General features: G+C 67.5%; 58 protein-coding genes and 1 pseudogene. 16 read left to right on the top strand and 43 right to left on the bottom strand.

Annotation, left to right across the window (positions count from 1 at the left end; translation table 11 throughout):
- From ACESL8_RS10725 to ACESL8_RS10850, 26 genes are all read right to left on the bottom strand, one after another.
- Positions 1-1,152 (bottom strand): hypothetical protein (locus ACESL8_RS10725; RefSeq protein ID WP_372918658.1); only part of this gene is annotated, 1,152 nt, incomplete at its 3' end.
- Positions 1,153-1,176: 24 nt separating this feature from the next.
- Positions 1,177-5,379: a phage tail length tape measure family protein gene (locus ACESL8_RS10730; protein WP_372918660.1), complete on the bottom strand. Its 4,203-nt coding sequence runs from the start codon at positions 5,377-5,379 to the stop codon at positions 1,177-1,179.
- Complete coding sequence (locus tag ACESL8_RS10735) at positions 5,376-6,116, bottom strand: DUF6441 family protein (protein ID WP_372918663.1); 741 nt, start codon at positions 6,114-6,116, stop codon at positions 5,376-5,378. The genes ACESL8_RS10730 and ACESL8_RS10735 overlap by 4 nt, the downstream gene beginning before the upstream one ends.
- The gene (locus ACESL8_RS10740; protein WP_372918665.1) at positions 6,116-6,358 is read right to left on the bottom strand and encodes a hypothetical protein; all 243 of its coding nucleotides are present in this window, start codon (positions 6,356-6,358) and stop codon (positions 6,116-6,118) included. Before ACESL8_RS10740 ends, ACESL8_RS10735 begins: the two co-directional genes overlap by 1 nt.
- Before the next feature lie 32 nt (positions 6,359-6,390).
- Positions 6,391-6,951 (bottom strand): hypothetical protein, encoded by a 561-nt coding sequence (locus tag ACESL8_RS10745; RefSeq protein WP_372918667.1) that lies wholly within the window; start codon positions 6,949-6,951, stop codon positions 6,391-6,393.
- Between the two features lie 8 nt (positions 6,952-6,959).
- The gene (locus tag ACESL8_RS10750; RefSeq protein ID WP_372918669.1) at positions 6,960-8,129 is read right to left on the bottom strand and encodes a hypothetical protein; all 1,170 of its coding nucleotides are present in this window, start codon (positions 8,127-8,129) and stop codon (positions 6,960-6,962) included.
- Positions 8,130-8,167: 38 nt separating this feature from the next.
- Positions 8,168-8,617 carry a hypothetical protein gene (locus ACESL8_RS10755; protein WP_372918671.1) on the bottom strand — a complete coding sequence of 150 codons (450 nt, stop codon included), beginning with the start codon at positions 8,615-8,617 and terminating at the stop codon, positions 8,168-8,170.
- Positions 8,618-8,625: 8 nt separating this feature from the next.
- Positions 8,626-8,811, bottom strand: coding sequence for a hypothetical protein (locus ACESL8_RS10760; RefSeq protein WP_372918673.1), 186 nt, complete (start codon positions 8,809-8,811; stop codon positions 8,626-8,628).
- A gap of 25 nt (positions 8,812-8,836) precedes the next feature.
- The gene (locus ACESL8_RS10765) at positions 8,837-9,160 is read right to left on the bottom strand and encodes a hypothetical protein (protein ID WP_372918675.1); all 324 of its coding nucleotides are present in this window, start codon (positions 9,158-9,160) and stop codon (positions 8,837-8,839) included.
- A 9-nt stretch (positions 9,161-9,169) separates the two neighbouring features.
- A complete protein-coding gene (locus ACESL8_RS10770; protein WP_372918677.1) occupies positions 9,170-9,520 on the bottom strand; it encodes a DUF2190 family protein in 351 nt (116 codons plus the stop codon).
- 74 nt (positions 9,521-9,594) lie between these two features.
- The gene (locus tag ACESL8_RS10775) at positions 9,595-11,664 is read right to left on the bottom strand and encodes a head maturation protease, ClpP-related (RefSeq protein WP_372918679.1); all 2,070 of its coding nucleotides are present in this window, start codon (positions 11,662-11,664) and stop codon (positions 9,595-9,597) included.
- Complete coding sequence (locus tag ACESL8_RS10780) at positions 11,664-13,190, bottom strand: phage portal protein (protein WP_372918681.1); 1,527 nt, start codon at positions 13,188-13,190, stop codon at positions 11,664-11,666. Before ACESL8_RS10780 ends, ACESL8_RS10775 begins: the two co-directional genes overlap by 1 nt.
- Before the next feature lie 4 nt (positions 13,191-13,194).
- Entirely contained in the window at positions 13,195-13,401 is a 207-nt protein-coding gene (locus ACESL8_RS10785; protein ID WP_372918683.1) for a phage head-tail joining protein, read from the bottom strand.
- Between the two features lie 2 nt (positions 13,402-13,403).
- Positions 13,404-15,428, bottom strand: a complete 2,025-nt coding sequence (locus tag ACESL8_RS10790) for a phage terminase large subunit family protein (RefSeq protein WP_372918685.1) — start codon at positions 15,426-15,428, stop codon at positions 13,404-13,406.
- Positions 15,406-15,897: a hypothetical protein gene (locus tag ACESL8_RS10795; RefSeq protein ID WP_372918687.1), complete on the bottom strand. Its 492-nt coding sequence runs from the start codon at positions 15,895-15,897 to the stop codon at positions 15,406-15,408. The genes ACESL8_RS10790 and ACESL8_RS10795 overlap by 23 nt, the downstream gene beginning before the upstream one ends.
- A 58-nt stretch (positions 15,898-15,955) precedes the next feature.
- Complete coding sequence (locus ACESL8_RS10800; RefSeq protein WP_372918689.1) at positions 15,956-16,687, bottom strand: transcription termination/antitermination protein NusG; 732 nt, start codon at positions 16,685-16,687, stop codon at positions 15,956-15,958.
- Positions 16,684-17,562 (bottom strand): hypothetical protein, encoded by an 879-nt coding sequence (locus ACESL8_RS10805; RefSeq protein WP_372918691.1) that lies wholly within the window; start codon positions 17,560-17,562, stop codon positions 16,684-16,686. Before ACESL8_RS10805 ends, ACESL8_RS10800 begins: the two co-directional genes overlap by 4 nt.
- Positions 17,563-17,609: 47 nt before the next feature.
- Positions 17,610-17,837: a DUF2312 domain-containing protein gene (locus ACESL8_RS10810; protein WP_372918773.1), complete on the bottom strand. Its 228-nt coding sequence runs from the start codon at positions 17,835-17,837 to the stop codon at positions 17,610-17,612.
- A gap of 409 nt (positions 17,838-18,246) precedes the next feature.
- The gene (locus ACESL8_RS10815) at positions 18,247-19,086 is read right to left on the bottom strand and encodes a Nin-like protein (protein WP_372918693.1); all 840 of its coding nucleotides are present in this window, start codon (positions 19,084-19,086) and stop codon (positions 18,247-18,249) included.
- Positions 19,087-19,169: 83 nt separating this feature from the next.
- On the bottom strand, positions 19,170-20,195 hold the full coding sequence (locus ACESL8_RS10820; protein WP_372918695.1) for a site-specific DNA-methyltransferase: 1,026 nt from the start codon (positions 20,193-20,195) through the stop codon (positions 19,170-19,172).
- Positions 20,192-21,667 carry a DnaB-like helicase C-terminal domain-containing protein gene (locus ACESL8_RS10825; RefSeq protein WP_372918697.1) on the bottom strand — a complete coding sequence of 492 codons (1,476 nt, stop codon included), beginning with the start codon at positions 21,665-21,667 and terminating at the stop codon, positions 20,192-20,194. The genes ACESL8_RS10820 and ACESL8_RS10825 overlap by 4 nt, the downstream gene beginning before the upstream one ends.
- Positions 21,664-21,873 (bottom strand): hypothetical protein, encoded by a 210-nt coding sequence (locus ACESL8_RS10830; RefSeq protein ID WP_372918699.1) that lies wholly within the window; start codon positions 21,871-21,873, stop codon positions 21,664-21,666. Before ACESL8_RS10830 ends, ACESL8_RS10825 begins: the two co-directional genes overlap by 4 nt.
- Positions 21,870-22,451, bottom strand: a complete 582-nt coding sequence (locus tag ACESL8_RS10835; protein WP_372918776.1) for a GcrA family cell cycle regulator — start codon at positions 22,449-22,451, stop codon at positions 21,870-21,872. The genes ACESL8_RS10830 and ACESL8_RS10835 overlap by 4 nt, the downstream gene beginning before the upstream one ends.
- On the bottom strand, positions 22,451-22,789 hold the full coding sequence (locus tag ACESL8_RS10840) for a hypothetical protein (protein WP_372918701.1): 339 nt from the start codon (positions 22,787-22,789) through the stop codon (positions 22,451-22,453). Before ACESL8_RS10840 ends, ACESL8_RS10835 begins: the two co-directional genes overlap by 1 nt.
- Positions 22,786-23,742: a hypothetical protein gene (locus tag ACESL8_RS10845; RefSeq protein ID WP_372918703.1), complete on the bottom strand. Its 957-nt coding sequence runs from the start codon at positions 23,740-23,742 to the stop codon at positions 22,786-22,788. The genes ACESL8_RS10840 and ACESL8_RS10845 overlap by 4 nt, the downstream gene beginning before the upstream one ends.
- Positions 23,742-24,203 carry a hypothetical protein gene (locus ACESL8_RS10850; RefSeq protein ID WP_372918705.1) on the bottom strand — a complete coding sequence of 154 codons (462 nt, stop codon included), beginning with the start codon at positions 24,201-24,203 and terminating at the stop codon, positions 23,742-23,744. The genes ACESL8_RS10845 and ACESL8_RS10850 overlap by 1 nt, the downstream gene beginning before the upstream one ends.
- Positions 24,204-24,392: 189 nt before the next feature.
- Here ACESL8_RS10850 and ACESL8_RS10855 point away from each other — a divergent pair, with 189 nt between their 5' ends.
- The gene (locus ACESL8_RS10855) at positions 24,393-24,881 is read left to right on the top strand and encodes a hypothetical protein (RefSeq protein WP_372918707.1); all 489 of its coding nucleotides are present in this window, start codon (positions 24,393-24,395) and stop codon (positions 24,879-24,881) included.
- A 2-nt stretch (positions 24,882-24,883) separates the two neighbouring features.
- On the opposite strand, the gene ACESL8_RS10860 is transcribed toward ACESL8_RS10855, so the two are convergent.
- Positions 24,884-25,111 (bottom strand): carph-isopro domain-containing protein, encoded by a 228-nt coding sequence (locus tag ACESL8_RS10860; RefSeq protein WP_372918709.1) that lies wholly within the window; start codon positions 25,109-25,111, stop codon positions 24,884-24,886.
- Positions 25,112-25,199: 88 nt separating this feature from the next.
- On the opposite strand from ACESL8_RS10860, the gene ACESL8_RS10865 reads away from it, so the two are divergent.
- From ACESL8_RS10865 to ACESL8_RS10935, 15 genes and pseudogenes are all read left to right on the top strand, one after another.
- The gene (locus tag ACESL8_RS10865; RefSeq protein WP_372918711.1) at positions 25,200-25,643 is read left to right on the top strand and encodes a helix-turn-helix domain-containing protein; all 444 of its coding nucleotides are present in this window, start codon (positions 25,200-25,202) and stop codon (positions 25,641-25,643) included.
- A 72-nt stretch (positions 25,644-25,715) separates the two neighbouring features.
- Positions 25,716-26,102 carry a hypothetical protein gene (locus ACESL8_RS10870; RefSeq protein WP_372918713.1) on the top strand — a complete coding sequence of 129 codons (387 nt, stop codon included), beginning with the start codon at positions 25,716-25,718 and terminating at the stop codon, positions 26,100-26,102.
- 66 nt (positions 26,103-26,168) lie between these two features.
- Positions 26,169-26,396, top strand: a complete 228-nt coding sequence (locus ACESL8_RS10875; protein WP_372918715.1) for a hypothetical protein — start codon at positions 26,169-26,171, stop codon at positions 26,394-26,396.
- Positions 26,396-26,611 carry a hypothetical protein gene (locus tag ACESL8_RS10880; protein ID WP_372918717.1) on the top strand — a complete coding sequence of 72 codons (216 nt, stop codon included), beginning with the start codon at positions 26,396-26,398 and terminating at the stop codon, positions 26,609-26,611. The genes ACESL8_RS10875 and ACESL8_RS10880 overlap by 1 nt, the downstream gene beginning before the upstream one ends.
- Positions 26,608-26,877, top strand: coding sequence for a hypothetical protein (locus tag ACESL8_RS10885; protein ID WP_372918719.1), 270 nt, complete (start codon positions 26,608-26,610; stop codon positions 26,875-26,877). The genes ACESL8_RS10880 and ACESL8_RS10885 overlap by 4 nt, the downstream gene beginning before the upstream one ends.
- Positions 26,874-27,125 (top strand): hypothetical protein, encoded by a 252-nt coding sequence (locus tag ACESL8_RS10890; RefSeq protein ID WP_372918721.1) that lies wholly within the window; start codon positions 26,874-26,876, stop codon positions 27,123-27,125. The genes ACESL8_RS10885 and ACESL8_RS10890 overlap by 4 nt, the downstream gene beginning before the upstream one ends.
- Positions 27,125-27,487: a hypothetical protein gene (locus ACESL8_RS10895; RefSeq protein WP_372918723.1), complete on the top strand. Its 363-nt coding sequence runs from the start codon at positions 27,125-27,127 to the stop codon at positions 27,485-27,487. The genes ACESL8_RS10890 and ACESL8_RS10895 overlap by 1 nt, the downstream gene beginning before the upstream one ends.
- Positions 27,484-28,080 (top strand): hypothetical protein, encoded by a 597-nt coding sequence (locus ACESL8_RS10900; protein ID WP_372918725.1) that lies wholly within the window; start codon positions 27,484-27,486, stop codon positions 28,078-28,080. The genes ACESL8_RS10895 and ACESL8_RS10900 overlap by 4 nt, the downstream gene beginning before the upstream one ends.
- On the top strand, positions 28,077-28,451 hold the full coding sequence (locus tag ACESL8_RS10905; RefSeq protein ID WP_372918727.1) for a hypothetical protein: 375 nt from the start codon (positions 28,077-28,079) through the stop codon (positions 28,449-28,451). Before ACESL8_RS10900 ends, ACESL8_RS10905 begins: the two co-directional genes overlap by 4 nt.
- Complete coding sequence (locus ACESL8_RS10910) at positions 28,448-28,717, top strand: DUF3310 domain-containing protein (protein WP_372918729.1); 270 nt, start codon at positions 28,448-28,450, stop codon at positions 28,715-28,717. Before ACESL8_RS10905 ends, ACESL8_RS10910 begins: the two co-directional genes overlap by 4 nt.
- Complete coding sequence (locus ACESL8_RS10915) at positions 28,714-29,553, top strand: hypothetical protein (protein WP_372918731.1); 840 nt, start codon at positions 28,714-28,716, stop codon at positions 29,551-29,553. Before ACESL8_RS10910 ends, ACESL8_RS10915 begins: the two co-directional genes overlap by 4 nt.
- On the top strand, positions 29,546-30,184 hold the full coding sequence (locus ACESL8_RS10920; RefSeq protein ID WP_372918733.1) for a hypothetical protein: 639 nt from the start codon (positions 29,546-29,548) through the stop codon (positions 30,182-30,184). Before ACESL8_RS10915 ends, ACESL8_RS10920 begins: the two co-directional genes overlap by 8 nt.
- Positions 30,177-30,329, top strand: a pseudogene (locus tag ACESL8_RS10925) (helix-turn-helix domain-containing protein); the annotation flags it as partial. The gene ACESL8_RS10920 and the pseudogene ACESL8_RS10925, both read left to right, overlap by 8 nt.
- 14 nt (positions 30,330-30,343) lie before the next feature.
- Positions 30,344-31,420, top strand: a complete 1,077-nt coding sequence (locus ACESL8_RS10930; RefSeq protein WP_372918735.1) for a tyrosine-type recombinase/integrase — start codon at positions 30,344-30,346, stop codon at positions 31,418-31,420.
- 9 nt (positions 31,421-31,429) lie between these two features.
- Positions 31,430-31,627: a hypothetical protein gene (locus ACESL8_RS10935; RefSeq protein ID WP_372918737.1), complete on the top strand. Its 198-nt coding sequence runs from the start codon at positions 31,430-31,432 to the stop codon at positions 31,625-31,627.
- Between the two features lie 4 nt (positions 31,628-31,631).
- Here ACESL8_RS10935 and ACESL8_RS10940 read toward each other — a convergent pair whose 3' ends face one another.
- The 16 genes from ACESL8_RS10940 to ACESL8_RS11015 all read right to left on the bottom strand — a co-directional run.
- Positions 31,632-31,892: a hypothetical protein gene (locus ACESL8_RS10940; RefSeq protein WP_372918739.1), complete on the bottom strand. Its 261-nt coding sequence runs from the start codon at positions 31,890-31,892 to the stop codon at positions 31,632-31,634.
- Between the two features lie 313 nt (positions 31,893-32,205).
- Positions 32,206-32,373 (bottom strand): hypothetical protein, encoded by a 168-nt coding sequence (locus ACESL8_RS10945; protein WP_372918741.1) that lies wholly within the window; start codon positions 32,371-32,373, stop codon positions 32,206-32,208.
- Positions 32,370-32,795, bottom strand: coding sequence for a DUF5675 family protein (locus ACESL8_RS10950; RefSeq protein WP_372918743.1), 426 nt, complete (start codon positions 32,793-32,795; stop codon positions 32,370-32,372). Before ACESL8_RS10950 ends, ACESL8_RS10945 begins: the two co-directional genes overlap by 4 nt.
- Entirely contained in the window at positions 32,792-33,025 is a 234-nt protein-coding gene (locus tag ACESL8_RS10955) for a hypothetical protein (protein WP_372918745.1), read from the bottom strand. The genes ACESL8_RS10950 and ACESL8_RS10955 overlap by 4 nt, the downstream gene beginning before the upstream one ends.
- 158 nt (positions 33,026-33,183) lie before the next feature.
- A complete protein-coding gene (locus ACESL8_RS10960) occupies positions 33,184-33,528 on the bottom strand; it encodes a hypothetical protein (protein ID WP_372918747.1) in 345 nt (114 codons plus the stop codon).
- Positions 33,525-33,827, bottom strand: a complete 303-nt coding sequence (locus ACESL8_RS10965; RefSeq protein ID WP_372918749.1) for a hypothetical protein — start codon at positions 33,825-33,827, stop codon at positions 33,525-33,527. The genes ACESL8_RS10960 and ACESL8_RS10965 overlap by 4 nt, the downstream gene beginning before the upstream one ends.
- Before the next feature lie 5 nt (positions 33,828-33,832).
- The gene (locus tag ACESL8_RS10970; protein ID WP_372918751.1) at positions 33,833-35,200 is read right to left on the bottom strand and encodes a hypothetical protein; all 1,368 of its coding nucleotides are present in this window, start codon (positions 35,198-35,200) and stop codon (positions 33,833-33,835) included.
- A gap of 4 nt (positions 35,201-35,204) precedes the next feature.
- A complete protein-coding gene (locus ACESL8_RS10975; protein WP_372918753.1) occupies positions 35,205-35,489 on the bottom strand; it encodes a hypothetical protein in 285 nt (94 codons plus the stop codon).
- 79 nt (positions 35,490-35,568) lie between these two features.
- The gene (locus tag ACESL8_RS10980; RefSeq protein WP_372918756.1) at positions 35,569-36,036 is read right to left on the bottom strand and encodes a hypothetical protein; all 468 of its coding nucleotides are present in this window, start codon (positions 36,034-36,036) and stop codon (positions 35,569-35,571) included.
- Between the two features lie 9 nt (positions 36,037-36,045).
- Positions 36,046-36,471, bottom strand: coding sequence for a hypothetical protein (locus ACESL8_RS10985; RefSeq protein WP_372918758.1), 426 nt, complete (start codon positions 36,469-36,471; stop codon positions 36,046-36,048).
- A gap of 54 nt (positions 36,472-36,525) precedes the next feature.
- On the bottom strand, positions 36,526-36,786 hold the full coding sequence (locus tag ACESL8_RS10990) for a hypothetical protein (protein WP_372918760.1): 261 nt from the start codon (positions 36,784-36,786) through the stop codon (positions 36,526-36,528).
- 54 nt (positions 36,787-36,840) lie between these two features.
- Complete coding sequence (locus tag ACESL8_RS10995; RefSeq protein WP_372918762.1) at positions 36,841-38,877, bottom strand: hypothetical protein; 2,037 nt, start codon at positions 38,875-38,877, stop codon at positions 36,841-36,843.
- Positions 38,878-38,894: 17 nt separating this feature from the next.
- Positions 38,895-40,463: a hypothetical protein gene (locus tag ACESL8_RS11000; protein ID WP_372918765.1), complete on the bottom strand. Its 1,569-nt coding sequence runs from the start codon at positions 40,461-40,463 to the stop codon at positions 38,895-38,897.
- Complete coding sequence (locus ACESL8_RS11005) at positions 40,460-40,618, bottom strand: hypothetical protein (protein WP_372918767.1); 159 nt, start codon at positions 40,616-40,618, stop codon at positions 40,460-40,462. The genes ACESL8_RS11000 and ACESL8_RS11005 overlap by 4 nt, the downstream gene beginning before the upstream one ends.
- Positions 40,615-41,028, bottom strand: coding sequence for a hypothetical protein (locus tag ACESL8_RS11010; protein ID WP_372918769.1), 414 nt, complete (start codon positions 41,026-41,028; stop codon positions 40,615-40,617). The genes ACESL8_RS11005 and ACESL8_RS11010 overlap by 4 nt, the downstream gene beginning before the upstream one ends.
- A 15-nt stretch (positions 41,029-41,043) precedes the next feature.
- A partial coding sequence (locus ACESL8_RS11015) for a hypothetical protein (RefSeq protein ID WP_372918771.1) occupies positions 41,044-41,223 on the bottom strand: 180 nt, incomplete at its 5' end.

A 41,223-nucleotide genomic window follows, 5' to 3' on the forward strand; every position in this document is an offset into this window, starting at 1 on the left:
GCCGGGGTTGGTGCCCGCACCGCCGCCGCCGCCACCGCCGGGGAAGGCGCCGGCATTGGCCGCACCGGTGCTCGTGCCACCGCCAGCACCGCCCATTGCACCGCCGCCGCCGATTCCGCCGATCGCTCCCGCACCAGCCGCAGACCCCGCCGAAGCGGACGCTCCCGCAGCCAGGATCGCATTTCCACTACCCCCGGTGCCGATACCGCCAGCGCCGGAAGCGCCGGCCGAACTCGCCGCACCGCCGCCGCCGGCGCCGCCGGTCGCGGAAAGCAACGCGCCGATGGAGCTGGTGCCGCCGCTGCCGCCGTTGTTCGATGCGGCGGTGGCGGTGTTGGCGCCGGCGGTGCCGGCCGCGCCGACCGTTATTGAAAGCGTGCCGCCGACGGTGAGCCCCGTCAGGATATCCTCGGCGTAACCGGCACCGCCGCCGCCACCGGCGGCACCGGCGGTGCCGTTGCCGCCGCCGCCGCCGCCACCGGCCCAGCACCGGCCCTTGGCGATCGGCGCAAGGATCGTCCAGGTTCCGCCCGCAGTAAACCGGGCCATACGCCGAAACCCCCCCAGCGGGGTGGAGACCACCGCCACCCAGGCCGCGCCGCTGCGATAGCAGTCAGCCGACTCGCTGGGCAGCAGCACCAAGGTCGAGGCGCCGTTGATCTGCTCTGCCGCGTTCGGATCGATCGTCAGGACACCGGTGCCGCTGTTGGTGATCAGGTTACCCTGCCCCGGCGGTACCGTGGCGATTGCGGCCAGCGCCACGGTATTGGCCACACTGCCGGACCAGATCACCATATTTCCGACATCGGCCAGCGTAAGGGTGATCGCACCAGTGCCGGTGACCAGGCCGCGCTGCGACGGGTCGAGGAACGGGAAAACATCGGCAGTGCCGGCCGGCAGGCTGACCAGATTGCCGGCGTTTGACGAGGCCAGAACGGTCACGCGGCTGAGGGTGCCGGGCGAGCCGCCATCGAAGTCGCCAAAGCCGATTTCAAAGCTGGTGGTGGTGGAAATGACATAGCCGACCCGGATCGCCGCGCCACCAAAGCCGGCTTGGAACGAGCGACGGCCGGCCGGCGCGGCGTTGAGCGTAACCGTTCCGGTGCCGGTCGTGTTGGTCGCCTGCTGGGTGCGTAGCGCGAGAATGGGCACGGCGGGTCCTCCGGGGCGGGTGGATCAGGCGACGCGGCGGGCGATCAGGGCTTCGAGCGAGGCGGCCAGGCGGCGCAGCTCGCCGAGCGTGGCGGTGGCAACCTCCACCTGTTGCGAGCCGTAGCGCGCAAAGGTCTCGCGCAGCGCGTCGCTGCCATCGGTCTGGGCTTGCAGTAGCGCGCCGAGGCCGGCCGCATCGCCGCCCTTGCCGGTGACCACGCCGGCAACCTCGGCCACCAAGGCGGCGTAGCGTTCGGTCACGCCGAGGAAGTCGCGCGCCACCGGCAGCACCTGGCGCGCGGTGGCGGTGTAGTCATCGAGCGAGCCGCCGGCATTGAGCGTGCCGCGGGCACTATTGAGGGTGGAGACGGCGGCGAAATACTGCTGTTCCGGCGCCAACACCGACCCCTGGCCGAAGGCGAGGTCGCGCAACAGGTTGGTGCCGACCGTGCTGTTGACGGCGGTGACGGCCGGGGCGTTTGCGTCGCGCGCGGCTTTCATTGCTTTTTCGCGCGCGTCGGCCAGCCCGGTTTCCGATAGGCCGTATGCGCGAGCCTGGACGCCCAGGGCGTCGAATTGCTTACCGATGGCATCAAGGGTTTTCGCCAATTTCTGGTCTGCCGTGTCGGTCAGATCGGTGATCGCGGTCTGGACCTGGTAGAAGCCCTCAACAAAGGCTTGTAGCTTGGCCGGGTCGTCAAAGACCTTTCCGCCCAACGCGCCCGACAGGCCGGCTTCATCCTTGGAGGTGAAGCGCAGCCGGGTGAAGGCTTCCGAAAGACTACCGGCATCGGCCCATGAATAGTCAGCGCCGTTTTTGTTGCCACCGACAATCGAAACCCCACCCACTTGCAGTCCCCGCTGCGCCAGATAGGCATTGACACCGGCGACCAGCGCGTCGGCTTGTTTGAATTGCGCATCGCCGCTGGCGTTGTAGGCCGAGCGGGAGATTGGCAGCAGGCTGTCCGCCATGAGATCGGTCGGCGCCGCATCAGGCCCTCGGCCGGCCGATTGCAGCCGGAACCCGTAGCCCTTGACGCTCTCGCCCGGGCCGATCAGGCCACCGAGACCGCCGCCGGCCGCGCCACCGAGCAGGCCGCCGATCAGAGTGCCAATGCCCGGCACGATGCTGCCGATCAGCGCGCCCGCGAGAGCGCCTCCGCCGGAGCCGATCGTTCCGCCCAGTTGATTGCCACCCAACAGGTTATTCAGCAGCATCCCCGCGCCAAAACCCGCGCCGACCCCGCCGAGCAGCGAGCCGAATGTTGCGCCGGCACCACCCATCAAGCCGCCACCACCAACGGCATTGAGTTGCGCCAGTGACGCCGGCCCGTACGCCCCCCCCATCGCGCCCAGCGCCGCGCTGGTCGACGTGCCCCAGCCAGCAATTGCGGTGCCACCCAGCAAGCCGCCGAGGCCGCCGCTGAGGCCCAGCATTCCCGACAAGCCACCCTCAGGCAGCAGACCGGACACGCCGGCCAGGTCGCCGAGCCCAAATCCGCCGCCACCGGACAGCCCGCTTGCCGAGAACAGCGACGGCCGCTCGGTACCCAACACGGCGTTGGACAATGGGTTGATCAGCGCGAGTTTTGCCCCCTCGGTTGCAACGGCCGAAAACACGCCGCGCCAGATGTTGCCCCAGCGGATCGCAGCACCCTCGCCCGCAACAAGCTGCTGCGTCAGCGCATTGCCAACGGTGGAGGCCGCTTGCGAGGCCGCATCGCCGATTGACTCATAGAGGCCGCGCTGCTGGCGCAGGCCGGAATTGGCGTCGGCGATTTGGCCGGCCTGGCTCACCAAGGATTGCTCGGCCGCCGTGAGGTTTGCCGGGTCGGCGCCCTCGCGCTGCAACTGGCGGATGGCGCGGCGCTGGGCCAGCTCGCGGTCCCTGAGCTGCACCGACGCGCCGACCAATTCGTTCTGGTCGCGCAGATCGGCCAGCTCGTTGTCGTTGGCGGTCATCCGGCGGGTTTGTGCCAGGGTGGTGTTCAATTCCTCCTGGCGGCGGATACGCTCGCCGATGAGGTCGATTTCTGCTTGCAGCGCCTGTTGAATGCCGGGGTCGGTGGCAACTTCGCGCTGCGCCTGCAACGCGCGGGTCGCGTCGATCACTTTGGTTTCAATGTCGGCATAATAAGCGGCGCGCGCGCCCGCCTGTTCCGCTGCGATCAGGCGCGTGACGGCGGCGTTCTGCGCATTGAGCGCAACGATCGTTTCGGCGCCCTTGGCAGCTTCCTGGGCGGCGTTGCGGTTCAGGATCGCGGCGGCCAGCGCCCCCTCGGCCACGCCGGTTTGTGTCGCGGCCTGAGCATGGGCCTCGGCCGCCGCCTTGCTGCGCAGCATGGCGGCGCTGCCTTGCTGCGCGGCCGCCACCAGGCTCATGGCCGCCTGGCCCTCGCGCGTGATCGCCGCCATCTCCTGGCCGCGCGCGTCGGTTTCCGTCGCCCTCGCCTCGGCCACCCGACGGCGCTTCAGTTCCTCAGCGGCGAGGCCATGGATACCTTTCTCGCGGGCTTCATTCTCGGCGGCAATTTCCGCGCGCACGCGCACCCGTTCCGGCAGCGACGCGGCCAGGACGCGCGATTGTTGCGTATACGACAGCGTGAGGTCATCGACCAGCTTGCGTTGGCGATCGTCATTTGCGACAGCCACCCCTTGCGCCTGCCCCGGCGTCAAAACACCCCGCTCCCCGCCGATGGGGACGCTGACCCCTCCGGCGGGCGTGATCGGAATGCGCCGTGTGTCGCGTTCACCGCGCAACCGATCGATGTCGCCGGTCAAGATACCTATCTGCGCTTCCAAAGCTGGCAGCCCAGTGCGTCGCAGGCTGGACGAGGGGTCGAGCGACACATCAGCATGGCGCTGCTGCAACACCGCGCGACGCGCGAATAATGCCGCGGCCTGGTCTTCCTCGGCGTCACCGGCGAGCAACGGCGGGCGTGCAACCGGCCCGCTGATCATCATGCTGAGGCCCTGCACGGACTGGCCGAACAGGCTCACCGCCGACATGATCGGCCGGGAATTGGCTATTGCATCCATGAAGCCGTCCCACCCATTGCGGGCGTCCTTCATGGCGTCGACCAACGGCGTCATTGACTCTTTGTTGAGCCCACCGATCTGTTTATCCAAGGCGCCGAAGATTGCTGTTGCCGCCTGGGCTTTTTGCCCATGTTCCAACATGGTCCGAATGGCGGCGCGTTGGGTGGACGTCAGAAAGCCGATTTCGTCGTCAAGTTTCTTCACCGCCTCATAGCCGCCGGTGAGTAGACCCATCGCTGTTTTGCTGGCCGTGGCGAGGTCCTGGCCGGTGGCGGCGGCGAGGTCGGGCGCCACGCTCGATGCGCGCGCAATGTCGCTGGCGCTGGCGCCCGGCGTGCGAACGAGGCCGGTGACGGTGGCGCGGGCGTCGGCACGGCTGATGCCCTGCGCCTCCAGCGCGCGCATGTAGCCCTGCACCTGGGCGGCGCTGACATCGGCGTCTTTGCCGACACCGCGCAGCGCCACGCCGAGTTGGCGTTGCTCGTTGATCAGTCCTGCAGAACGCGCGGTGAGGGCCGCGAGCGCGGCGCCAGCCGCCAAGCTGGCGGCGACATAGGGGCCGCCCATGTAGCCCACCAGCGTGCGGAACGCCGAACCCACGCCGCCGGTGACCTGCACCACCTGGCCGCCCTGTTGCACCAGTATTTGAAAGGCCGATTGGCCGGTCAGCAGGCCCTGGACCACATCCGGCATTTGCTGCGCCAGCGCGCGCATCTGAAAGGCGGTTTGCCGGGTGTGGTCGCCCACGACGGCAATCGGCGCGGCCATGGCGGTGGCAGCCTGGCTGACCCGCTGCATCGGTGCCACGCCTGCGGCATATTCGGCGTTGAGGCGATCGCGCGCGGTGGACGCGATGCCGGCATTGATCGCGCCGACGCGCTCCGCCGCGTTAATTTCATTCAAAGAAGATTCGTAGCGTTTACTGGCGGCGAACACCGGGTCGAACTTGCCACGGAGCCGGTCCAGTTCGCCGCCGTACGCCGTGATATCGGCCGCACGGTCGCGCAGGCCATCGCCGCTCAACGCCGTATTGACACCGGCGAAGGTGCTGACGGCTTTCTGACCCGCATCGGAAATACGCCGCATGGCGGCATCGCCGACCCTGCCGAGCGTTTCGAACTTGGCGCGCGCGGCGTCGATATCCTCGACGCCGATGCGCAGGGAAACCCGATCCTGGGTGCCGCTCATCGGGCCAACTCCTGGCGTACCGTGCTGAGCAGGCGCGCGCGCGCCTCCTTGGCGACGGCGGCGAAGTCAAGCCGTTTGCGCAAGGTCACCCGCTTGAGCAAGATGAACATCGGGGCGAAGCCCTGTTTGGCAATTGCGCGCCGCTGCTCCAGGCCACCTTTGGCACGGCTGGTCAGAATTCTGGCGCTGGCGGCAAGCAACGTAATTCGTCCGGCTTTGCTGGTGCGTGCCTCAAGCCGCAGGCACCACAACGCCATGCTGCTGTTGCCCTTGACCGGCAGCACGAATGCTCGCCGGGAACTGACCATTTCCTTTGCCGAGACGCGCACCGGCTTGATGCCACCGGCGAACCGGCGCCCCGGCCGGCGGTTGATCGCCGTGGGAACCGCCAGATACTTGCCCATCGGCCCTTGAATCACCGCCCCCTTGTCGAACAGATCGACAAGAAACGGCACCTTGGACCACACCATGGCCGCCGGCCGCCAGGTGCGCAGACCGCGCCCCGACGCCGGGTAGCTCTCCATCCGCCAGGCGTTGGCAATCGCACGACCGCCGGTGACGAAGCCAGCGGCCCGGGCCTGGCGGCGAAAATTCGACTGAGCGGACAAAGCCGTGCGCGTGACCGCTGCACGCAGTGCCGCTGCCACGCGCAGTTCCACGGCGGCGATCTGGTCGGCAAATTTTCCTTCCACGCGGAACATCATTGCCCTTTCAGCCATCGGCGCCAGCAGTTTCATTACGGCCGTGCGGCGCGATCCAGCGCCGCGTCGATATTCGCCAGCCGGGCGAAGGCATCGACAATCCATGCGGCTTGGTCGTTCAGCCCGCCTGCATCGGGCCAGGTGGCGACGCCACCCATTCCGGCCCGACAGGCACCCCACATCCGCACGAATTCCGACCAGACGGCCGGCAAGATAAAGCGGGGGTTCTCCGCCCACTCCTGGCCCGCGACCGACCACTTGAGCCCTTCCGGCGGCATAAGGCCGCCGGAACAGAGCAGGTGATCGCGGGCTAGGGCGAGGGCGGTGCGGAGTTTCCCTCCGCACTCGGCCCGACCCGCATCAGTTCGGCGGCGCGCTCGCCGATAGCACGCAACTCGGCGTGCGGCAGAAGCTCCAGCACGGCGTCGGGCACCAGGCCGCGAATGCGGACGAATGGCGGCAGGCTCGGCCCCTCCCAGCCGCGCAGGGCGTGGCGCGCGGCGATGAATGGCAGCATGCCAGCGTAATGCACGCGGGCTGCCACCAGGTTGGCATAGGCCGGCTGCTCGGCAATGCGGAATTCGAGTTCGCTGATCTGCTCCTGCACCGCGCGGTCGTTGCCGTCGGGGTCGGCCTCGGCCGCGTCGATAATATCGATGACCGGCTCGGCATTGGACGGCGCGAGTTCGCGCACCACGCGGCGCATTGCGTCGAGCAACTGCGCACGCGATGGGTACATTCCGCCGTCGCGCGCCATATCGGCGTTGAACGCCTGGCGCTCGCGGAAAGTCAGCGGCGCGAGGTCGTAGGCGCGCGGGCAGCCGGGCGGGGTGAACCGCTCGACTGCCATACGGGTGAACACCGGGTCCATGGAACCGCTCAAAACGCACACAGGTAAAGGCCTGCGTCGGGCCCGTCGCAGGCGAACTTGATTTCGTTCCCGAGCAACCCGTCGCGGGCGGGGTGGCGCACATCGACCAGCCGCGCGGCGGGGGCGACGACCACAAAACGATTGCCCACGGTGCTGCCGACCATCGCCATGATCGGCACGTTGGTGCCGGTTCGGAATGCGTCGGTAATCGAGGTCCCGCCTGCGGTATCCATCAACGGGTCCATCGAGCCCCCCATCGCGCGGGCGATTGGCACGCCGGGATCGTAACCCTGCGCCGCCTCGGGATTGTCGGGGAGCGTGGTTTCCACGCCGGCATCGAACATCAGGCGGCGGACGCGCGCGACGGCGAGATTAAGACGGCTTTTGCCCGCGATGAAGGTCGCCGCCACCGGCCGGATGGTGAGGTTACCCAAGCCGCTTGGCAGGGCCGCCAACGCAACCGAGGCCAACTGGCCCGTGAAGTCGAAATTGATGAAGCACATGCCGCCCGTGTTCATTTCCAGCGACCAGGTTCCCACGCAGCCGGTGAATACCCAGCGGTAGCCGTCTTTATAGACGTAGAATACGCCGGTTTTGTAGACCGACTCATCCGACGTTGGGGCGTAACGGTGGTTGATGGGGACTTGCAACATCGATGATGTGGTGAGGGCCGCCGCGCGGACTTCCCCCATCCCGATCAGCCGCGCCGCCGAGTATGAGATGATACCCGTGTTGAACACCTGGTCGCCGGTGACGCTGAGCGGCATTCCGACATAGGCGTTGGCGGTGGCGACGAACGGCGCAGCGGCCGTGGCGGTGCTGATCGTGCCCGCTGTGGCCGCCGTGGGCACGCCCACGGCGGCGGCGGTGGTTGTCAGCGCCATGGCGCAGCATTGCAGCAGCGGGGAGAAATCCGGGGGCGTGGCCGCAACACCACTGCCGCGCAACGCCACCCGCAGCTTGATGCGCGGGCGCAACCCGCCCGGAATGCCCGGCGCACGATCCAACGTGCCAGTGTGTTCCGGGTTGGCGATGATTGTCGGGTTGTACTCAAAGTCGCCTTCGCCGGGCTGGAAATCGCTGGCGATCGGCGAGCCGGCGATAGGGTCCACGCCCGGGGTGGCCTCGATACGGAATGCAAACAGCGCGAAGCGGTCGCGGACAAGTGCGGTTGACATGCGGGAGTCCTCTCACGGGACAAAAGAAGGGGCGGCGGCTAGAGGTAGGGGGCGCCGGTTGGCGCGATCGCCAAGATGCTGAAGCTGGCCAGCATCTCGCCGGCAGGAGCCTTGCTGCTGCCGGCGGGGAATGGCTCGAAACCCGCACCGCCCTCGGCCACCTCGCCCAGGCCGAGGGTGGCCGGCTGCCAGCCCACCAGGGCGGCGACAATGCGCGCATGCAGGTCGCTCAACGCCCGGTCCAGCGCCAGGTCGTCAACCGCATCGACATAGGCTGCCACGGTGAAATTCAGGGTGTAGTGGGTCTGCATCGGTTCGCGGGTGGCGTCGGCGTCGATATCGCCGGCGGTGACGACCGCGCGCGGCAGAGATTCGCGGGTGACATCGATGGGCGATCGCCGCACGCGCTCCACCACGACGCCCGCCAGTTCCGTCGTGAGGCGGGCAAAAATGGCGGCAATCGCGGCCTCGCGCACCGAACTTGGCATCGGGTGGCCTATTCGTGGTCGGCAACGTCGGTGAGGTCGCGTGCGGGAGCGGGGGCAGCCACATCCTCGGTGATGTGCATGCCGCGGCCCGTGCCGACGATGGCGTTCGCCATGTCGGGCGACACGTCGAGAGTGGTGCCAGACCTGTGCAAAACCCCGGCAATGAGGCTATCGGTGTTGATCATCACGCGCATCGAAGGCTCCTGTTGTTGGGCTTAATCAGTATTCGACCAGAGTAAGCTCAAAAGATAGACCAAGTGTATCCGGCTTGATTTCCACAACAGCGTAAATAATGCCGTTGAGTGTTACTTGGTCATTTCTCTCCGGGGACCACGGCAGGTCGGATGCGCGGATCGACACAAAGATGCCTTCCGCCCGCGCCCCCACCGCATCACCCAGCCCGCCAACAAGATCGGTGGGCGTGGTGCGGATGATGCGCGGAGCAGGGGCAATCGGAACCTCGGGAGGCCGCCTATAGCTGCACACCTCGGCCATATTGGCGTCGGCGTGCAGGCTGGCCAGCGCGGTGCCGAAGATGGTCATGGGCTGGGTTTAGGTGCCGGACGGGATCGGCCGGCCGCCGGTGACGAACACCGAACCCGTCACATCGCCCGAAGCGGCAGCGGCGGCGGCGACGCCGATGCAGAAATCGGAGGTGTTGGTGGTGTCGCACTGCCGCAGGGTATCATCCCAGAATAGCCGGGCGCCGACCGCCCAGATAGCACCTGCCAGTTTTGGCAGCGTGGCGACGCATTGCGTTTCGACGGCGCAGTTGGCGCCGCTCAGCGCACTGGTGAGGCAGACACCGAATGCAGCGCCGACCAGGACGCCCTCGCCGCTGATGCGGTCGTACGGCATGGGAAAGGTAATAATGGTGCCCGTTTGGGTGATGTTTGTCGCCACGTGGGTGTTCCTTCAGGGTTCGGCGCCCCGGCTTGACGCGCATGCGCCCGGCCGGAAGCTGCCTCGTGGGGGTATTAGGCGGTGAGACGATAGATGGTGCGGTGGGTGACCGCGGCGGCGGCGAAGTTGTGCACGCAGCGCGTGGTGACCCCGAGCACCTCATCGGAGGTGAAGGCATCGACCATCGGAGCGTCGGACCCGTCGAGATAGGCCACCTCGACCGGCTCATACCCGCTGCCGGCGCCGACCGAGACGTAATAATCGTTCACGTCGGTGAGGAAATGGCCGACCACCGGCTCGCCGAATGCGCCCAGCCACGGATTGACCGCGGTGGTCGCGAGGCTGGCGGGCACCACCTGCGGGGCGAGCAGCGCCCGGGCGTCGGTTTCCAACTGCGGCGGCACGATGATGACGTTCGGAGTGACGAGGAGCCGCTGGCCGGTCGCGTCGGTTTGCGCCCGAATGCCAGCGCGCCCGGCGCCGAGACTGGCCACCGTCATGGTCCCGGCGGCAGTGTTGGCGTGCGAGGCGTGGAACCACGCGATGGTGTCGGCCAGGGCGGCGTTGGCGTTGAACAGGCCCCAGACGATTGATGCCTCCAGATTGGCGGCGGCATTGGCCCAGGCGCTGGGCAGGCGGTCGAATGCCCCGAGGTCGTCGTTCACCAGGGCTTGATACGACAGCACCTGGCGGCGACCGTAGGTGACGAGGGTGTAGGTCTGGCTGGCCTCGCCCATGACGCCCATGCGCACCTCGGCGCCCTCGGGCACCGCGAGCAGGGCCGGGGCCATGCCGATTTCAACGGTGCGGACCGTCTTGAAGTCGGGCACGCGGCGTTCGAAGCAGAAGCGCAGGAAGTTGCGCGCCTCGCTGGCGTTCTCGTACGCACCGAGGAGACGCTTGGACACGTTGGTGCCGAGCAGGCCGGGAAAGTCAGAGGTCGTCGCCATGCCCTTGATGGCGTGGCCGCCGAGGTTCATGGCGGCGCGGGCGATGTCGGATGGCTGCTTGCCACGGGTTTGCCCACCGGCCAACTCCACGCAGGCGCGCGCAATGTCCATCGGGCGGGTGCCGATATCGCGCTCGGCCGCGATTGCGGGGAACGGCGTGCGGCGCGCGAACAGCCAATCGAACGCAGCACCCACGGCCGCGCGGGCGGTGTCGCCCTCATCGCGGGTGATCGTGATCGTGGGGGCCGCGCGGGCGCTGGCCACCGCCTCCAGCGCCGCATCGCGGGCGGCTTCGATGGATGCGCCGGCGATCTGCTGGGCGACCACCCATTCCGCAGGCAGGCGGGCACGGGTGGCGAGGGATTGGAGGTCGTGTACCGATGCAACCGGCGGCACGACGAGGGCGGCGATGACGGGCGCGGGTGCGACCGCCGGGACGATGACCGGATCGGGCATCTGTAGCTCCTGTAAGGCGGCGGAGGCCGCGGGGGGATTGAAAGGCACGACGGCGGGCACGGTCGAGACACCCAGACCGGCCACCATGGCCAGCAGAGGCGCCGGCACATTCTTGAAGCGGGCGGGGTCGAAACTGGCAGCGACGGCCATCGGCTCATGGACCGCATCTGCCAGGCCGAACGCGACTGCCTCCGCGGCGGAAAACCACGTCTCCTTGTCCATGGCTTCGATGATCTGGGCGGCGCCTTGCTTTGTCCGCTGCATGTAGGTTTCGGCCATGACGCCATCGACACGGTCGAGCAGGGCGCGCATTTCATCCATGACGGTGCGGTTGCCGATCGCCATCGCCCAGGCGCGGTGGATCATCAGAAAGCTATTTGACGGCATCTCGATGCGATCGCCAGCCATCGCGATGAGGGACGCTGCCGAGGCCGCCAGGGCCTCAACCACCACGGTTTTTGACTGCGGCGCGCGGCGCAGCGCGTTGAAGATGGCGATACCCTCGAACGCCGAGCCGCCGCCGGAGTTGATGCGCACCACGATGCTGGCCGAGGGCGGCACCTGGCGCAGGGCGGCGAGTACGCCGACGGCGGTGATATCGAAGCCGACCTCGCCGCTGAGATACAATTCAGCGGTGTTGCTGGCGGCATCGACGCGCACTGCGACGCGACCTGGTGCGGTGGCCAGCACGCCGGCACTGGCCACGTCGCTGGCGAGGGTTTCGACAATCGGGTCCATTATGGCTCCTGCGGCGAGGCGGCGGACGGGGGCGTGGAGGCATCTGGCGGAGCCTGAACGACACCGGACGCGGCGGTGTGGCGAGGGTCACTGTCCAGGACGATTTTTGCAGCATCCAAAGCCGCGTTGAATTCGGCGTATTGCTCCAGGGTGTCGCGCCAGTCCCATCCGCGCTCGCCGATGGCCTGTTGCGGCGTGGTGAGGCCGCTACGCATGGCGGTGATCAGGGCGGGAATTTCGCGTGAGGGGTCGACCATATCCATCGGCGGCGGCGACCATTTGACCGGGTAACCGCCGGCACGTTCCGGCAGCGCGCCGGACATGACCGCCTGGTCTACGAAAGCATCCCACACCGGCTGGCAGAGCCGCGGCACCCACATGTGCCATTGGTCCTGTTCCAACGACCGCCGGTATTCAATTTTGCCGGCGCGCAGGCTGGAGTAATTGGCCTGTCGCAGATCCCCGGTGGCCTGATCGTAGGTAACCCCGGCACCGGCGGCGATCGCCATGAGGTTATGCAAGGCGAACGGTTCGAACTGGCCGGCGCCGGTTGGGGCCACGGTTTCCACCGCCTCACCGGGGCGCAGATAGTTGATCATCCCAGAGCCGAAGGACACCGTGCGGGGTGCGCTCGCGGCGGTGGTGTCTTGCGACAGGGACCCCAGCGGGCCGCTGGCGGGGTCGGCGCTGGCGGTGACGAATGCGGTCAGGCACGCCTCAATACGGGCTTTTTCCAGGGCGGCGTCTTCGTAGCCGTCGAGGGCGTTGATCCGCAGCAGGACCGGCGCAAAATCTGACACGCCGCGCACCTGGCCGGGCCGGTCGATCCGGTAGATGTGCAGCACGTCGCGCGCTGGTACGCGCTGGGTTGCGGTGGTGGTGTTGGACGCGAGGTTTTCGCCGGGATGGCTGGCGAGCAGGTGATAGGCGACGCGCTGGCCGTCGGCGTCGAATTCCACGCCGTGGACCATGCGCGCCCGGTTGGCCAGAAATTCGGTGCGGCTGTCATCAAGAAAGTCGGCCTCGACCACCTCCACCAGGAGCGGCACGGGCAGGCGACGCGCGCGGGCGGCGGCGGCGGTGAGGCGGCGCAGGCGCACGAGCACCTCGCCACCCTCCACCCGGGCGCGGGCGGCGAGGGCTTGCTGACCGTAGAAATCCAACTGCCCATTCACGTCGCAGCGCGCGGCCCAGTCGTTCCACAGCGCCATGACCGCCGCGTCAACCGCCTTGTCGCCTGTGGTGCTACGGGGGGTAATGCCGTAGCCGATTTGTTGCGCTGCCTGAATGCGCACGATGCGATTGGCATACGGGTTATCGCGCACCAAGCCCCGCGCACGGCTGCGCAGACGGCGGATGAACGGGCCGATCTGCGCGTTGGCGCCGGTGTCGGGCGCGCGAATGCCGGCGGTGCGGCGATCGGTTCGGCCGGCCTCATAGGCTTGGACGTGCGCCAGATGAGCGCGCGCGATTGCCCGATGAACGGCCCATTGTGGCGAAATCGATTTGATCAGCGCTTCAAGCACGGGGCTACCAGCGCGGGAAAGTGGCGAAGGAAAAACGGGGCGTGGAGGTGGGCGAGGCGGCGGACAGTTCCCCGTCGATCAAGGCCAGGGCTTTGATCATGCCGTTAACGTCCTGATACCGCACCTCGCGGCCATCGCTGAACCGGGCGCTGAGCACGCCGGTTGCGATGTTGCCAGCCAGGGTATCGCGATCGGTTTGGGTGAATGCCATTGCTACCAATATGACCGGGGCTGGAGAACGATCCGCGCAGGCGGGGGCATGACGGGCTGGGGAAGCGATGTCTCAACGGCGGGTGCAGCAGGTGCGGGCACTGGCCGGCGTTCACTGGTGCCGAACCGATCCGACCAATAGGCGGAGAGGTCGGCTTGGCTGGCGGCCAGGTCGATCGCCCGGGCGGCGGCGACGCTTTGCCACTGCACCGGGGTGAGGTGGTCGGTAAGATGATGCGCCAGGGCGCGAGCATAGACGGCGGTGTCGAGGCGTTCGTTGCGGGTGCCAGTGATGACGCGCCATTCCGATTTTCCCTTGGCGGGCTGGTGGAAGAATTCGGCGGTGAGCTGGCGGCAGTATTCCTCATCGACCACGCCGGGGAGATGCAGCAGGCCACGGGGCACACTGCCGTCGGCGGCAAGAGGCTTCACGGTGCGACGAATTGCGGCGTAATGATCTAGCTTGAGGCTATGCGTTCCGACTGGCCATAGCAGGATTGCGCCGACTTTCTGCCCTTCCCAGTCAATATCGATTTTTTTCGGCGTGCCCAGGGCGGGCAGGGTCAGACCGCCGCGGCCGTCGAGGGCGAAGCGTCGGCCGGTCGGGGCGGGGTCGGCAGAAGCCCAGCGGTACACTGCCTGACTCTGATAGCCGGAGTCGCACCCAAATGCATCGATCGGCCAGGTGCGGCCACGCGCATCAGTGTAGCGACGGTCGGCCACTTCGCTGAGCTGGCGCCACGGGGCCTCATCGGTCGGCTGGCCGATGATGATGCCCGTGTCAATCAACCAGGCGGTGAGCCCTGGACCCCAGGCGTAGACATCCCACTCGATGCGATCACCCTGCACGTCGGCGGCGCCGGTGATCCAGAGGGCCTGAGGGGGGATTTGTTTAAGCGGGCGATCGCGCTCGCGGGTGGCGTGGAGGCGCGCGTGGTCTGGCGCCTCGCCTTCTTCCTTGAAGGGCAGGCCGAGTTGTTGCTGGGTGAAAACCTTAAGGCTGCCGGCGTCGCGAGCGGTCTCGTATTTCTTGGCGACATCGAGCCATGTCAAAAACGGGCTGTAGAGCGCGTTGATGTGAAAGCCGACGTGCAGCTCCAGAAGTTCGGGCCGTTCGTGGACCCAGGTTCCGGCGGCAATCATTGCCGGTTTGTGGTGGCCGGCGATCAGCACACCGCACGAGGCGCAGGCGTATTCGGCGCTGTGTTCGGCGGGATCGTCGCCTAGTTTCCAGCGGAGATTCTTGAATTCCAGCGCCTGACCGATGTGGCAGTGCGGGCATGGGACCATATACCGGCCGCGGGAGCTGCGCGCGTAGAGTTTCGTGACGCGGCAGGTACCCTCCAGAGCGGGCGTGGAAATATCGATGATTTTTTCGCGGCCGGTGTTGCCTTGCAGACGCTCCTCCGCCAGCAATAACGGGTCGCCGCGGCCGTCAACGTCGAAAGGAAACTCGCTGATTTCTTCGTTGAGGAGGACGCGGGCGGTGCGCATTTGGAGGTTGGCTGAGGAATTGGCGCCGACGATTTGCAGGTAACCGCCGCGGAACGCCTTGAACGTGGTCGTGGAACCCGTTTCATCGCGGCTGACGACCCGACGCACGCGGGCGGCCACCGCTGGGGTGGCGTCGATCATCGGTTGCAGTTTGAGGCGGTTGTAGTCGGCGCCTTCCTTCACGGTCGGGAGCATGACGAGGACGGCGCAGGGGGTTTCGGCCATGATCTGGCCGAGGAGGTTTAGGCCACACTCACTGCCGGAGGTTTGGGCTGATTTGGCAACGGTGACCCTGCGGCAGGGGTGGGATAGGGACATCGCCTGCATGATCGCACGGCCAAATGGCACGCGATCGGTGATCCACTGACCCGGGAACGGGCTGCCAGATTCGGCGGCTACTTTTCTTTTTTCGTCAGCCCAGGCGTCGACGGTGCGTTCGGTGTCGGGCTCTAGTCCGCGCGCCCACGCGGCCCGAACAATGTCGGCTACGGAAGTGAGGTCGGCCGCGATTTCAGGGGGGAGGGGACTTATCATGGAGGGCGGCAGCCTGCCCGACGAGGAATTGATTGATGTGGCGGCGCAGGGTGGCCTCGATCTGCCGCGGGTCGGGCATATTGATCAGGCCGGGGGCGATCTGCGCGGGGAGGGAGAGGAGAGTATCTCGAAAACCGCGGGCGATCGTCATTTGCTCCGCATCGACTTCCGCGGTGGCAGTGAGCTGGCCGACGCGCTGGGCGTAGTCGAGAGCTGCCATACGTGCAGCGATATGGTCCCGCTCGGCGCGGGCTTGGGAGGCGGTACGGCCTACGACGTTGCGCGGGGCGCTGGGAAGACTCGGGGTGAGCGACGCGGGATCGATGCGGCCGTTGGGCAGTAGTGCGATGTCACCGTCACGCACTCGGCGGTTGACGGTGCCCACGGAAATCCCGAGCAGAGTGGATGCAGCGCGCTGCGTCAGACCATCCTCAACATTATTGCTCAGGGTGTTCATGGTGTTCAGCATTCTAAATGGAACGCACTAGCATTTTCAAACGCCCTTGACGGACGGTATACAGGGGCAGCTAGGAGGGACCCGCGATCACCACACCAACCTGCGCCATCTTCACCCGCCGCCCGGCGATGACCAACACCACCGCGCGACCATTGGACGTCACCACCCGACCAAGCTTACCTTGCAGCGGCCCAGCCGACACGCGCACCAACACCCCTTCGGCGATCGGTTCCGCCACCACCTGCGCCGCCAGCGTTGACCGCCTTTGCACACCTTCCGGCCCGAACTGCGCCAGCATCCAGGCCGCCTGCACCGGCAGCACCGCCGACGGCCGCTCCGGCGCCGCACCCATCACCTGCCGCACCCCACGCTGCGACGCGATACGCCGCCAATCAGGATCACCCAGATCGAACTCCACGAGAATATACCCCGGGAACGCCGCCCGCAGCACCTCACGCACCGGCAATTTGCGCGCAGGCTTGGCCGGCAAAATATCCATGAATTCCGGCGCCACCGCGACGAACCCCAGGTCCATCAGCCGCGCCGCCACATCCGCCTCGCGCCGCTGATGCACCGCGACGCAATACCACCGCGCCCCATCCACCGCAGGGCCCACCCGCACACTCGGCGGAGGCTGACGCTTCGGGCCAGACCCAGGCCGCGCCCCACCATTTTTCGTTGGGGAACTGAATAGACCTGCATCGTCGGGATGGCTACCGCACTCCGGGTGCCAAGCACCGGGAGCGCGCGTCGTCACCGTTACGCCGTCACCCATGACCATGTCAACCTGTTTCCCGTTCATGCCGCAACCCGCTGCCGGATCGGCGGCTCCCCTACGCGATGCCCTGCATGCCAGGCATCGCACCGCGCGTTGAACGCATCCGCCGCCTCCAGCCCCGGATCGACCGCCACCACCGCCGCCGCCACTGGCCGCGCCGCCACCGCCGCCAGTATCGCCGGGGTGAAATACCCCAGCCCCCGCGGCGCCGGCGTGTTCGGACGCGCCATCGCCCTGCCGATCACCTCGCACACCAGTGCCCGGCCGGCCCCCGCCTGCAACCACCCCCGCACCGGCTGATACTCCCACCCACCCCGCGCCGGATCGAGCCCGGCCAGCTCCGCCGCCTCCACCCCCACCGCCTGCACATCCTCCGGCGTAACCACCCGCATTTGGGTTTCCGCCCGCGCAGCTGCTTGCTTGGCTTCTTCTTCCTCAGAGAAGGAAGAGCTTAGCTTAGCTGGCGAAACCCAAGGTTCCGTGGGTTTCCGAGCAGCCCCCCCCACGATCGGCAACATCATCGCCCGCTGCTGCGGCGGAGACCCATCCTTGCGCGGCCTACCCCCCTTTAACCCATTGATCCTGGCCGTTTCCGACCGCGACCGCCGCGCTTCCAGCAGCGGGCACGCCAACGCCCCATCCGCCCGGAGCACCAGCAAACCGCGCGCCAACAGCGGTTCCAAATAGGTTTCCAGTTCGGTTACCGAAACCGGAACCAAACGCGCAACCTCCGCCGCATCAGGCACCACCGAACCATACACCAGCGCCACCTCGCCAATGCGCTGCATGCGCCGCACCAGCACCAGCCACAGCGCCCGCACCGCCAGCGACAACCCCGTCAACCGCGGGTCGCCCTCGAACGCCTCCAGAACCACCGAACAATCACACCGCCGCGCCATCTCTGCCCCCTAGAACAACCACGCATCCACCCCCGGCCGCGCCGGAGCTACATCCCCAACGCCCGCCGATAGGTGTCGAGCAACGCCTCGTGCAGCTCCACATCGGCCGGGTCCTGCTTGCGCAACCGGATCAACTGTCGCAGCACCTTCTCGTCGAACCCAGCCGACTTCGCCTGGCCGAAAATATCCTTGATGTCCGAACCCAGCGTCTTGCGCTCTTCCTCCAGGCGCTCGATGCGCTCCACCAGCGACCGCAGCCGCTCCGCCGAGATCATACCCGGCTCAGCCGCCGCCGCCTGGCGCTCGCGCGACGCCGCCGCCTGCGCCGCCTCCGCCGACCGAGCCGACGCAGCCTGCTGCTCGGCGCCTCGGAGCCGACGTGCTGCCTCCCGCAGCAAGGGGATGGCAGCCGCGCCGATTGTAAACCTGGTAGTCCCGTCACTTACCGTCGATTCCACGCCCTTCATCCAACCCTCCCAACAGAAAACGGCATAAACCGAACCTCCCGTAAAAATCCCAGCGCATTGGCCATTTTTTCACTTACGTCCCGCCGACCGCGCAGCACGTCGCACACGTATTGCGGCGAGAACCCATGCGCCGCAGCCCACAGCCCCTGCCCGCCAGCCGCGGCGCAATCACTACGCAATTTTGCGACCAGACCAGCGCCCGTCGCCACCGCGGCGGTCATACGCCGCACCCACCGCCGCACTCTTGCCCGCCTTCGATCATCGTCTCGTCAAACCGCAGCCGAGGCATATCGCGCACCAGATCAGCCATCACGCCGTAGGGTTCGCGGTCGGCACGAAAGGTGCGACCGCGCCCCGCTACCCCGCGCGGAATGGCTTCCATTTTCGCCCACCACGCCATCCGCTCGGGATGGTCAGCATGCATCCGCAGGATGGCGGCGCGGGATTTCAGGAAACAGCCGTCGCAGTTGCCTTCCCACCTGCCAGCCAAAGCAAGATCGAAGGGCTGCGCGCGCCAAAACTCCGCCACGTCCCGCGCGGTCACTCCGGCGTCGGCAAGCGGCGTGGCCACAGTCCAGCGGTCCCGGCGCGGCTGCTTGGTGCGCTCCACCCGCGCCGGCTCATCGGCCCGAAGGCCAACCACGTTGGACCAATGCGACCATTCGAGATCGCCTATCACCCACCGCTTGATCGTGCGGATTTTCATTTCCGTGGTGCATGAGCGTTGCACCGGATTTGGCAGGCCAGACTGCGCCGCCAGCAGCGCGGCAAACGGCTCGCCGGCCCTGCTGGCGCTGTTGTGGTTGACGATGCGATAGCCGTCCTTGCGCCGCGCGGTGAACTCTATCCAAACGATCGGCACGGCCCATTGGGTTTGCATCGCATGCACGAAATCCAGCGTCGCCGGCATTTCCCGGCCGGTGTTGGCAAACACGGCGTGCACTCCCGCCGGTAGCGCGCCACCGTGGGCATCAAGCACGCGCCGCAGCATGTAGCCGCTGGTGCGCCCGCCGCTCACGCTGATAATTGCCGGGCCTGAGATGGCAAACGGGTCCATCACAACCCCTTGCCCGCCAGCCGCGGCGCAATCACTACGCAATTTTGCGACAAGATCAGCGCCCGTCGCCACGGCGGAGGTCATCATCCCACCACCGATAGCAGCGGCGCGTCGGCGGCGATCCGCTCAACCGCCATCGTCCGATACCCCGCATTCAGTTCGATCAACGTCGCACTGCGGCCGAGGCGATCCGCGACCAGCCCCGTAGTGCCAGCGCCACCGAATGGGTCCAGGACTGTGTCACCTGGTTGGCTGCCAGCTAAAATGCACCGCCGCGCGATCTCATCGGGCATGACCGCGAAATGAGCCGCACCGGAACTCGCCGTCGCCACGAACCACACATTGCGCATCATCGCTGGCGACGACGATTGTTCGACCTTGCTCTTTGCGTCCCACCTCTCGTTAAAGCCAGCGTGCCGGCGACTATGCCCACGCTGCTTGTCAGTGCGCACCGGAACCGCCTTCATCGGCCCGTTACCCTTGGCCCCACCGTTACCCCGATGCGACCCCGCTTGCGCCTGCACATCCTGCGCCAGCCGGACCAACGAGCTTTCCCGCGGCGGTGTCTTGATAGCGTCGAAATCGCTGTAATAACGCTCCGATTTGCTCATAAAAAGAATGGTCTCGTGCGATGATGTGCAACGATCCTCTTGGCTTCCAGGCATGCCGTTCGGCTTGGCCCACACGATCAAGTCGCGCCAATACCAACCATCGGCGCGCAGGGCGAGCGCCAGGATGTAGGGAATGCCGAGGAGGTCTTTGTGTTTGGCGTCGCCGCCGCTTTTCTCGTAGCCGCCCTCAGATTTCCTGACACCGGCCGACGCCTTGCCGGCCCCTCTGTTTCCTTTGGCGTGGCCGATGTTCGCGTACGAATCACCGATATTCAACCACAACGTGCCATCGTCCCGCAGCACACGTTTCACTTGTTTGAACACGGCCACCATCTCGGCCACGTATTCATCCGGCGTGGGTTCAAGCCCGATCTGCCCGGCAACGCCGTAGTCGCGCAGGCCGAAGTACGGCGGCGAGGTCACACAGCACTGGACTGATCCGGCGGCCAGCGTCGGCAGAACAGCGCGGCAATCCCCCTGCATCACCGTGACAGTCACCCGCCCCCCTCCGGCAAATCGCCAAACCACGTCGTGTCATTGCCAAACGCCAGCCGCACCTCACCGATGCGGCCCTTGCGGTTTTTATCGATATACAGCGACGCCTGGCCCGCCGCGGCTTTCACCGCCTCGTTGTGGTGCGATTGCCTGTTGGCCCAATCCTCTCCGCTGTCCTTCTCGCCGCGCTCGATTTTCTTACGATGCAAGTAATATTCATCGCGGTGAAGCAATATCACAACATCGGCGTCTTGCTCGATATCCCCCGATTCCCGCAAATCATCCAGAACCGGACGCTTCACCTCGCGCCTCTCCCCTGCACGGCTCAATTGGCTCAGCACCACCACCGGCAGCCCGAAATCCTGCGCCATCCCTTTGAGCCCCGCCGACAGCCGACCGACCTCCATCGTTCGGTTGCCGGCCCGCGCCAGCTCCGGCACCGTCATCAGGCCGAGGTAGTCCACCACCACCAGGTCAAGCCCGCCGCGCCGTTTCATCCGCCGCACCTGCCCGCGTAGCGCCTGTATCGTGCGCATCCGCAATTCCAGCAGCAGCAGCCGCCGATCCGCCATGGCCCGCTGTGCGGCCACCATGGCGTCTATTTCCCATTGTTGCACCGGGCGCCAGCGGAATTGCCCCGTCGCCTCATCCTGGTAGCGCAACTTCCCGCGCGTCGTCAGATCGCGCGAAATCGGCGTCAACCCAGCCGCCATCTGCGCCCCCAGGTCGGCGGCACTCATCTCCATCGTGACGAACAGCACCCGCCCGCCCGCCTGCGCCGCCCCGGTGGCAATCGCCAGCGCCAGGGTCGACTTGCCCATACTCGGGCGGGCGCCGATCACAATCATTTCACCGGCGCGCAGCCCGCCGGTGATATCGTCCAGATCGCGCAACCCGGTGCTGAGCCCCACCAGCCCGCCGGGCACGTCACGCGCCTCCCACGCGGCGGTGATCGCCTGGCGCATCGCCTCGTGCGCCGGCACCGGCGCCGCCTCCCCCTCCTGCCCGTCGGCCAGCGCCGCCAGCGCCTCCTCCGCCGCCTCGTGTATCTCGCCCGCCGGCGACTCCCCGGGCGCAAACGACCGGGCAATCAGATCCTCGCCGATGGCGATCATCTCCCGCCGATGCCAGCAATCGCGCACCGCGCGGGCATATTCCCCAGCGTTAATAATCCCCACCATCGCGGCCAGCAGCTGCGCGAGATAGGCCACCCCGCCCACCTCATCCAGCACCCCGTCGTGCTCAAACTCGCCTTTCAACGCCACCGCATCGACCAGGCGCCCGCTGTCAATCCGCCGCGCCGCCACCTCGTAAATCCGCCCGTGGATCGGGTCGGCGAAATGCTCCGGCCGCAGGAAACCCGACATCTGGTCGTAGGCTTTGTTGTTGGCCAGCAACGCGCCCAGCAACGCCTGCTCCGCCTGGATATTCGTCGGCGGCATCCGCAACGACAGGCCAGTGACCGGCCCGTTCAAGGCGCCACCCCCGACAGTTTCTCGCGCAGCACCTCCTCCACCAGCGCGATGAACAGCCGCTGATCCTGCGGCTGGACCCGAGCGCCGGTGCCGACCAGCACCGCCAGCAGCACCGCCACCTGATCCTCCATCGGCAAGCCCGCCACCCCCTCGCGCACGTCCTGTGCCGCCACCGCGATTTCGAGCGGCCCCGGCAGCGCGCTCATGCACCCACCATATGGCGCCTGCGCGCATGCGCCGCCCGCACAAAATCCGCCGCGTGCTCCGCCTCACTGCGCGGCCGCACCGTCACCCAGGCGATCGCGTGGTGCCCCGCGCAATAGCTGCTGCCCGGACGCCCCGCCGCCTCACAAAAGCGGAAATCCTTAGCGCCCGGCTCACCGATCGGCCAGCGGCACGCCTCCGATTTACCGCGCAACACCACCGCCACGGCCGCAGGCGCCGGCATCGCCGCGCACACCGTCTCGCGCACCGCCGCCAGCTTATTTCCCGCCAGCGCCGCCAGCGGCCCCAACGTATCCCCGCGCAGCGCGCTACCCGCGCCCCCGCCATACCCCCCCCTCGCCTTCCCGTGCGGCAACGCCAGCACCCGCGACTTGCGCGGGTTCCGCCCACCCCCTTTGATCGGGCTCGGCCGCCCCGGCAAATCCAGCCGATGTACCTTGCCGGCCACGGCGTTCTTGGAGATTTTCATCTCACGGCCGATTTGTGCCACCGGCATCCCCGACGCCCACAGCGTGCGTAATTTCGCTACCAGATCATCCGTCCATTCCACGTCCGCCATCACCGAACCCCCCGAATATCGAACCAATGCTGCGGCACCCCGGCGCTGTGCAGCCGCCGCCCGCTGTCCACCAGCACTACCAGCCACGCGGTGGCACGCTGCGCGCATTGACCGGAGTGCCACCGCAACCGCCCCGCCGCGGCCAGGGCCTCCAGCACCGCATACAGACGGTGCAACGCCTCCGCCCGGCTAGCGCCCCGGGTCATGCCCGCCTGCTGAGCGAATACCGGCAGCGAGGGCAACGCCGCCCCGGCGGGCACCTCACCCAGCATCCGCATCACCCGCTCCGCCCGCACCCGGTCGCGCATCGGGTCGCCACTGACCACCAACCCGCTCATGCCGCCGGGCCCTCGGTTTGCACCAAAGGCGCCAAGCGAAAGCCCGACCGGAATTTATTGATGAGGTCCAGATTGCGGCCGTCGTAGGTCACCCCGTTGAACGCTGCCCATGCCTTGATCTGCTCGAACACCGCATAGATTTTCCCGTTGGCAGAGATCGGCGGCAGGGACGGCGCACGCAGCGGCACCACCACCGACGCCACCGGCTCGGCGACAACCACCGGCGCCGCCTCCACCACACTGCGTGCCCGCGCCGCCTCCACCCCACGCTCCTGGTTGCTCGCCGCCACCGCCGCCGGCTGCCGGCTCTCGCGCGGCCGTTTCTTCGCCGCCGCCAACCCCCTCAAATACTCCGGCGTGCGCTGCAACCCCAAGTTCGCGGCCCAGACGCTAACCGCCGTCGCCACCACCGCCGGCCCAGGCAGCGCGTCCATCGCCGCGACGATCTCGGGCCTGGGAACACCCGCCGGCCAGGCGTCCAGCAACAGCGCGCGCCGCGCCTCCGTGCGCCACCCACCGGCCGACAAGACGCCACCAGGGCCTTTCGTGCGCTTCACCGCCCTCGTCGCCGCAGGCGCTGCACCCGGGGGAGCGGGCGGCACCTGCGGCAACGGCCCGGCATCAGCGGCAGGCGAGGGGCCGGGCGCCCCCGCGCAAGTCGGGTGCTCAAACACCCCCTGCCGCAGATTGGAATTGAGTGCCACCGCACCAGAAACGATATCGACGGCCGATGCCAGGTTTAACGCACCGGCCGCCTGTACCCCGACTGCCGGGGCCAACGGTTTGAATTTCTCTTGAACTGTTACATCACCCGTTCCTCCTTTGCTTGAGGACGGGGGCACTTCCACATTACCACCCCCGCCAACACTACGCGCCCCCGCCGCAATCAACCGGCTCACTAGATCAACCAGCGCCGGCGACACGTCGAGCGTCAGGCGCATCTCAACCGCCATCACTTCGCCTCCCCATGCAGCGCGCTGATCGCCACCGCCGCCGCGCGCTCCAGCTCGCGCAACTTGTGCAGCAACCCCGGCCGCTCGCCTGCGCTGATCCGCCCGTCGGCCAACGCGCGCGCGGCCTCGGCGAACACCCCGCCAGCCGCCTCGCCGACGCGCGCCAGCAGCGCCGGCACATCACCCACTGCAATCGGGGTCACCGGCCGCAGCGCATAGCCCGCCAGCGCCGCCAGTGCCGCGGTCACGCGCGGCTGCCCGCCGACCGCCTCAAGCGCCGCCACCACATCAATCGGCATCCCCCGGTCGGGATGCTCCCGGTTGGCGTAGTCCGACAGCTGCGGCGGCCCCACCCGGCACGCCGACGCCGCGGCCACCCCGCCGCCCACATCCGCCAGCAGCAGCTTGACCGCCGTTTTCAACGCCGCCAGCGCCGCCTGGTCCAACGCGATACCAGTCATTCCGAACGCTCCCCGAAATAGATTCCCATGACAGCCACCCGCACCCGGCGCCACGCTGCGCCGCGATGGATCACCACAACCACACCACCAGCGCGAGGCCGGCCCAGAATACGAGGGACAGCATTAAACCAGCGCGCATGCGGCAATTCTCCGGTATGCTGGGATCACGCAAGCAACAGGAACACCACAATGCCCCGTCGATTTCTGATACTGGCCGCCATACTGCCGCTGGTTGCCTGCGCCGGGCCGCCCGGCGCCGCCCCGCACACCGCCACCAGCCCGCCGCTGCAACCATCCCCAGCCGCCGCCGACCCCTGGGCCGACGGCGCCGAGAAATCGTTCTACCTGCGCCATTTTGCCTTGATGGAGGCGTATCGCTGCGACGCCGTGTCGCGCGACGAGGCACTGCGCGTCATGCTCGCGCTGCGCCTCGACCGCGCGCGCCTGGCCTCGGTCACCGACCCGCGCCGCGCCATCCTCGCCGCCGCCGCCAGCCAGAAGGCGCAAGGGTACGCGCGACAAGCCATCCCCTGCATGAGCGAGGCGATCCGACTGATGCAGTCGCTGCGCCAGGACTACCCCGTCGCCCGCACCGCCACCCGCGCCACCCCACCCCAAAGCCCCGCCCCAGGCCCGCGCGCCCGGCCACGGCTGAAACCCGGCGAGATCGATATCTGACCTCACGCCGCCTGCTCCGGCTGGCGCTCGACCAAATCCCAGTCATCAACGCCGCCCGGCTTCCAGTTGAGGCCGGCCACTTTCGCCATCCGCCAAACCGTCAGGCGGTGCTCGGCCGGAACCGCGCCACGCGGCTTCCAGTTGGACACTGCCGACGGCAGCACCCCGATCTCTCCCGCCAGTTTAGTGGCGCCGCCGAGTTGGTCGATCAGGTCTGATATGGATAACATGTGCGGAGAATACTCACACTATGTAGATATACGCAAGCCCCGGATCACACTAAGTGCATTTTTATCCCCAGGGCGTGATCATGCGGCCATGCCCAGAACCGCCGCCAGCATGGAAGCCCGCGCGCAAGGTCTACGCCTGCGCCGCCTGCGTGAAGCCCATGACCTCAGCCAACAAGCCGTGGCCGAGATCATGGGCTGTGCCGACAACACTATTTCCGGTTACGAGAATGGCCGCACGAAAATTGACATCGTGAACCTTGCCCGACTGTGCAAATACTTGCAGCTCAGCAGTGATTACATCGTTCTCGGCGCACGAGGCCGGCTTCCAATCGACATTGGCGCGCGCATCCAGCAGTCCGAACGCAGCGATATCAGCGCCACGCCACCCAAACGCGGCAGACCCCCGAAGCTACCCCGTCCCGACGCTCCTCCCCTGCTTGACGACGCCCCAACCTGGCCGCCGCAACCCCCTCCGTCGCAGCTCCATGAGGGATCGCACTATGTGCCGCCACCCAAAAAGCACACTATGTGAAAATAGCGGTTGACGATTTCCACATGACGTGAGTAAATTCCCCCAGCGCACTTTCGCGCTGGAGCACCGTCCATGCCCAAGCCCAAACCACCCCACATCCCCGGCGAGAGTTTCGGCGCGGCTGCCGGGGCCATCAAGCTCAAGCGCACCGGCCTGATCTTCGGCACCGCCCACCCCCCATCCGCCGCCATCGCCCCAGCCGCCGCCGCACCCGTGGACAGCGTCAACGTCCGCCGCGTCAGCAACGGCTTCATCATCACCCAGGAAAACGACTACCGCGCCCAACGCGCCGACACCTCGGTGCACCGGAGCTGGCCCGACACCGTCGCCCACTTGTCGGCGCTGATGCACCCTATTCCCGTGCGGGCGCCCACCCCTGCGAACAAGCCCCCGAGCGGCGCCAAGCAACCCGCCCCCGGCGCCCCGGCCAACCGGCCCCGCACCCGCAAGCGCGCCTGACCCCGCCGCCACCCAGGCGCCGCCGGGGCAGCACTCCGGCGGGCCGCAGCACGTAGGAAGCCCACCATGGACATCCTCAACAGCCAAGCGCCCCACCGCGCCCCATCACCACTGCTGACCGCCCCGCTCCGCGAAGCATTATTGCAGGGCCATCGCGACGCGCTGCGAAACCTGTACCAGCGGCTCGACTTGCTCCGCTCCCGATTTGGCTACGTGGGCACCGTCGCCGACGCCACTTTGCGCGACCAGATCGCCCGGGTACGAACCGACATTGCCGAGCTGGAGGATCTGTGATGCACCCGCTGTTTCATCTGTTACCCGCCCTGCTCTGCATCGCAACATTCCTGACGCTGCTGAAATGGGCAACAGCCGATATCCTCAGCGGCACGATCCGGCTCACCCGGCGCGATCTCGGCGCAATGCCGTTCGTGCTCCTTGCCAACGCCATTGCCGCCGTCATTTCCCTCGTGCCCGCCATCGTCTGGATCGTGGCGGGGGCGCGCACATGACCCTGCTCCCGTTCCACCAGCGCGACGAAGCCCCCAACCCGCGCACCGCGGTGCACCGCTCCATCGCCCCGCCGCCGCCGCATTTCCCGCCACCGCCCAACCCCGCAGCCTGGAGCCGCCACCAGCCGCACCGGCCTGCCCAGTCCGGCTGGGCCACCGCCGCCATCCTGGCCGCCCTCCTTTCGCTGTCCGGCGTCTACATCTGGACCCTCCACGCCTCCCCCTACGCCACCAGCGCGATCGCCAGTCAGGAGACCGCACGATGACAAAACTAACCGCCGCCGAGCGTGTGATCGTTACCGACGCGACGAGCAAGATGATGCACACACTGCGCGAGATTTGTCGCCACACACCTAGCGACCTGCACCCCTCAATTACCCTGAGCGTCGCCAAAAGCGCCGTCGCGACGATGATCGGCAACGGGCTTGATCCATCCATGATATTACGACAGATCGAGCAAACCGCCGCAGAGGCCAGCCGCGGCGAACTGACACCCCTGCCGAGCCAGCACTGATGACCGAAACAGCAGACACCCTCGAAGCCATGCTGGGCGACCATTCCCAGCGCCTGCTCGCCATGGCGCACGAGGTAGCACCCGACCACCCCCACATCGCCAGCGCGCTCATCCTCCACGCAGCGTTACTCGGCCTGCACGCCAACAGCGCAGCCCGACTGGAGACCACGCTGCGCACCACCGCCCACCTCGTCGGCAGCCTCCGCGAGGCCCTCACGCGCGCGACCAAAACCAACAAGGCACTGATGAACGAAATGACCGACGAGGAAGACCTCGCCCGCCGCCTCCGCCACGGCCGCATCATCGCCGGCCTACTGTCCCCGCAACCCCCAACCAAACCCCAGGAGGGGTCCTCCGCATGACCGAATTCATCGTGGCCACAACCCCGGACGGCGACCATCGTTGGTGGCTCCAGGACGAGAGCATTCCCGCGTCACACCACAGCCGCCGCGCCGCGACTGAGGCGGAGGCCAAATTGATACGCCAGATCCTCACTCACGATAGGGCGGGGCGCATGCCTCCCGTCGAGCTGGGCGATAAACTCGGCCAGATGTTCAAGCAAGCAGCCGCCACGGTGGAGCCAGGGGACATGACCGAACTAGACGCCCTGCGCCAGGTGGCACAGGCAGCGCGTGAAATATTGGATTATCAGCCGGATCGCATGAAACAGCCGGCATCAGCCTACAGGGCGTGGGGGGTGCTGAAAAACGCCGTGGACCGAATGCAATTCCACCACGCACCGCGGCCGCCGGGCGAGACGGTGCAGGTGCGGGCTGCGGTCGTGTTCTATTGCGACGGCAGTTGGATTATCCGCGGCGACAGCAGTTTTGATGATCGCGACTTGAAGATCGAGGCGACTTCCAGAGGTCGCCGCCTCTCAGCGATCATCACAGCCAGAATTCCACCCCTCCCAGCCGCGCCCCTAATCACCGCGACGGTGGAGCCGGGGGCATGAGCAAGCGCCAGGGCCAAAACGCCGGGGTCGCCCAAAATTCTGAGTTCAGAGGCGACCAACTGGCGTGCTTTGATTTGCTGCCGGCAGCATTGCGCGCGGCACATCACGAGGCCGTGGTCCGGTGGTGCTCGCTCAAAGATCGTTGGCATCTGAACAAGGCGATCAAGGCAGGCGTCCCCTACGACGTGGCCGTTGCCGCGCTGGTTGCAGCGACGAAGCGCGCAGATGCCGCTGAGGTAGTGATGTTCAGCCGCGCGCTGCCGCGCATTTTCAAAGGGCAGTCGCCGCATGTTGCGGCCGGCGCCAGCGTGCAGCCGTACGGCCGTCGGGGCGATACCCGCGCCACGCTGAAACAGGAGACGGGGGCATGAGCCACGATCCGGTCAACCACCCGCGGCACTACACGCAGCACGCCAGCGGCGTGGAGTGCATCCAGATCACCGAGCACATGGGCTTTTGCCTCGGCAATGCCGTAAAATACATCTGGCGGGCCGCCCTGAAGGCTGATGCGGTCGAGGATTTGATGAAGGCGCGCTGGTATCTCGACCGCGAGATCGCGCGCCTGCAATCCGGTGCCGACGAGGCGAATACCTCTGCCGACGTTCAGGCGGCAGCCGTCAAGGACACCACAGAATGACAATCCCGAATAGCATAAACCTCGCGCAATATACTCCAGTGACAGGCCGCTTGGTCCTAGTTACGCCCGACATGGCGCGGGAGTGGCTTACATACAACAACATTAATCGCCGCATCCGCCGCCCCGTCGTCGCATTGTATGCGGCGATCATGCGCGCAAACCATTGGCGCGCGACGCATCAGGGAATTGCATTTTCTTCAACGAACCTTATCGACGGACAACATCGCCTCCTGGCAATTATAGAACTGAACATTTCGCAATGGATGATGGTATTCGTGGAGCAACAAGACGATACGTTCGGTGTTTTGGATCACGGATACAACCGCACATTGCGCGACGATCTCCGGGAGGATAGCCGAATTGTTGACCCAGCTACCTTTATACACCGGCTCCTAAATGGCCGCCATGTCGGCCCAACCGCCTTTGAGGTGCAAGCGGTGTTGCGCAGTATGCGCGACCCGCTGCATGCGATTTTGAACGCGAGCGGAACATCCGCCAAAGACCGGGGCGTCGCCCCATTACGCGCTGCCGCGGCGCTACGCTGGATCAGCGCCAACGCGCCAGACCGCGCCTATATTGTCGGCCAGTGGCACGCTTGGCTGACGCTGGACATTCCGGCCATGTCGCCCCGAGTTCAGGGGATGCTCAAGCGGATCGACACCGGGTTCAGCAGCAAGGACCCCGGCAGCGTTTCTGAGATGCGCACCGCAATCGGCTGGATTGGACTAAACCCGAAGCGGCGATCCCAGAAAAAAGTTATCGTCCACAACCTCAGCGAGGTCCTGGAGGAAATGCGGGAGGCATTCCGCGACAGCCAGGAGGTGCCCAATGCCTGACCGCCCCATGATCTTCCCCGCTCCGATGATCCTGGCGCTGCTCGCAGGCAATCAAACGCAGACGCTGCGGCTGCTGCCAACACCCATGCCGCCACAGCCGGCCATGGACGCGGTCAGCCCCATGAACATTGGGAAGGAACTGCACCCAGCGCCGTATTTCGACGCCTACTGCGGACAGCAGCGTACCGCAGCCAATCCGCGCGGAATGAGCGGCCGCTGGTGCTGGTGGACGCGCGACGACAGAATGTGCCACCCCACTGTCAACGTCGGATACGTGCCCGGCGACCGGCTATGGGTGCGGGAAGCGCATTATCTGACCGACGACGGCGATCACCAGAGCGCGGTCTACGCAGCTGACGCTGACGCCGCCGCCGATCATCTGTTGAGGGTGCACCAGATAGCCAAGCGGATCAGCCTATCCGACGAGTGGCTGGCTTCGCACATTAAGAAGCGCCCATCCACTCACATGCCCCGTTGGGCCTCGCGCTTGACCCTGACTGTCACCGACGTGCGCGTGCCGCGGCTGCATTATACCGACGCTGAGGCGGCAATGATCGAAGGCGCGCCAGCCTATGTCGTTGCGCTGAACTTCACCGTCGCCCAGCACAACATCGACGCGCCCGATGCCTGACACCCCCTACGCCCTGCGCCCCGCGCAAGTTGCCGCGCGCTGGCAGGTCAGCACCCGGCACGTCTACGGCTTGATCGAGGCGGGCGAACTCGGCCACATTCGGGTCGGCACCCTGATCCGCATTCGCCAGATCGACATCGACGCCTATGAGGCCCGCCAATGGCACGCCCCCGCCTTGCCCAGCCCCGCTACCGCCTCGCCGAGCGCGCAGGTCGTTTCTATGTCCGCTGGTGGAGCGCGGGCTGGCACCGCGTTTCAGCACGGACAACGGATCGCCGCGAAGCGGAGCGGTTCCTCGCCCAATTCGTCGCCGGCACGCTAGAGCCCGCACCGCCTGCCCAGCCGACGATCTCCGCCATCCTCGACGGCTACCTGGCCGACAAGCTCGGCCGCGTCGCCGCCCATCCCACCCTGCGCTACGCCTGCGCTGCGCTGCGCCGCCACCTCGGCGACCTCGCCCCCGATCACCTCACCGTCGCGCGCTCGCGCCTCTACGCCCGCCAGCGCCGCGCCGAGGGCCACCAGGTGGGGCCCGCCGACGCCCGCCGCCGCAAACCCACCGCCGACGGCACGATAGCCCGCGAGATCGTCACCCTGCGCGCCGCGCTCAAATGGGCCGCCGGGCAACGCTGGATCGCCAGCATCCCCACCGTCGAGGCGCCGCGCGCCACCCCGCCGCGCGCGCGATGGCTGTCGCGCGAGGAAGCCGGCCGCCTCATCGCCGCCTGCCTGATGCCGCATGTACGCCTGTTCGTCGCACTCGGCCTCTACACCGCCGCGCGCTCCGGCGCCGTGCTGGCCCTCACCTGGCCGCAGGTGGACCTGCACGCCGGCCTGATTTACCTGGGCGCCGGCACCGGCAACAAGCGCCGCGCCGTGGTGCCGATCGCCGACGCCCTGCGCCCCTACCTCACTGAAGCCCGCGCCGGCGCGACCTGCGCGGCGGTGATCGAACACGCCGGCCGCCCCGTCGCCAGCATCAAAACCGGCTTCATGGCCGCCGCCGCCCGCGCCGAGCTGCCCGGCGTCACCCCGCACATCCTGCGCCACACCGCCTGCACCTGGATGGTGATCGCCGGCGTGCCACCCGGCGAGGTCGCGCGCTTCGCCGGGATGACGGAAAAAATGGTGGAGACGGTCTACGGCAAGCATTCGCCCGACTACCTGCGCCGCGCCGCCGCCGCGTTATCGGGTTCGCTGGCCCCGAAAACAAAAACCGCCGAGGCGGCTAAGTGATTGTAAAGAATGGTGCTGCACGACAGGATTGAACTGTCGACCTCTCCCTTACCAACACACAGCTTCCCAGCGCGGGCGTTGTTTTCGTTGGTGGTTTTTTCTGGCATCCCGGCAACAAGCGGCACTTCATGCCGGGTTTTCGGGGCCATCGACACCGAAAACGCGCGCACGGTTTTTTTCGCGGCGGCGGCACAGCACGCGATCTGATCGGCTACAGCAGCCGGCCGGCGTGGCGGTTGGCCTCGGCGGGGGTCCAGGGCGCGACGGCTTCGGGCGGGGCGCTGCCTCGGGGTGGCGGCGGCGGGGCCAGCAGGACGGCTTTGCGGGCATCCTTGGCGGTGATCGCCGCGGCGCGTTCCTCCGGTGCCAGAACGCGCAAGGCCGGCTGGTGGGTGTTCCACCAGCCGGCCAGGCCGTCAACGGTGCGGGCGAGGTCGATCGCCAGCAGGATGCAGGCCAGGGTGAGGCTCACCGCGCCCTTTTGCCGCCGACCATGACGTCAAGCGTCATCATCTCAAACTGCGGCGCAACAGTTTCCGAAAATTGCCGAATTTTATCAACATGGCGGTCACGCGGCTTGTTTGTATGACGCTTCGGCGTGCATAGTGCGCTTGGTTCCGCGCTCCGGTTGAGCGTCTACGCTGTTCGCGGCGGTGGCCAGTGCGGAAGGGGCATCAAAACCCCAGAGCCCTCGATGAGTCGGAGCACGGGGGCGGAGCCGGTGAAAGCCCGGCGCCAACTGCGCCAACTGCGCCAGGGTGCCGGCGCTGCCGCCGACCATGGCGTCACGCATCGTTGTCGCTGTCGATCAGCGCCGGTTGCGGCACGTCCATGCGCTCGATGCGGGCGGCGTGCGGCCAACTAGCGGCCGGCTCCGATGCGCCGAGCGCGCGCATTGTGTGCACCGTGCCGTCGGGCTCGACAATGCGATAGGAGCGGGGCTTTCTGGTCATGGGGCCTCGACGAATGGGGCGTCGATGATGTCGATCCCGATCACGTCGCCGCGGCCGATGGCGTCCTGCAGCGTGTCGAACAGCGGGGCGAACGCCAGCCGGGAGCCGGTGACCCCGCCGGCGGTGTGCGCCTGGCCCGGCAGGATGCAGCCCTCGGTATCGTCCGCCTTGTTGCCGCTATGGATGCGGATGCCGACAAAGCCGGGCACATCGACCAGCAGCGGCAGGTCGCGCTGGAACCGGTTCGACCAGGTGATCACCACCTGATAGAGGCCGGCCGGGATGGCGGTGCGGCCAGGGATTTTAACCCCATCGGGCGGCACCACATCCTCGCAGGTCCAGCACTGGTGGACGTTGTCGACCGCCAGCGCGCCGAGGGTCCAGCCGTTGGCCGATGCGCGGCGGGTGAGGGTGAGGTTCATTGCTTGGCGCTCCTGGCGTTCTTGTCGTCCCAGACCGCGCCGAGCGCGTAGGTGACGATCACGGTGGTGGCGAGGCCGACCAACGCCATGACGACCTGTGCCACCAGCGGCGCATCGGGCCGCCAGACGGTCAGCGCGGGAACGGCGACAGCGCAATATAAGAGCGTGCCGTAGACAATGCGGCGGCGGTATTTCCACGAGCCGGGCGGCGAAACGGCGGGGTCACTCATGGGTCACCAAATCCTTTACCCGGGCGAGCCGGCTGCGGCAGTCATCACCGGCGGCGGCGAGGTCCACTATCCACAGCGCCAGCGTGCGGTCCCACCCCGGCGCGTCGAGGTTCGGCTCCGGCGGCGCGGCGGCACAGACCAGCAGCGACGCTGGAACTTCAGGGCGCAGCAGAACCGGCGGGCCGGGGCTCGCGCAGGACGGCAGCGCGCAGAGCGTCAGGAGCCACCAGGCAGGCAGACGGCGCGGCATTGGCGATGCTCCGGCGGGTTCGGTTGAGGGCAGCGACCTGCGCCGCCGTGGTGGCCGCCTGCGCTTCCAGCGCCGCACTGGCGGCGGCGGCGTCGGCGATGCGCTGCGTGGACACGACGGCGGCGATCTCCGCCACCTGGGCCCGGCGCACGGCGGGGTCGTGGATCAGGTGGAGCCAGCCGAAAAACGCCGCCCCCGCCAGCGCCACGCCGGCCGCACCAGCCAACGGGCCGATCAGGAATGGCGGGATCATGGGGTGAGGTCGAGGATGGTGATCTGGCAATCCTGCGGCTGGACGCGCCCGGCCGCCGTGGTGATCGTCACCTGCACGTTATAGGTCGTGCCGCTGGTGCCGCCGCCCAGCCAGAACACCACGTCGCTGCCGCTGATCGCGGGGGCGGGCTTGCCGGCGGGGGTGAGCGTCAGACCGGCACTCACCACGACCGCCGGCGGCGACTCCAGCGTGTCACCGGCCAGCCATGTGCCGAAGCTCACGGCATGGTCGAGCACAGCGCCGGGGTGCTGCTTGGCCAGCTCGATCATGGTGGTCATTGCGACTATCCCTGAGGCTTGACGGTGTAGCGGCGCGCCACCGCCGGGACGATGTAGCGCCGAGGCGCCGCCGGAACGGTGTAGGTGCGCGCTGCCGGGGGCACTGCGACCGGGATAGGCGCGCCTGTGTTGGCAGCCTGCCCCTGCCACACCAGCGCCGCGGCACCGGGAGATACGACAACGCCAGCCGAAACCGACGCCGCGTGCCCCTGCCAGGCCAACGCCGCAGCGCCCGGCGCGGCTGCAACGCTGCCGCTGATCGCAACGCTGGCCTGCTGTCCGGCCCAGGCGAGCGCCCCCGCGCCGGGCGAGGCCACAACGCCCACGGCAATGACCGGCTGCTGTCCTGCCAGTGTGATCGTTGCCGCGCCTGGGGCGACAGCCACGCCGGCGGCGACTGTGCCGGCCTGCCCAGCCCACGCCAGCGCGGCAGGGCCGGGGGCGACGGACACTGCCGCCGCGACGCTCGCCGCCTGACCGCTCCAGGCAAGAGCCCCAGCGCCGGGCGACGCCACGACGCCAGCGGAAACCGACGCCGCCTGACCCGCCCAGGCGAGCGCGGCAGGACCGGGAGAGGCGGTGAACGGAACGGAGGCATCAGCCCCCCGCATCCACCAATACGCAGTCGGATGGTAGTCCTCGATCAGCGCATACGGCGCCGCGTGGAACTCGGAAACCTCATCAGCGGACCACACCCGAGACGCAACCGCACCGACGGCCAGAACACCGTCCAGCCCACTCGCGCCATCGGCGCGCCGGCCAATGCGCGTAACCGTCTGGAAGCTCGCTGATGCGTTTCCCGTCGCGCTGCCGCCGTATTCGCTCGTCGCCGAACCCGCTTCTAAAACGCCATCGAAGTAGAACAGCGGCGTGATTTGGAGGCCGCCGCTTTGGGTCACGGCGTAAGTCGCTGGGCGCGTGGTCACAATGCCCGCGGTGGCGGATTGCCACAACCGGAACCCCGAATCAGCTCGACCCAGCCCAAGCCTGCCGGTGGTCGGGTTCGAAAATTGCAGCGACCATGGGGTATTCGATCCGCCGTTGTCGCGGATACGGCCGAACACGAACCCGGCGCTGCCTGTGCTGCGGATGAAAGCCCGGCAAGCGACCGTGATATCGCCCACCACGTCGTGCAGATCGCCCGGACTGGCGACATCGGCACCCGTCCCCGTGCCGGTGCCGTCATACCCCGCACCCTCGGCCAGCCCCGAAACTGTCGGGGCGCCGGTATTCGGCACGACATCAGTGCCCGTCACCAGGTCGCGGCCAAGGCCGAACGGCGGGCCGAATATCGTCAGAAACCGCAGGCCCTCGGCCAGCCGATGCCCGCGACGCAACCGATACAGCGGGCCGATGGGGCGGATAACAGACATGACGCTAAACGCCGGTGACGCGCTCGGCCACCGCCGCCACCGTCACCGCCTGGCCGGTGTTGCTGTCGAAAACGGTGCGGATGAACTGCACGCCGGGCGGCAGGTCTATCGAGCCCTCTGCCACAGCGGAGTTGCCGTAGGCGCCAAAAACCGTCGCGACCGTCAACGCCCCCGCGCCGCTGCCATCCGTCGCGGCCTGGACGCGCATCCGGCAATTGATCGTCGGCCCGGTGCCCCCGTTGGTGAAAAGGAACGGAACCGAGACGGCGTAGGAGCCGGACACGTCCACCCAGCTTCCCGTCGTGGTGCCGCCGGCGCTGTTGCTCGCGCTGCTTTAGAGGGTCGAACGAGCTTTTGTTACCGGCATGTCACAGCCTCCGCGCGTGCGCTACGTCGTGTTCTGTCACTTGCGGCCAGCCGAGTTGAGAGGCCGGCGCAATTTTCGCGGTGCGCAGGGCCTTGACCGCATCGGACGTGGCCAGAGTGACATCTCCGGCAGCCACCAACACGCCGAGCCCTTGCAGGAACGTCGCCCACCCGGCGCTGTCATCGGCAGCGATGGTCTGGCCGCCCTCCATTGTCGATGCGTGAGTGGCAGCGACAATGGCAGCGTCGGCGAACGTCGCCACCGGCAGCGTCGCCACCTGGCGCGACCGCGCGACGATGAAGGCCCAATCCCCCGCAGACTGTGCGACCGCACGGATATCTCGCCAAGGCACAGCCACCGTTACCGGCACCGTCGCGGCCCGCAGCGCCGCGGCAGCTTCGGCATTGGTCAAACCAGCGTAGGGCTGCGTCGCCATCAGCGCGGCCAGGGCGGGGTAATCGGGGGCCATGGCGCGCTCCTACGAGGCGTTGCTGGTGAGGCCCATAATCCCGTTCGTGGCGTGCCAGTTGGCCGCGAACGTCGCCGCAGTGCTGCTGACCGAGCCGCCTGCGGTTTCAAGGTCGAGGTAGGCGATCAGCAGGTCGCCATTGACCAACGCGCCGCCGGCCCGGCGGACGAAGACCAGATACTTCGCGGTGATCGTGGACGCGGCCCACGACACGTCATCGGCGTCCCATTTACCGGTGCCTGCACTGTGCGTCATCGTGCTGTTCGCCAGCACCACGCCGCCGGCAGTGTAGCCGGAGCCGGTGACCTGCTGCGCCGACACATCCGACCAGAGGCTGTGTCCCGTCCGGTTGGGCGTATAGCCGGACGAGAGCAGCACGCAGACGATCGTGTCGCTGTCCAAGTCAATCCCGCCGGAAACAACGGGATCGGTCATGTTGATCGTGTAGGGAATGATGTTACCGGCTGGCATTGGACTGGTCCTTTATTTCTACTGGTTCCGTGCGGGCGGGATGCGCGCGGCGAGCGCCATCGTGAGTTGCCGGATCGCCGCCTCCATCGACGCGAGCCGGTCGGCCAGGGCGACGCGGGTTTCCGCTGTTTGCTGGTCGTCACGGATGCGCGCGATTTCAAGCGCCAGCACGCGGCGATCGCGGTCTTCGTTGCGCGCCAGCATGCCGGACTGGAATGCCGCCTGATCGCTGCGCAGCGTCGCCCAGCCAGCCGCCAGCATCAACACCAGCGAGATCATTGTCAGTATATTGCCATACGTGATGACCGGCTCGATTTTGGGCATTGGCATCTCCTAGACCCTCTCGACAATGCGGAACACGCGCGCATTGCCCGCCGGCGTGTCGCGCATGGCGGCGGCTTCCTCGCCCGGGGATGCGATGGCTCCCCACAGGCTCCGCTGGTTCATTTCGGCCCGCGTCAAAGTGGTTTCGGGCACCCACAGGGCCTCGCCAGCGCCGGCCAACGCCGCGAGCATGGTGCGGTGCTGGGCGCGTATTTCGGCGCTACTGAGCACCGCCAGGCTGAAGCGCGTGAAACGCGGATTGGCCAGCGCGGGGCGGGGGAATTCGGCGCCGGTCAGCGGGTTGCGGTCGCGCTGGTCAAGGATTTCCCGCCCCTCCTGCACGCCGTACGACAACGCCCGCGACACCCGCCACAGCGGCCCCGCCACCAAGCGACCGACATCAATCGCGGTGGCCGAGGCTGCCGCCAGATCGACCCGCATATACCGCCCCACGGCGGGGGCGGACAGCAGCGTGACGACGTTACCCTGCGCCGCATCGTTGGTGTCGGCCGCAACCACGCCACTGTCGTGCGCCAGCGCCGCGGCAACCAAGGTGGTGCCGGTGGCACCCAACGCGCCAACTTGGCCGTCGAGCAGGCGGGAGGGGTACAACGCCCACCGCTGGTAGACCCCGACACCCGTTGCAATCCCAATCGCCGACGCATTGCCCCAAGGGCTGCCGCCGAGCGATAGCCGGTCCATCGCCGACGGCACCACGAAGGCACTAACCTGGGTTGACAGTGTGCCGTTACGGGCAAACGCGATGCCAGCGGCACTGCACCCGCCGGCAAAAATACCGCCGGCACCGACGGCCCCGGCAATCGTCCGTGACAGAGACGAGCCGCCGGAAATACAAATCCAGGCACCCAAGCCGGCGGCATCAATGGTGAAATACGACGAATTGTTGAAATCGTTGTTAGGGCCATAGCCTCCGGGAACCATGGTATTTAGTCCCGCCTGCCCCTCGCAGTAGATCAGCAGCGTGGCCGCGCCGATTGGCTGGCCGGTGATTCGCGTTTGGTCGGCGGCGCGGGTGGTGGCGCCCGGCACGCCGACTGGCGGCAGGATCGGGCTGGAGGGGGACGGGCCGGCTTCCTGCTGGAACACCGCAAATCGCAACGTGACATCCACCGCACCGGCGAAGGACAACCTAACCGCTGTGCGGAAGCCCGACGCGGGGGTGGTTGCCGTACCGACAGTTGCATACCGTTGGGTGGCAATCGCCCCCGCAGTCGGCACGAACGTAGTACTACCGTTCGTGAAGACGCCGCCGGAACCGTAGCTGTCCATCCGGCAGGTGGTGTTGGTAAGACTACCCGCGACCCTACGGCAGAACACCGATGATGCCACCGAGGTGGTGGTGTACGAGCCCACCCACGTATCGGCGCCCACCCCGAGATTGCCGGTGGCCGTACCCGCAAAACGAAATTCGGCGCACGGCATGCCATTTTCGGACACCACACCGTTATAGGTGACCGTTATTCCCGCCAACGCATCGACCACCCAATTCGTCGGCACCACGCCACCGCTGCCGATCACGCCAGACGTACCACCCTCGGCGCGCGGGTTGCGCACGGCGTTGGCGCGCGCCTCCTCCAGCAACAGCCCGCGACAGGCCAGGGTCGCAGGGTCGAAGTCAAACCGCGCCACGTCGATTGCCGCCTGCTCCAGGTTACCCGTCGCGTCGAAATCCCACCCGAGTGAGGCTCGGTTGAACGCCCACCCTGCCGGGGTCACCAGCGTTGCCGGCGCGGTGAGGTTGAGGTCGAACGTCGGCGCGGCCTCGACCAACCCTTCCAGCGCGCCCACGCGGGTTCGAACCGTGTCTGTGCTGCGCAGCGTGGTCGACACCAGCGCGATCGCATCCACCGCGGTGTCGACGCTGAAATCAATCAGCAGCGACGCGGCCGAGCCCAGTAAACGGGCACGCTGGCGTGGCTGGGCATCGACCAGATTGGACAGTGGCAGCGAGGCGGCCACCGTGCCGGCGAGCACCGACAGCCCGGCCGACCTCACCCGGTCGTCCCACAAAAACGCACCCGCCATGCTTGGACCTCCGGCTGTTAAAATTCGGGCAGGGTAACAACGGTGAGCCACAGGCGGCGCGCGCCGAGCTGTTCGCGCCACCCCACCACGCAAACCCGAACCCCGGCGTCGAGGCCGAAGGCGGGATAGGTGATCCGGCCGATATCGCCGCTTTCGATCTGGCCGAGGTAGCGGTCGGTGGAGACCTCAAACAGCCGCGGCCCCAGCTCGAACCACGCGCGGTATTTCGCCGCCCGGGCCAGTGCGTCCGCCTCGGCCCAATACAGGCCAGGCAAGCGCAATTCGCGCTGCTGTGCGACGCGGCCGGTGATGACGGCGCTCTCTGACCGCGCCGGGCCGGAATTGGCACCCTGGAGCTGCGCCCGGTCGGCGGTGGCAAGGCTGCCCGGCACGTCGGTCAGCCGCGTCCAGTTGCGTCGCCAGTCCACCGTCACGGCGCGCGGCAGGGGGCGCATGCCGGCCGGCAGCGACAGGGGTTGCAGGCCGATGATCCAGGGGGCGGGCAATGCGAATTGTTCGGCCGCCACCGCCAGCGGGTCGAACAGGCGCAGCGCGCCGGCCCGTCCGCCTGCCAGCACCGCGCCGGAGCCAGCGAGGATCTGTTGCACGGCGTCCGATGCGCTGATTTCCTCGGCGCCGCGATACCAGCCGATTTCACCGGCCAAATCGCCGTCAGCAAAGCCGAAGCTGTCGGTTTCAATTGCGCCATCGGCCAGGAGCGGGCCGAGCGATTGCACCAGGCGGCGCAGGATCGCTGAGGTGGTGGAGACGTAGACCGGCACCGCGTCGCCGCGCACATCAGCGGTGACCGGGCCATCAGGCGAGCTGCCCAACTGAAACACGCCGGAGGCCGGCCAGTCGCGATATTGCCCCACCGTGGGGGCCACCAGCACGGCGGTTTGCACGGCGCCGCGGATGCGCACCGCGTCATGCGCAGCGATCGCCCGCCAGTGTGATTGGAACGTCGGCAACGATCCGTCGCCCAGGTTCACGTTGCCGAGGAACACCGGCCCGACGTTGAACGCCCGACCGAAGGCGATCGGCTTGGGGCGGTCCTTCAGACTGGCCTCGCCCTCCAACCCACCGCCGCCGGTGTAGCGGGCGAGTTGCAGCGGGGTCACCAGGGCCTCGGCCAGGTCCACCACCGACAGGCGGGACGACTGGCCATCGGCGGCATTGACCGCGCGCACAATCCCCCGAAACGCCACCGCAGCCGAGCCCAGGGCTGTGCCCACGTTGCTGGCGTTCGGGGTGGTGGCGGCGGCAACGCGAATCACCACGTTGCGGCCATCGGCAATACCGTAGCGAATAGCGGTGTCGGCGGCACCATCGGCGTCGAACAGGGCGATATCGGCCACCCCCAGCGCCATGCGGCCGCCGATAAACAGGGCGTCCACCGCCGATTGCGATACCTCGACGTCACCCAGCAGGCGGGCGGGGTAGGGCGTGTTCGGCGGATCGTCAGCGGTGCTGGAAATCCACGTTGCACTGCCAAAGCGCAGCACCACCACGCCCTGCGGTGTGACGAATGCCGCCGGCAGGACCGCCGGGGCAACCGTGCCGGGCGCGGCGAACCCGTCGCTCATTCGAACCCTTTCGCGTCGACCTCGAACAGCAGCACGACGGCCACGGGCTGTGCCCCCGCCGTGCGCATCGGGCGCGATGCCAGCGCGGCCAGCAAGAAGGCGCCCGGCAGCACGGCCGGCGCCTCAGCGCCAGGCGCCGCGAACCCATCGCTCATGCCAGGATTTCCGCCCGGCGCTCCTGGGTCAGCAGGCGCGCGGCGACCAGCAGGGCCAGCCCATCCGCCAACGGCCCGCCGTCAAGCTCCAGCACGGTGGCGCTGTTGAGATCGTCAAGCCACACCTGCAAGTTTGGCTCACCGGCCTCCAGGCTGCGCGAGGCCGCCAAGGTGATGGCGCCGCGCTCCTGCAAGGTAAACCTGCGGCGGAATTCGTAGGGCGTGGTGACCCTTTGGCCCGCCTTCACGTCGGTTTGCGGAGGCGCCGTAAAGCCCCCGGCGGTGCGCACGTCGCCGGGTTGCACCGCCGCGTCGCAGAGTTGCCACTGCAACGAGGCGTGGAACCGGCCGGTCGGGTCGGTGTCGGTAATTTCCCGCACCGCGCCGTTGACAATCAGCGCCCAAAACATGTTTGCGGTTCCCGGTCAGAAATCGAGAAGGACGAGGCCGGCGCCACCAACGGTGCCGGGGTTGGTGCCCGCACCGCCGCCGCCGCCACCGCCGGGGAAGGCGCCGGCATTGGCCGCACCGGTGCTCGTGCCACCGCCAGCACCGCCCATTGCACCGCCGCCGCCGATTCCGCCGATCGCTCCCGCACCAGCCGC

Origin of the sequence: Sandarakinorhabdus sp. (assembly GCF_041689835.1) — a bacterium.
Classification (GTDB): Bacteria; Pseudomonadota; Alphaproteobacteria; order Sphingomonadales; family Sphingomonadaceae; genus Sandarakinorhabdus.

Excerpts from the sequence above, each read along its gene's own strand:
- ACESL8_RS10730 (WP_372918660.1), bottom strand. The coding sequence starts at position 5,379 with ATGAGCGGCACCCAGGATCGGGTTTCCCTGCGCATCGGCGTCGAGGAT.
- ACESL8_RS10735 (WP_372918663.1), bottom strand. The coding sequence starts at position 6,116 with ATGAAACTGCTGGCGCCGATGGCTGAAAGGGCAATGATGTTCCGCGTG.
- ACESL8_RS10740 (WP_372918665.1), bottom strand. The coding sequence starts at position 6,358 with ATGCCGCCGGAAGGGCTCAAGTGGTCGGTCGCGGGCCAGGAGTGGGCG.
- ACESL8_RS10745 (WP_372918667.1), bottom strand. The coding sequence starts at position 6,951 with ATGGACCCGGTGTTCACCCGTATGGCAGTCGAGCGGTTCACCCCGCCC.
- ACESL8_RS10750 (WP_372918669.1), bottom strand. The coding sequence starts at position 8,129 with ATGTCAACCGCACTTGTCCGCGACCGCTTCGCGCTGTTTGCATTCCGT.
- ACESL8_RS10755 (WP_372918671.1), bottom strand. The coding sequence starts at position 8,617 with ATGCCAAGTTCGGTGCGCGAGGCCGCGATTGCCGCCATTTTTGCCCGC.
- ACESL8_RS10760 (WP_372918673.1), bottom strand. The coding sequence starts at position 8,811 with ATGCGCGTGATGATCAACACCGATAGCCTCATTGCCGGGGTTTTGCAC.
- ACESL8_RS10765 (WP_372918675.1), bottom strand. The coding sequence starts at position 9,160 with ATGACCATCTTCGGCACCGCGCTGGCCAGCCTGCACGCCGACGCCAAT.
- ACESL8_RS10775 (WP_372918679.1), bottom strand. The coding sequence starts at position 11,664 with ATGGACCCGATTGTCGAAACCCTCGCCAGCGACGTGGCCAGTGCCGGC.
- ACESL8_RS10785 (WP_372918683.1), bottom strand. The coding sequence starts at position 13,401 with ATGGCATTCACCCAAACCGATCGCGATACCCTGGCTGGCAACATCGCA.
- ACESL8_RS10790 (WP_372918685.1), bottom strand. The coding sequence starts at position 15,428 with ATGATAAGTCCCCTCCCCCCTGAAATCGCGGCCGACCTCACTTCCGTA.
- ACESL8_RS10795 (WP_372918687.1), bottom strand. The coding sequence starts at position 15,897 with ATGCTGAACACCATGAACACCCTGAGCAATAATGTTGAGGATGGTCTG.
- ACESL8_RS10800 (WP_372918689.1), bottom strand. The coding sequence starts at position 16,687 with ATGAACGGGAAACAGGTTGACATGGTCATGGGTGACGGCGTAACGGTG.
- ACESL8_RS10805 (WP_372918691.1), bottom strand. The coding sequence starts at position 17,562 with ATGGCGCGGCGGTGTGATTGTTCGGTGGTTCTGGAGGCGTTCGAGGGC.
- ACESL8_RS10810 (WP_372918773.1), bottom strand. The coding sequence starts at position 17,837 with ATGATCTCGGCGGAGCGGCTGCGGTCGCTGGTGGAGCGCATCGAGCGC.
- ACESL8_RS10815 (WP_372918693.1), bottom strand. The coding sequence starts at position 19,086 with ATGGACCCGTTTGCCATCTCAGGCCCGGCAATTATCAGCGTGAGCGGC.
- ACESL8_RS10830 (WP_372918699.1), bottom strand. The coding sequence starts at position 21,873 with ATGAGCGCGCTGCCGGGGCCGCTCGAAATCGCGGTGGCGGCACAGGAC.
- ACESL8_RS10835 (WP_372918776.1), bottom strand. The coding sequence starts at position 22,451 with ATGGCGGACGTGGAATGGACGGATGATCTGGTAGCGAAATTACGCACG.
- ACESL8_RS10840 (WP_372918701.1), bottom strand. The coding sequence starts at position 22,789 with ATGAGCGGGTTGGTGGTCAGTGGCGACCCGATGCGCGACCGGGTGCGG.
- ACESL8_RS10845 (WP_372918703.1), bottom strand. The coding sequence starts at position 23,742 with ATGGCGGTTGAGATGCGCCTGACGCTCGACGTGTCGCCGGCGCTGGTT.
- ACESL8_RS10850 (WP_372918705.1), bottom strand. The coding sequence starts at position 24,203 with ATGACTGGTATCGCGTTGGACCAGGCGGCGCTGGCGGCGTTGAAAACG.
- ACESL8_RS10855 (WP_372918707.1), top strand. The coding sequence starts at position 24,393 with ATGCCCCGTCGATTTCTGATACTGGCCGCCATACTGCCGCTGGTTGCC.
- ACESL8_RS10860 (WP_372918709.1), bottom strand. The coding sequence starts at position 25,111 with ATGTTATCCATATCAGACCTGATCGACCAACTCGGCGGCGCCACTAAA.
- ACESL8_RS10865 (WP_372918711.1), top strand. The coding sequence starts at position 25,200 with ATGCCCAGAACCGCCGCCAGCATGGAAGCCCGCGCGCAAGGTCTACGC.
- ACESL8_RS10870 (WP_372918713.1), top strand. The coding sequence starts at position 25,716 with ATGCCCAAGCCCAAACCACCCCACATCCCCGGCGAGAGTTTCGGCGCG.
- ACESL8_RS10875 (WP_372918715.1), top strand. The coding sequence starts at position 26,169 with ATGGACATCCTCAACAGCCAAGCGCCCCACCGCGCCCCATCACCACTG.
- ACESL8_RS10880 (WP_372918717.1), top strand. The coding sequence starts at position 26,396 with ATGCACCCGCTGTTTCATCTGTTACCCGCCCTGCTCTGCATCGCAACA.
- ACESL8_RS10885 (WP_372918719.1), top strand. The coding sequence starts at position 26,608 with ATGACCCTGCTCCCGTTCCACCAGCGCGACGAAGCCCCCAACCCGCGC.
- ACESL8_RS10890 (WP_372918721.1), top strand. The coding sequence starts at position 26,874 with ATGACAAAACTAACCGCCGCCGAGCGTGTGATCGTTACCGACGCGACG.
- ACESL8_RS10895 (WP_372918723.1), top strand. The coding sequence starts at position 27,125 with ATGACCGAAACAGCAGACACCCTCGAAGCCATGCTGGGCGACCATTCC.
- ACESL8_RS10900 (WP_372918725.1), top strand. The coding sequence starts at position 27,484 with ATGACCGAATTCATCGTGGCCACAACCCCGGACGGCGACCATCGTTGG.
- ACESL8_RS10905 (WP_372918727.1), top strand. The coding sequence starts at position 28,077 with ATGAGCAAGCGCCAGGGCCAAAACGCCGGGGTCGCCCAAAATTCTGAG.
- ACESL8_RS10910 (WP_372918729.1), top strand. The coding sequence starts at position 28,448 with ATGAGCCACGATCCGGTCAACCACCCGCGGCACTACACGCAGCACGCC.
- ACESL8_RS10915 (WP_372918731.1), top strand. The coding sequence starts at position 28,714 with ATGACAATCCCGAATAGCATAAACCTCGCGCAATATACTCCAGTGACA.
- ACESL8_RS10920 (WP_372918733.1), top strand. The coding sequence starts at position 29,546 with ATGCCTGACCGCCCCATGATCTTCCCCGCTCCGATGATCCTGGCGCTG.
- ACESL8_RS10930 (WP_372918735.1), top strand. The coding sequence starts at position 30,344 with ATGGCACGCCCCCGCCTTGCCCAGCCCCGCTACCGCCTCGCCGAGCGC.
- ACESL8_RS10935 (WP_372918737.1), top strand. The coding sequence starts at position 31,430 with ATGGTGCTGCACGACAGGATTGAACTGTCGACCTCTCCCTTACCAACA.
- ACESL8_RS10945 (WP_372918741.1), bottom strand. The coding sequence starts at position 32,373 with ATGACCAGAAAGCCCCGCTCCTATCGCATTGTCGAGCCCGACGGCACG.
- ACESL8_RS10950 (WP_372918743.1), bottom strand. The coding sequence starts at position 32,795 with ATGAACCTCACCCTCACCCGCCGCGCATCGGCCAACGGCTGGACCCTC.
- ACESL8_RS10955 (WP_372918745.1), bottom strand. The coding sequence starts at position 33,025 with ATGAGTGACCCCGCCGTTTCGCCGCCCGGCTCGTGGAAATACCGCCGC.
- ACESL8_RS10960 (WP_372918747.1), bottom strand. The coding sequence starts at position 33,528 with ATGATCCCGCCATTCCTGATCGGCCCGTTGGCTGGTGCGGCCGGCGTG.
- ACESL8_RS10965 (WP_372918749.1), bottom strand. The coding sequence starts at position 33,827 with ATGACCACCATGATCGAGCTGGCCAAGCAGCACCCCGGCGCTGTGCTC.
- ACESL8_RS10970 (WP_372918751.1), bottom strand. The coding sequence starts at position 35,200 with ATGTCTGTTATCCGCCCCATCGGCCCGCTGTATCGGTTGCGTCGCGGG.
- ACESL8_RS10980 (WP_372918756.1), bottom strand. The coding sequence starts at position 36,036 with ATGGCCCCCGATTACCCCGCCCTGGCCGCGCTGATGGCGACGCAGCCC.
- ACESL8_RS10985 (WP_372918758.1), bottom strand. The coding sequence starts at position 36,471 with ATGACCGATCCCGTTGTTTCCGGCGGGATTGACTTGGACAGCGACACG.
- ACESL8_RS10990 (WP_372918760.1), bottom strand. The coding sequence starts at position 36,786 with ATGATCTCGCTGGTGTTGATGCTGGCGGCTGGCTGGGCGACGCTGCGC.
- ACESL8_RS10995 (WP_372918762.1), bottom strand. The coding sequence starts at position 38,877 with ATGGCGGGTGCGTTTTTGTGGGACGACCGGGTGAGGTCGGCCGGGCTG.
- ACESL8_RS11000 (WP_372918765.1), bottom strand. The coding sequence starts at position 40,463 with ATGAGCGACGGGTTCGCCGCGCCCGGCACGGTTGCCCCGGCGGTCCTG.
- ACESL8_RS11005 (WP_372918767.1), bottom strand. The coding sequence starts at position 40,618 with ATGAGCGATGGGTTCGCGGCGCCTGGCGCTGAGGCGCCGGCCGTGCTG.
- ACESL8_RS11010 (WP_372918769.1), bottom strand. The coding sequence starts at position 41,028 with ATGTTTTGGGCGCTGATTGTCAACGGCGCGGTGCGGGAAATTACCGAC.